Annotated in this window: 50 protein-coding genes (2 of these 50 cut by a window edge); 22 read left to right on the forward strand and 28 right to left on the reverse strand. The window is 45.9% G+C overall.

What is annotated here, in order from left to right; translation table 11 throughout:
* Positions 1-679 carry the 3' portion of a hypothetical protein gene (locus AZI85_RS14435; protein WP_063244735.1) on the forward strand. 380 nt of this gene lie to the left of the window's left edge, so 679 of the gene's 1,059 nt are visible here — the last part of the coding sequence; the start codon falls outside the window, past its left edge; the stop codon is at positions 677-679.
* 42 nt (positions 680-721) lie between these two features.
* On the opposite strand, the gene AZI85_RS14440 is transcribed toward AZI85_RS14435, so the two are convergent.
* Positions 722-1,399: a DedA family protein gene (locus AZI85_RS14440; protein ID WP_253721011.1), complete on the reverse strand. Its 678-nt coding sequence runs from the start codon at positions 1,397-1,399 to the stop codon at positions 722-724.
* A 97-nt stretch (positions 1,400-1,496) separates the two neighbouring features.
* Between AZI85_RS14440 and AZI85_RS14445 the strand changes: the two genes are divergently transcribed.
* Complete coding sequence (locus tag AZI85_RS14445) at positions 1,497-2,351, forward strand: RluA family pseudouridine synthase (protein ID WP_063244737.1); 855 nt, start codon at positions 1,497-1,499, stop codon at positions 2,349-2,351.
* Positions 2,352-2,550: 199 nt separating this feature from the next.
* Here AZI85_RS14445 and AZI85_RS14450 read toward each other — a convergent pair whose 3' ends face one another.
* Positions 2,551-3,480 (reverse strand): hypothetical protein, encoded by a 930-nt coding sequence (locus AZI85_RS14450; RefSeq protein ID WP_063208539.1) that lies wholly within the window; start codon positions 3,478-3,480, stop codon positions 2,551-2,553.
* A gap of 152 nt (positions 3,481-3,632) precedes the next feature.
* Here AZI85_RS14450 and AZI85_RS14455 point away from each other — a divergent pair, with 152 nt between their 5' ends.
* Positions 3,633-4,817 (forward strand): endonuclease/exonuclease/phosphatase family protein, encoded by a 1,185-nt coding sequence (locus AZI85_RS14455; RefSeq protein WP_063244738.1) that lies wholly within the window; start codon positions 3,633-3,635, stop codon positions 4,815-4,817.
* A gap of 102 nt (positions 4,818-4,919) precedes the next feature.
* On the opposite strand, the gene AZI85_RS14460 is transcribed toward AZI85_RS14455, so the two are convergent.
* The 5 genes from AZI85_RS14460 to AZI85_RS14480 all read right to left on the reverse strand — a co-directional run bounded on the left by AZI85_RS14460 (position 4,920) and on the right by AZI85_RS14480 (position 11,866).
* Positions 4,920-5,870 (reverse strand): hypothetical protein, encoded by a 951-nt coding sequence (locus AZI85_RS14460; RefSeq protein ID WP_063244739.1) that lies wholly within the window; start codon positions 5,868-5,870, stop codon positions 4,920-4,922.
* Between the two features lie 83 nt (positions 5,871-5,953).
* Positions 5,954-7,138 carry a THUMP domain-containing class I SAM-dependent RNA methyltransferase gene (locus AZI85_RS14465; RefSeq protein ID WP_063244740.1) on the reverse strand — a complete coding sequence of 395 codons (1,185 nt, stop codon included), beginning with the start codon at positions 7,136-7,138 and terminating at the stop codon, positions 5,954-5,956.
* Between the two features lie 3 nt (positions 7,139-7,141).
* Positions 7,142-8,203 (reverse strand): hypothetical protein, encoded by a 1,062-nt coding sequence (locus AZI85_RS14470; RefSeq protein ID WP_253721012.1) that lies wholly within the window; start codon positions 8,201-8,203, stop codon positions 7,142-7,144.
* A 14-nt stretch (positions 8,204-8,217) separates the two neighbouring features.
* The gene (locus AZI85_RS14475; RefSeq protein ID WP_063244741.1) at positions 8,218-10,518 is read right to left on the reverse strand and encodes a hypothetical protein; all 2,301 of its coding nucleotides are present in this window, start codon (positions 10,516-10,518) and stop codon (positions 8,218-8,220) included.
* Positions 10,508-11,866, reverse strand: a complete 1,359-nt coding sequence (locus AZI85_RS14480; RefSeq protein WP_063244742.1) for a hypothetical protein — start codon at positions 11,864-11,866, stop codon at positions 10,508-10,510. The genes AZI85_RS14475 and AZI85_RS14480 overlap by 11 nt, the downstream gene beginning before the upstream one ends.
* Before the next feature lie 121 nt (positions 11,867-11,987).
* Here AZI85_RS14480 and AZI85_RS14485 point away from each other — a divergent pair, with 121 nt between their 5' ends.
* Together AZI85_RS14485 and AZI85_RS14490 are read left to right on the forward strand one after the other, a co-directional pair.
* Positions 11,988-13,031 carry a glycosyltransferase family 9 protein gene (locus tag AZI85_RS14485; RefSeq protein WP_063244743.1) on the forward strand — a complete coding sequence of 348 codons (1,044 nt, stop codon included), beginning with the start codon at positions 11,988-11,990 and terminating at the stop codon, positions 13,029-13,031.
* The gene (locus AZI85_RS14490; RefSeq protein ID WP_063244744.1) at positions 13,028-14,317 is read left to right on the forward strand and encodes a 3-deoxy-D-manno-octulosonic acid transferase; all 1,290 of its coding nucleotides are present in this window, start codon (positions 13,028-13,030) and stop codon (positions 14,315-14,317) included. Before AZI85_RS14485 ends, AZI85_RS14490 begins: the two co-directional genes overlap by 4 nt.
* Before the next feature lie 23 nt (positions 14,318-14,340).
* On the opposite strand, the gene AZI85_RS14495 is transcribed toward AZI85_RS14490, so the two are convergent.
* The gene (locus tag AZI85_RS14495; protein ID WP_063244745.1) at positions 14,341-15,030 is read right to left on the reverse strand and encodes a substrate-binding periplasmic protein; all 690 of its coding nucleotides are present in this window, start codon (positions 15,028-15,030) and stop codon (positions 14,341-14,343) included.
* Positions 15,031-15,280: 250 nt separating this feature from the next.
* On the opposite strand from AZI85_RS14495, the gene AZI85_RS14500 reads away from it, so the two are divergent.
* Together AZI85_RS14500 and AZI85_RS17900 are read left to right on the forward strand one after the other, a co-directional pair.
* A complete protein-coding gene (locus AZI85_RS14500; protein ID WP_063244746.1) occupies positions 15,281-16,414 on the forward strand; it encodes a hypothetical protein in 1,134 nt (377 codons plus the stop codon).
* Complete coding sequence (locus AZI85_RS17900) at positions 16,401-19,799, forward strand: hypothetical protein (RefSeq protein WP_063244747.1); 3,399 nt, start codon at positions 16,401-16,403, stop codon at positions 19,797-19,799. The genes AZI85_RS14500 and AZI85_RS17900 overlap by 14 nt, the downstream gene beginning before the upstream one ends.
* Here AZI85_RS17900 and AZI85_RS14510 read toward each other — a convergent pair.
* Positions 19,796-20,536 carry a helical backbone metal receptor gene (locus AZI85_RS14510; RefSeq protein ID WP_253721013.1) on the reverse strand — a complete coding sequence of 247 codons (741 nt, stop codon included), beginning with the start codon at positions 20,534-20,536 and terminating at the stop codon, positions 19,796-19,798. The two genes, AZI85_RS17900 and AZI85_RS14510, sit on opposite strands and share 4 nt — an antisense overlap.
* A gap of 105 nt (positions 20,537-20,641) precedes the next feature.
* On the opposite strand from AZI85_RS14510, the gene AZI85_RS14515 reads away from it, so the two are divergent.
* Both AZI85_RS14515 and AZI85_RS14520 read left to right on the forward strand, forming a co-directional pair.
* A complete protein-coding gene (locus tag AZI85_RS14515) occupies positions 20,642-21,934 on the forward strand; it encodes an enoyl ACP reductase FabMG family protein (protein ID WP_063244748.1) in 1,293 nt (430 codons plus the stop codon).
* Position 21,935: 1 nt separating this feature from the next.
* Positions 21,936-22,778: an MBL fold metallo-hydrolase gene (locus AZI85_RS14520; protein ID WP_063244749.1), complete on the forward strand. Its 843-nt coding sequence runs from the start codon at positions 21,936-21,938 to the stop codon at positions 22,776-22,778.
* 76 nt (positions 22,779-22,854) lie between these two features.
* Here the strand turns inward: AZI85_RS14520 and AZI85_RS17965 are convergent, their stop codons facing one another.
* Complete coding sequence (locus AZI85_RS17965; RefSeq protein ID WP_301335692.1) at positions 22,855-22,989, reverse strand: hypothetical protein; 135 nt, start codon at positions 22,987-22,989, stop codon at positions 22,855-22,857.
* Between the two features lie 37 nt (positions 22,990-23,026).
* Complete coding sequence (locus AZI85_RS14525; protein WP_063244750.1) at positions 23,027-23,740, reverse strand: hypothetical protein; 714 nt, start codon at positions 23,738-23,740, stop codon at positions 23,027-23,029.
* Between the two features lie 67 nt (positions 23,741-23,807).
* On the opposite strand from AZI85_RS14525, the gene AZI85_RS14530 reads away from it, so the two are divergent.
* The 3 genes from AZI85_RS14530 to AZI85_RS14540 are packed head-to-tail and all read left to right on the forward strand — an operon-like array spanning position 23,808 to position 27,374.
* Positions 23,808-24,950 carry a phospholipase D-like domain-containing protein gene (locus tag AZI85_RS14530; protein WP_081111030.1) on the forward strand — a complete coding sequence of 381 codons (1,143 nt, stop codon included), beginning with the start codon at positions 23,808-23,810 and terminating at the stop codon, positions 24,948-24,950.
* Between the two features lie 43 nt (positions 24,951-24,993).
* Complete coding sequence (locus AZI85_RS14535) at positions 24,994-25,596, forward strand: ATP/GTP-binding protein (protein WP_063244751.1); 603 nt, start codon at positions 24,994-24,996, stop codon at positions 25,594-25,596.
* Complete coding sequence (locus tag AZI85_RS14540; RefSeq protein WP_063244752.1) at positions 25,596-27,374, forward strand: hypothetical protein; 1,779 nt, start codon at positions 25,596-25,598, stop codon at positions 27,372-27,374. Before AZI85_RS14535 ends, AZI85_RS14540 begins: the two co-directional genes overlap by 1 nt.
* Here the strand turns inward: AZI85_RS14540 and AZI85_RS14545 are convergent.
* From AZI85_RS14545 to AZI85_RS14555, 3 genes are all read right to left on the reverse strand, one after another.
* Positions 27,371-29,305: a response regulator gene (locus tag AZI85_RS14545; protein WP_063244753.1), complete on the reverse strand. Its 1,935-nt coding sequence runs from the start codon at positions 29,303-29,305 to the stop codon at positions 27,371-27,373. The genes AZI85_RS14540 and AZI85_RS14545 overlap by 4 nt on opposite strands.
* Positions 29,306-29,409: 104 nt before the next feature.
* Positions 29,410-29,880, reverse strand: a complete 471-nt coding sequence (locus tag AZI85_RS14550; RefSeq protein ID WP_063244754.1) for a hypothetical protein — start codon at positions 29,878-29,880, stop codon at positions 29,410-29,412.
* 42 nt (positions 29,881-29,922) lie between these two features.
* Positions 29,923-31,716 carry a SpoIIE family protein phosphatase gene (locus tag AZI85_RS14555; protein WP_253721014.1) on the reverse strand — a complete coding sequence of 598 codons (1,794 nt, stop codon included), beginning with the start codon at positions 31,714-31,716 and terminating at the stop codon, positions 29,923-29,925.
* Between the two features lie 152 nt (positions 31,717-31,868).
* Here AZI85_RS14555 and AZI85_RS14560 point away from each other — a divergent pair, with 152 nt between their 5' ends.
* Both AZI85_RS14560 and AZI85_RS14565 read left to right on the forward strand, forming a co-directional pair.
* Positions 31,869-34,037 carry a FecR domain-containing protein gene (locus tag AZI85_RS14560; protein WP_063244755.1) on the forward strand — a complete coding sequence of 723 codons (2,169 nt, stop codon included), beginning with the start codon at positions 31,869-31,871 and terminating at the stop codon, positions 34,035-34,037.
* Positions 34,034-35,986 carry an ATP-binding protein gene (locus AZI85_RS14565; protein ID WP_063244756.1) on the forward strand — a complete coding sequence of 651 codons (1,953 nt, stop codon included), beginning with the start codon at positions 34,034-34,036 and terminating at the stop codon, positions 35,984-35,986. The genes AZI85_RS14560 and AZI85_RS14565 overlap by 4 nt, the downstream gene beginning before the upstream one ends.
* A gap of 21 nt (positions 35,987-36,007) precedes the next feature.
* On the opposite strand, the gene AZI85_RS14570 is transcribed toward AZI85_RS14565, so the two are convergent.
* The 5 genes from AZI85_RS14570 to AZI85_RS14590 form a co-directional block, all read right to left on the reverse strand.
* Entirely contained in the window at positions 36,008-36,460 is a 453-nt protein-coding gene (locus tag AZI85_RS14570; RefSeq protein ID WP_063244757.1) for a hypothetical protein, read from the reverse strand.
* A 91-nt stretch (positions 36,461-36,551) separates the two neighbouring features.
* Positions 36,552-36,965: a hypothetical protein gene (locus tag AZI85_RS14575; protein WP_063244758.1), complete on the reverse strand. Its 414-nt coding sequence runs from the start codon at positions 36,963-36,965 to the stop codon at positions 36,552-36,554.
* 153 nt (positions 36,966-37,118) lie between these two features.
* The gene (locus AZI85_RS14580) at positions 37,119-37,841 is read right to left on the reverse strand and encodes a DUF3750 domain-containing protein (RefSeq protein WP_063244784.1); all 723 of its coding nucleotides are present in this window, start codon (positions 37,839-37,841) and stop codon (positions 37,119-37,121) included.
* Positions 37,842-37,947: 106 nt separating this feature from the next.
* Positions 37,948-38,355 carry a response regulator gene (locus AZI85_RS14585; protein ID WP_063244759.1) on the reverse strand — a complete coding sequence of 136 codons (408 nt, stop codon included), beginning with the start codon at positions 38,353-38,355 and terminating at the stop codon, positions 37,948-37,950.
* Between the two features lie 62 nt (positions 38,356-38,417).
* Positions 38,418-39,296, reverse strand: a complete 879-nt coding sequence (locus AZI85_RS14590) for a ChaN family lipoprotein (protein WP_253721015.1) — start codon at positions 39,294-39,296, stop codon at positions 38,418-38,420.
* A gap of 157 nt (positions 39,297-39,453) precedes the next feature.
* Here AZI85_RS14590 and rpmG point away from each other — a divergent pair, with 157 nt between their 5' ends.
* The 3 genes from rpmG to AZI85_RS14605 are packed head-to-tail and all read left to right on the forward strand — an operon-like array spanning position 39,454 to position 40,789.
* Positions 39,454-39,633 (forward strand): 50S ribosomal protein L33, encoded by a 180-nt coding sequence (gene rpmG, locus AZI85_RS14595; RefSeq protein WP_061836191.1) that lies wholly within the window; start codon positions 39,454-39,456, stop codon positions 39,631-39,633.
* Positions 39,633-40,169 carry a dCTP deaminase gene (dcd, locus tag AZI85_RS14600; protein ID WP_063244760.1) on the forward strand — a complete coding sequence of 179 codons (537 nt, stop codon included), beginning with the start codon at positions 39,633-39,635 and terminating at the stop codon, positions 40,167-40,169. The genes rpmG and dcd overlap by 1 nt, the downstream gene beginning before the upstream one ends.
* Positions 40,151-40,789 carry a hypothetical protein gene (locus AZI85_RS14605; RefSeq protein WP_063244761.1) on the forward strand — a complete coding sequence of 213 codons (639 nt, stop codon included), beginning with the start codon at positions 40,151-40,153 and terminating at the stop codon, positions 40,787-40,789. The genes dcd and AZI85_RS14605 overlap by 19 nt, the downstream gene beginning before the upstream one ends.
* Here the strand turns inward: AZI85_RS14605 and AZI85_RS14610 are convergent.
* The 4 genes from AZI85_RS14610 to AZI85_RS14625 all read right to left on the reverse strand — a co-directional run bounded on the left by AZI85_RS14610 (position 40,743) and on the right by AZI85_RS14625 (position 47,153).
* Positions 40,743-43,814: a hypothetical protein gene (locus tag AZI85_RS14610; RefSeq protein ID WP_063244762.1), complete on the reverse strand. Its 3,072-nt coding sequence runs from the start codon at positions 43,812-43,814 to the stop codon at positions 40,743-40,745. The two genes, AZI85_RS14605 and AZI85_RS14610, sit on opposite strands and share 47 nt — an antisense overlap.
* Positions 43,804-45,237 (reverse strand): transposase, encoded by a 1,434-nt coding sequence (locus AZI85_RS14615; protein WP_155724054.1) that lies wholly within the window; start codon positions 45,235-45,237, stop codon positions 43,804-43,806. Before AZI85_RS14615 ends, AZI85_RS14610 begins: the two co-directional genes overlap by 11 nt.
* A 169-nt stretch (positions 45,238-45,406) precedes the next feature.
* Entirely contained in the window at positions 45,407-46,147 is a 741-nt protein-coding gene (locus AZI85_RS14620; protein WP_063244764.1) for an alpha/beta fold hydrolase, read from the reverse strand.
* Complete coding sequence (locus AZI85_RS14625) at positions 46,134-47,153, reverse strand: M14 family zinc carboxypeptidase (protein ID WP_063244765.1); 1,020 nt, start codon at positions 47,151-47,153, stop codon at positions 46,134-46,136. Before AZI85_RS14625 ends, AZI85_RS14620 begins: the two co-directional genes overlap by 14 nt.
* Positions 47,154-47,243: 90 nt before the next feature.
* Here AZI85_RS14625 and AZI85_RS14630 point away from each other — a divergent pair, with 90 nt between their 5' ends.
* Complete coding sequence (locus tag AZI85_RS14630) at positions 47,244-48,047, forward strand: DUF1338 domain-containing protein (protein WP_063244766.1); 804 nt, start codon at positions 47,244-47,246, stop codon at positions 48,045-48,047.
* Here the strand turns inward: AZI85_RS14630 and AZI85_RS14635 are convergent.
* Complete coding sequence (locus tag AZI85_RS14635) at positions 48,044-48,691, reverse strand: HD-GYP domain-containing protein (protein WP_063244767.1); 648 nt, start codon at positions 48,689-48,691, stop codon at positions 48,044-48,046. The genes AZI85_RS14630 and AZI85_RS14635 overlap by 4 nt on opposite strands.
* A 179-nt stretch (positions 48,692-48,870) precedes the next feature.
* On the opposite strand from AZI85_RS14635, the gene AZI85_RS14640 reads away from it, so the two are divergent.
* Both AZI85_RS14640 and AZI85_RS14645 read left to right on the forward strand, forming a co-directional pair.
* Complete coding sequence (locus AZI85_RS14640; RefSeq protein WP_063244786.1) at positions 48,871-49,533, forward strand: hypothetical protein; 663 nt, start codon at positions 48,871-48,873, stop codon at positions 49,531-49,533.
* A gap of 81 nt (positions 49,534-49,614) precedes the next feature.
* Positions 49,615-50,442 carry a hypothetical protein gene (locus AZI85_RS14645; RefSeq protein ID WP_063244768.1) on the forward strand — a complete coding sequence of 276 codons (828 nt, stop codon included), beginning with the start codon at positions 49,615-49,617 and terminating at the stop codon, positions 50,440-50,442.
* Between the two features lie 96 nt (positions 50,443-50,538).
* On the opposite strand, the gene AZI85_RS14650 is transcribed toward AZI85_RS14645, so the two are convergent.
* From AZI85_RS14650 to AZI85_RS14660, 3 genes are all read right to left on the reverse strand, one after another.
* Positions 50,539-53,658, reverse strand: coding sequence for an efflux RND transporter permease subunit (locus AZI85_RS14650; RefSeq protein ID WP_063244769.1), 3,120 nt, complete (start codon positions 53,656-53,658; stop codon positions 50,539-50,541).
* Positions 53,659-53,735: 77 nt separating this feature from the next.
* Positions 53,736-54,722 (reverse strand): ABC transporter substrate-binding protein, encoded by a 987-nt coding sequence (locus tag AZI85_RS14655; protein ID WP_216635870.1) that lies wholly within the window; start codon positions 54,720-54,722, stop codon positions 53,736-53,738.
* 1 nt (position 54,723) lies between these two features.
* Entirely contained in the window at positions 54,724-54,957 is a 234-nt protein-coding gene (locus AZI85_RS14660; protein ID WP_063244770.1) for a hypothetical protein, read from the reverse strand.
* A 167-nt stretch (positions 54,958-55,124) separates the two neighbouring features.
* Between AZI85_RS14660 and AZI85_RS14665 the strand changes: the two genes are divergently transcribed.
* Together AZI85_RS14665 and AZI85_RS14670 are read left to right on the forward strand one after the other, a co-directional pair.
* Positions 55,125-56,165, forward strand: coding sequence for a sensor histidine kinase (locus AZI85_RS14665; RefSeq protein WP_063244771.1), 1,041 nt, complete (start codon positions 55,125-55,127; stop codon positions 56,163-56,165).
* On the forward strand, positions 56,162-57,511 hold the full coding sequence (locus AZI85_RS14670; RefSeq protein WP_063244772.1) for an HD domain-containing phosphohydrolase: 1,350 nt from the start codon (positions 56,162-56,164) through the stop codon (positions 57,509-57,511). The genes AZI85_RS14665 and AZI85_RS14670 overlap by 4 nt, the downstream gene beginning before the upstream one ends.
* A 61-nt stretch (positions 57,512-57,572) precedes the next feature.
* Here AZI85_RS14670 and AZI85_RS17750 read toward each other — a convergent pair.
* Positions 57,573-57,671, reverse strand: part of the annotated coding region (locus AZI85_RS17750) for a hypothetical protein (RefSeq protein ID WP_063244773.1) (this coding region is incomplete at its 5' end). 729 nt of the annotated region lie beyond the right edge of the window; 99 of its 828 annotated nt are in view.

Here is a 57,671-nt window from a genome sequence, read left to right on the forward strand (position 1 = left end):
CAAACCTTGGGGTGTAGACCTGACGGCTTTGTGGCCGCTTCTAGATACTTTTGCTTCATTTGAAAATAAAATCGGCGCGCCATTGCTTTATAACTTCGGCTTGAATTTCTCAAAACCCTTCACAGAGAAATTGCATGCTTTGTACTCTTTCCTTTATCACCTAAGAAGTCTTGTTGCGATCGATCACAATGCTCACGTTGAAGATCCTTCGCATGAGGCTGTGAAAGTCGATGCGATCACGGACTACTTGCCGCGCGCAGAGTATGTCGTCAACGACGCTCTTCTATATTGGAATTTCAAAAAGTTTTCTCAACCATTCTCGGGCCCAAAGACTCCCGATACTCGTGTAGATAAGCTTTTCGTCAATCCGATGGAAAAAGCTTTCCACAAATATTCACACAACGCGTGTCACTTGGTGGACAATCTTCCGAAAACTTTCGTTTCTTCATTAAACCCCGTTGAACTTGAAGAAGCTTTTTACTTGGTACAAATGGATTGGCTGTTGGGTTCTCCAGCAGGACTTCTCTTCAAAATCCGTGAAGAAATTTACGGTTTGCAAAGCGGTTATGAGAAGATCTTCTGGAAAGATGTGGAGCCTGTATTCCACTCAAAACCAGTGGCTCTGCACTTATGCTGCGAGCTCAGTCCTGAAACCGTTTATGGAAAAAAAGCAGGTTAAACTGCAAAAGAAAAAGGGCCTTCAAAGGCCCTTTTTTTATTTCTAACTGTTGTTCGCTGCAGCTCTTTGAAGCCACTTGTCTCTGAGCTTTTTTACTAAGAAGTACACGATCAAAAGACCGATCAAAGCAAATACAACGAGTTTGAACTGACGAAGGTATTTCAGGATCGGCTCGCCGTAGTGAGCCAGAAGATAGATTTGCGTCGGAACACTGATCAAAGCGGCAACCCCATCAATGACTAAAAACTTCCACGCGGGATAGCGCAACATCCCGCAAGCCAAGTGCCCCGGAAAACGAAGGCCTGGAGTAAAACGGAAGATACCGCACGCATAAGCGCCGTACTTGTGAGTCCACTCTTCCACTCGTTTCATCATGTGCTCAGGGAAGAACTTACGAACTCGTGGATGATAGAGCAATTTCCGACCGAAGACCCGCCCTATCAGATATATAATGAAATCGGCACCGACGACGGCGGTAAAGGCAATAATAGAAGCTGTGTGAACGCTGACGACCGGTGCGCCTTCGTAGGGCGGCGGGAAGTGTTGTGGATGCGCCCCCATAAAGGCCAAAATACCCACGCTGATCAAAGTCACTTCTTCCGGCAAAGGAAAACCAACTGCCGAAAGCATCATCATACCAATTAAAGCCGCATAGACCGTACCGGGTTGGTAGGCAAATTGCGACATCCATTGAAATATGGGCTCGTTAGCAAATTCCAATTACAGTTCTCCTAAGGCAACCACTATGCGGGAAAGCGTCGCACTTGAACACACTTACCACACCGTGCTATGTGTAGTTTCTTTGTTAAGGAATAGTATGCAGAGTGCCAGAGGTTTTGAATATGGAGTAAGACACATAATAAGTCCTCAGTCTGGAAGACTTATTGATGTTTTATTGAGCACTTTGTCCCTCGACCGGACCGAGATCGAATTTTTGTTGGGTCTTGGCTCCATTTATTTGAACCACAAAAGAGTTAAAGAAGATTTCTCGGTTTCCACAGGCGACTATCTTCGCGTGCACACCAAACCCCGCCGCTTCCCCCTTTTCAATATCAATTGGAATAATCGCGTGATTTTTAACGACGAAAATTTCATCGTCGCCAACAAAGTTTCCGGCATCCCCGTTCACGCCAGCGTCGACAACGATCAAGAACATCTGCAATTCTATCTAAGCAAAACTTTGGGCTGCGATCTTTTTGTCACTCACCGCTTAGACGTTCCCACCAGAGGCCTGATCGTCTTTGCGAAAAACCTAAAATTTCAAAGTGAGTTCAACAAACTTCTCTTACAAAGAGAGATGACAAAAATCTATAAAGCCACGGTAGAAGGACAAGGATTAGCAAAGGGATTACTAACTCACTATATGGAGCCTTCCCCTCGAGCCCCAAAAACAGTGTCACGCGAACCCCAAGAAGGCTGGCAAGACTGCGTGCTTGAAATACTAGATATCAAATTACTCGCAGAAAACCGCAGCGAATTAAAAATTCATCTACTCACAGGAAGAACCCACCAAATCCGCGCACAACTAGGCTACGAAAAACACCCGATAATTGGAGATCACGCCTACGGCGCTAAGAAAATCGACGACATCGAAAAAATCGAACTCGAAGCCAACGAGCTTTCGTTCGTAGATCCAATCACAAATCAAAAACATTCTTTTAATTTAAACTAAGATTGAAGAACGACGGCTTTTAGCAATGATTTGGAAGTGGCGTAGCCCTTCTGCAAATCCGTCCGAAGGCTCGGCCTTCAGCGGGCCTGGATGGCCGAACCGGCGAAGCCGGCGCTGATGAGCCAGGATGGCGTGCCGACCGTAGCGACGGGTTTGCAGAAGGGCTACGCCACTTCCAAATCCGTCGCTGAAAGGAAAGCTAGAATACCCAAGCGTTGGTCATTAAAGAATACTGCGTATTTTGCGGTTGGACGAAAGCGATGTCCTGACCACGATAGCTGTTTAGCATGGTGTCGTTGCTAACACCCAATGTGAACGAAAGACCGCGCATTGGGCGGATCCACAAGCTCGCACCCAAACGAAGAGCCGTTGTGTGATTGCCTTCTAGATCTTCCACGTTCGAAGTGTGGTACCAGCTTTCGTTGAAGCCTGATTTCGTCGTGATACTAAACATCGAGTTGATGTCCCATTGGAATTGAAGATAGTGCTCAAGACCAAATTGCTTCGTTGTTTGACGAGGGTCAAACACGTAACCACCATCATCGAATTGAGGTACGTCTTGATTGAAAGACGCTGTTTGGCTTTGTAAGTAAATGTCCGGCTTCGCTACGTAAGCCACAAGAATCGAACGAGACAACGCCAAATCGGCATAACCTTCAAGACGGATTTTGCTGATTGTTTTTTGGTTCTGAGAAATACGGCTTGTTGGTAAGTACCATTTTACTTTACCAGAAAGATCCACGTCACCGATGTAACCCAAGTCGTAGTTTGAATACACGAAGTGAATGTCGTTCAAAGAAAAATCAGAAGTGACTTCGTCGCCGTATTCGTTTTGACCTTGAGTTGTGAAGTTAAATGGAACACGCAAAGAAGCACGGCTGTTAGAATCCAATTTGTAGTTTAAAGAAAGATAGCTGTAGGTGTCCATGGAGCGCGTGTCTGTTGCCGTTTTACCTGGCTTCATGTTTTGCACAGAAGCGATAGAAAAGAACGACATGTTCCAGTCGTTGAAGCGACCCGCGTCTGTAGAAATCTGCGCACCGAAGTCTTCTCCGTCTAAAACCGCCGCGAAAGAGGGGGATGCCACGAAAAGGCAGGAAAGGGCTAAAGCGAGCGATTTTCTCAACATACGTACTCCTAGTATTCCAGTCTGGATCGGGGGTGTTTATGCCATAGCGCTGCGCATTGCGCAATATCCAAAGTTTAGACATAGTATGTCTCAACCTAATCCTAAAACTCTTTCGACTTGAGATGAGTCCACAAACCCCTTAGTGTGACGTCATGAAAAATTTACGACTCATTCAAAAACTCATCCTTTGCATCGCCCTTCTAGCTCTGGCTGGATGTGCCGTTTCCTTCAAAAAAGAAAAGTGGGATCTACCACCAAAAGCGGCTGACGAAATCAGCGTCATGTCCTTCAACGTAGAGAACCTTTTCGACACCGTAAAAACGCCCGGTCACAACGATGAAACCTATATGCCTTTGTCGGCGAAAAATGCCGATCCTAAGCTGCGCGAAGCTTGTGTCAAAAATAATGACAGTAGCTACCGCCGTGGCGAGTGCCTAAGCACCGATTGGAGCGAAGAGGCTTTAAATAAGAAACTTGCTAACGTTGCTAAAGTTATTTTAGGCGTCGATGGCAAAGGACCCGACGCTTTGATGATCATGGAGATCGAAAGCGACGTTGTTCTTCATAAATTGAATACAGAATATCTTAAAGAAGCAGGCTACATCACAGAAGTCATTATTGATGGCCCCGATAAACGCGGTATCAACTTGGCGTTTTTGTCTCGCTTCCCTGTAGTTGGTAAGCCGATCTTGCACCCTATCCCTTGGAAGCCTAAAGAAGAAAAAGACCGCGAGTGGATGGAACGCTCTCGTCGTATCCTTGAAGTAACCGTAAAGGCACCTAATGGCGATCCTATTACGTTTATGGCGGCGCACTTCCCTTCTCAAGCAAACCCGACTTACTGGCGCCAACAAATTGCGACTTTCGCGACGGATCTGATCAAATCTAAAGGCCCTGATGCGATGGTGATCTTCGGCGGGGACTTAAATATCACGCACGAGGAAGAGAATAGTTATCACATCTTCCGTGATATCTTCCAACAAGGTGGAGCGGTTTCTCACTTTGTAGGTTGCAAAGAATGTCCAGGAACGCACAACTATCGCAAGTCTTGGTCTTTCCTTGATGCTCACGTTTACAGCAAAGCTTTGCTAGCTGACGGCAAAGGCAGCTATCAAATGCTTCCAAATACAATCGACGTGATTCGCTATGACGATGTTCACTTGTCTAAAGGAAAATATCCAAAGCGTTGGGATTACGACAAAATGGAAGGTGTGGCCGACCACTTCCCGCTTTATGTTCGCTTGAAACAAAGAAGCGAAGCAAAGAACCCTGTAAAAGAAGAAGCTCCGACGAAACCTGCGGCGAAAGAGACTAAGAAAACCAAAGGTAAGAAGTAGTTTTCTTTTAAAGATACGGAAGAGATCGAAAGATCTTTCTTCACGAATAAAAAAAGCCGCGAACTTCGCGGCTTTTTTTATTTCAGCATTTGAGATTTTCAACTACCAGATGAAAAGACGGCTGAAATCTACTGTGGGGCTTTCACCACAAGTCGCCGTTGCTGCTTTAAACTTTGTACCTTCAACAACGATTTCTGTTTTTGTCAGAATCATGTTTTTAGGTTTCGAGCCACCCAAAACCAATTTTCCTTCCGCTGTAGAGCAGAAAGGATCCAAAGTGATATTCAACTCACCTTTGGCAGTGCTCGTGTTAGCTCTTTCTTCATCTTTTTTCGTAAATACGAACTTACCGTCAAACTTCGTAATAGAAGCTTTTCCGCTTTCAAGACCCGCAGCATCCACTTCAAAACTCAGGACAGTTTCCATACTCCCCGTGTTGGCTGCTTTATTCAAACGGCCATTTACAGTCCCTTTAGAAACCAAAGAGGCTTGATAAGAGTCAGAACCTTCAATGGCAGTTAAAGTCAGCTTCATGTCGTTTTCAAAAACATTCAAAAACGTCACGCCTTTTTCTTTATCGATAACAGTTTTTGAATTAGCCACTGTCGCCGTCAAAGACTGAATTTTATTTTCAGCCGTTTTAACCGTCACATTCCATTTTTTATTCAGTGTAGATTTATACTCTACACCGGCAACGTCATAAGAGATCAGGTCATTAGCGGCATTCAAAGTCACTGTGTAACCCTCGCCGTCTTTCAGAGCGACTCTTTCAGAAACTTTGTACTGAGACTTGATTGTTTTATCTTCCGAAGTTGCCAAACGAACAACATCCAAAACTTCGATGGCCTTATCTGCAAGTACGGCCACGCCAGAATATCCGCCGATTCTAAATTCGCCGCCACTTGCTCCGGGCTTCCCGGATTTACGAGCATTTTGCGCTTGAATCTTCGCACGTGTGTTCTTGTCAGTGACAGAGACATCACGAGGCGTACAAGCCGTGGTTAATAGAGCAGAAGAAACGAATAAAGCAGATAAAATGACGGATGTTTTCATGGCTCGGGAATTTATCCTGAAACAGGGGAAGATTCTAGTGGAACCTCTGCCGCCCTCCGCAAATCTAACCAATTCCTAAAAATTTACAGACGTGTCAAAAGAGTAAACAGGCAGCGAAGTCCGCCATTATTGATTTTAAGCTCTTTAAGGACTTTATAACCCGCAGGCGGGTTCTGAACACGCTCTTTATCAGGGTAAAGAATACCCAGGCGCTCGGGCTTATACTGACCACAAAGGACGTCGACCAGCCCTTTAAGACCACCTTTAATAGCTGTGGGCAAACGCTCTCCATAAGGAGGATTTAAAATCAGCCACAGGGGGCCCTCAGAGGGATACGTTCCTTCCAGGGCATCTTGGACTTTGAATTCACGCGGAGCCGACGCAAACGAGGACTTCTGCACTTCTTGAAGCTGACGCTCGACTTCAGCGAAATTCTTTTCTGCCGCTGGAATCATGTCCTCGCTGATATCAAAGCCGACAAATTTCTTAAAGCCATGAGCGGCTGGCATCTCGTAGTTAAAAGCAAAGCTAGGTGAAAGAAAAAGCTTCGGGACTTTCTTCCACTTTTGAAAAGCAAAAGGTCGTGCGAACTGCCCACTCCATAATGCGCGGGCCTCACTGAGAAGAGTCCCTGAACCCATCATGGGATCTAACAGGGTCACTTGGGAAAGCTCGGCTGGCGTCAAATCATTTGTCATCTCTTTTAAAAGATACGCCGCGATGGTTTCGCGCAACGGGGCTTCCCCTTTTAGGACAGACCATCCACGCTTGTGCAGATGTTCGCCTGTACTATCTAAACTGATCGTGCAAAGGTCATCATCCATGCGGATGTAGATCGATCCGCAGAGATCTGTTGCCGCGACGCCTTTGAATATTTCACTCAAAGCGGATTCCGCACTGTCTTGCAGACGCTTTTCATTATTCAAGCGGCTTTTTTGCGCCGCCACTTCCCATTCAACATTCGCCGACGCCAAGTACTCTTTCCAAGGCAGCGATTTCATCTTTTGATAGAACTTGGGCAGGTCTCGCGCTTTGAAAGAGGCCATTCTTAAAAGAACACGATTGGCGGTCTTTAAAAAGAAATTCAACTGGAGAGCGGCAAATAACTCGGTTTCGAACTCAAGCCCGCCTTGCATCACTTCAACTTCAGGAAAGGGCAAGGTATGAGTTTTTGCATCTTTACCCAAAAGATAAGGCCAGACCTCTTTCATTTCTGCAAGTGTGCGCTCTTCATAATCTAGTGGAGTCGAAACGAAAAAACGATTCATGAACTAAAATCTCCAATAGGCATCAAAGAGCGCGTAGTAACCGTCGGTTGGTGAAAGCTTGAACGAAGTGATATCCGTCGAGTTGATCGAAAAGCTTAAATGAAACTTATCCCAGATCTTAAGATAAGTCAGGTAACCCCCGACGGCCTTCTTTTCGAAGTTGTACGAAGGTCCCAAAAGAACGCGGTCCCAGTTGCCTAAGATAAATTCATATCCTGATTGCAAAGAGCTTGTTCCCAAGGATTTGATGGCCGTGGCGTCAGCGGCATCTTCAAAACTAAAAAGAGCCAGCGTTAGCAATGTGTGCGACACGACCGATTCAGAAGAAATAGAATCCCAATAAATATTCAAATTCAGAGTGCTGCGGCTTTCGCTAGGAATCTTTGCAAAGCTCAAACCGGTAGAGACCACATTCGAGTACGACTCATAGACATTGGCTTTTGCCGCCGCATTGTAGGCACCAATAAAGTTTGCCGGTACGATCGTATTCACCGTCAACCATTCCGTCGCCCCGTAACTGAGCTGACCGAACCAAGTGACCATGTATTCCCCTTCCCACAGAGTTTCTGCCGTTTCACCGACCGCAAGCCCTTGCGTGAAAAGAGGTTTGTATTTAGAGGAAATATTTTTATCAGACTCTTTGACGATAAGATCTGTTGAGCCTTTGTACTTTTCGTTTTCCGTGCTGAGATCCAAGTGCATCAATTGGTCGCCCACTTGCACAAAGTTAAGGCGTGATTGGCGCAAAAGTTCACAAGTCAAAGTGTAAGTGCCGTCTTGATTGTTTTCAATCCCCGAGACTTCAACAAAGCCGATGATTCCGATCGAAGGCGTATGGGATTCTAAGGCCAGAACTTCCCCGATATGCCAGTCATTAAAAGTAGATTCGGCCTTCAAGGTTTTGTGATCGATGATATTTTCAATGCGTGCGCGAGCTTCGGGACGATAATCACGCGAGCCTTCCGCCGCGGGCCCACGCAAAATAATAGGAACTTCATCTTCCATGGATGAATGTGCCTGCGCTGTCGTCACAAGAAGTAGACAAAGAAGAACCCTTAAGATCATGAATTGACCTTAACTTAGTTTTTGGGCTTGTTCAATTGATCCTTCAATGTTCCAAAGATACGCACGATTTCCATGCGGCGAGCGTCGTCAATGCCCCACATTTTATCCCATTGGAAGCGCGCAAGGCCTCCAGCTCCGGGTATAGAGCCTCTAAAGACGAGATAAGCAAAGCCCTCTTCCAAAAGAGTCTCGGATTTCGTATCGGTGACCGTTTTAAAGAAGGACATAAAACGCGGCGTGGCTGCGTAAATTTCATCCAAAGACAGCGTGCTACTGCCATCGGCATCGTACATCACCATCAAGCCTTCGATGTAGTGAAGAATCGTGACCATCGTACGAATATTCGCTGTTTCGACATAGCCGCGCTTCTGCGCTGGAGCTTCAGACGCCACAGCAAGGTGGCGATAGAACTGCTCCCAGTCCGCCGTGCTTAAACTGCGCACATATTGAACCATTCCTGGAAGATTATTAAAGTAAAGATCAAAGTGCTTTCTAATCTGCGACTTAAAACACTCTTCTTTGATAAAGGCATTTCCGAAAACATCTTTTTCTTCAATCAAACAACCCGCAAGACCCATATGATCTTGAACGGCTTGGGATGATGAAAGACCCGCAGCGACCAGCGTACTTACGAATTCATAAGTTTCGCTTTGGTCCATCACTTGGTCGCCATTCCCGCTAAAAGTGAAAAAGTTCGCTTCAAGAAAGCTGCGACCGCCTGAATTTGCAGAGCGAGGATCGAAAGCTTTTAAATCGCGCCCGATTTCTTGAAAATCATCGTACCAAGAAATCAAACCTGGTTGGGAAATGGACGCTGAAGTCATGCGACCTTGAGTGTTGTCACCCCAACCCAAAGTTAAAAGGCGAGCCAGGGCTCTGACGAAGTTTGCTTTCGTCAAAGACTTCCAGCTTTGTTTCATGTTTTTTGAGTTGCGAGCAATAATCAAACGCCCCTGCTCGTTAAAGCTTACAGGTGTTTCTTTCTTCAAGATTTCGCCATAGTCTTGCCAAGCAAGTTCCAGTGCTTTTTGCTCAAACGCATCATCGACCAAGCCCTTTTCAATCACGAAAGTGCGATTGAATTTTGTGTAAGCCTGATAAAGTTCTGCCTGCGTATATCCACCACCCATTTCGTCGTACTGAAGGCTGTCGACGAAACTTTGATGCAAGCGCCAGATATTGAACTCGCGAGCGATGGTTGCCAGATGTTTGCGTTCCAAACCTTGTAAGTCGCGTGTGTCGGCTTTTCTTTCAGGATCTAGGACTTTGATGAGCACCGCTCGATAAGTCTTTTTCAGAGCCTTGCCACTGATAGAACTTGGGAACTTCGCCGTCAGCTGTTCGATCAAATTGTCAATATCCTTGATCGCGATACGTCCCGTCGTTTTTAAGCCGTGCGAGTTTTGAATCAGCTGCAAAGACTGACCTAAGAACTGACTGACTTGACGCAATTTACTGCGGTCTTCGAATTTTAAATCGCTCAATGAATAGTGATATTTTAGCGCAAGTTCGTAAAGATTGATCAGCGTATCTAAACTCTCGCTCCACTGCAGTTTGCTCGTGAATTGCGCCCGCTCACCCATCAAGATGTTTTTTACGGACTCAACAACCGGGATCCACTCACTGTATTGGTCATAAGGGGCAAATGGAGTTTCACCGCGAATGAACTCGGAAAATCCGGCTAAAGCTTTTTTAGCGTCTTCAAAACTGTATTCTGATTTTGCGATTTGAGTCTTATCCAATAAGCGCTGTAAAGCCAGACGCAATTGATCGGTGGCCTGAGTGATTTGTTCCCACTCCGCGGTTTTTTGGGTCTTTTGATTTAATAAGATTTTTACGTGAGGAGCCAACTGTACGGCCTCTTCACGCACCACCTTCAGAATTTCAACCAGACGTACGATTTCTTCTTTAGTGATGTATGTTGTCGCGCCACCTAAAAGAGCTTGTTTGATTTTCATGAGCTCTGCTGCGAACTGAGGCGTCACGTTGTTTTCTTTTAAGAAATACTTTCCGAAGAACTTACGCATTTCTTCAACGGTATAGGCATTGGGCAAGGATCCGAACGTACGCTTATTGAAATACAAAAGGGCTTCGATCATGCAATCAGAGCCATCACGAATGTCTTTTTCTTGAGCGTCACCCACCGAAAACTTTTGCAGCTGATTAGGCAGACTTTGCAAACACTTAAATCTGGCGTCTGAAAGCTCCATCACCTGCGGTTCGGCTTTTTTACCGTTTAAGAATTCGCTGCAACCTACGGATGTGAATGCAAGGGCTGCGGCCATCGCGATGTTGATTTTGCTCTTAGAAAACATAAGCGGCTCCCAACATCAGACGGTCATTATTCACGAATTGAGCAATTTCATTTTGATTAGAAGCTGTCAGCTCCCCGGCTTTCACCATTTGCATTTCGCCCACCAAAGACCAAATGCCTGACAAACGAAAGCGGGCACTCAAGCGCACCAGATCAAATTGATTTTTATCAGAATGAGTGAAGCTGAGTTTTCCGATCAAGCGACGATTTTTACGGAAAGCATAGTTTGTCATTAAGGAAATCTGTTGCGCTTGCTTGTAAGGATAGCGAGTCATTAAAGCCGCGCGATCCGGGTTTGCCAATTCCCCTTCTTCACGCACATCGCCACCGATGATATCCAAATGCTGAAGGTTGACTCCCCAACGACCATTCGTCCATTCGATAAAAGGACTGAGCAGAACGGCATCTTCAAATACCGGATGAGTCCACTGCTCTTCGAAAATATCATCTTTATTCGGACGATCATAAAGACCACTGAAACCCATGCGAACCTGGTTCACTTTGTAGCTCACATCCATTCCCGCGAGCGAATGATAAAACACTTGGGGCTGAAGTTCGACGGCTCCTTTTAACTGAGCCATATCTAAATTTCCGTCATAGCCGATCGCCAACTGATTGGCGGGCTTATAAATATAACTTAATTGCGCCCGGAAACTTTGCGGATCCCCGAAAGAGATCTTGGCTCCAAATGAGTTTTGCAAAACGACTTGAGTTTCATTCGGGCGATCAAAATTATAATCAATAGCTGTCGCTTCACTGAAGATTTTAATGCTTTCAGGAGGACGACGGAACCACGGATTTCCCTTCACGAAACTTCCATTTTCAATTTCAAAGCTAGGGCCTTGATCGGGCAAGAAAAGGGGTGAAGCAAAAAGAACCAGCGTGTAGTACGGCTTGTCGACTTGATAGAAAAGTCCCACTAAACCTTGGCGTTCCGGCTGCAATGGATTCCATTTGAACAGAGGCTCCCACACGCCCAAATCCCAGCGCGCATCGAGTTCATTCCACAGCATGCGTTTGCGACCGATATAATAGGTTTCGTTTTCGTTTTGACGACTTTGAACGTAGAACTCAGAGATATTCAGATAGTTTAAAAGAGGGGCCCCCATCGCCACGCCACCGGCCACGTCCATCTTAAGAACATCGTCAGTGAAAGGGTCTGTTTTCAACTGAGCACCGACAAACTGATAATTCGTTTTTTGCGTAGCTTCAAAGGTCGGGCTGATGAAGGAATCCGAAAATAATCTCATCTCGGTTTGGACCTGGGCATGAGCCGGCGCTAGGTTCGCAATGAACCCCAACAAAGATGCTAAAATGGCCCCTAAAATGGGTCGGACTCTGAAAGCCATGGGCCTCCTTCTAAGAAATATAGATCAAAGCCTGTGCCCGGCGAGGCCCACTTTATGAACTCGCCTTTTATAAACTTTTAAACAAGTGACCTTTTTCGGCGGCTTTGCTAGGATTTGTGGGATGTTAATACGGGATCCTAAAAGTGCTAAATTTTTAATCATTCGCTTTTCAAGCTTTGGCGACGTCGTCCAAACTTTGAGCGTTCCCGCGGCCATTAAAAAGACCTATCCCGAAGCACAGGTTCACTGGGTCACTCGCAAGGACATGGCTTCTTTGCTACTCAACCACCCTGCGATCGACCGTATTTGGGAGTTTGACCGTAAAGCGGGCTTTAAAGGACTGCTTCGTCTTTGCCTGCAAATGCGCCAAGAAGGTTTCACGCATATTTATGATGCCCACAATAACACGCGTTCGCGCGTGATTAGTTTTCTGCTGCGCCCGTTAGGATTTATGGGATTGGGACCGGCTTTTATTCGTCGTTCGATTCGTCGCTGGAAGCGTTTCTTATTATTCCGTCTTCGTATCAATACATTTGAAATGCCTTTTTCGGGTCAAAGAGATTTATTAGAACCTCTTTTGCCTTGGGGCGTTTCCAAATATGCTCCCCCTGCTCCGCAGATTTTCCCAAGTGAGGAAAGTCATCGCAAGGCTCATGAAGTGTTGGGTGATTACGCTGGCTCTGTGGCGTTGGCACCTTCGTCCGCGCACTTTTTAAAGCGTTGGCCTAAGGAATACTGGAAAGAACTGATTCTGCTTTGTCCGGGACAGAAATTTGTTTTGCTGGGCGGTCCAGAAGATTCTTTTATTGAAGATATTCACGATGTCGCTCCTGATAGAACTTTGAATCTGGCCGGAAAATGTTCTTTGCAAGTGAGTTCAGCTGTTGTGGCTCAGTCATCTGCTTTGGTGAGCGCCGACACGGGTTTACTGCACGTCGCTGAACAGCTAGGAAAGAAAGCCATTGCCATGATGGGGCCTGCGCCCTTTGGCTTTCCGTCTCGTCCTTCAACGCGTATTATGGAAATCGAACTTCCCTGCCGTCCTTGTAGCAAACATGGTCAAGGTCCGTGCGTGAATAAAGAAAAATTCCATCAGTGTATGGTCGATATCACTCCTCAGCAAATTGCTGCTGAACTCAAAATTCTATTGGGTCGTTCTGTATGAGTTCTTTGATATTTTATTTTTATAAGTTTGTTCTGGTTCCTTTGGCTTACTTGCTTTTGCAGCTTTTCCGTCCTTTCTTACAAGGCAAGTTGCGTGAAATGATTGAGGATAAAAATCACGGCTTTTATAAAATTAAAAAACCAGGTGCGGAACAAGAAATCGCCGAAGCTCGCCCATTTTGGATTCACGCCGCAAGCGGAGAGATTGAATACGCTCGCCCTGTGATTCGCGAGCTGAAAAAACAACATCCCAATACTCCGATTCTTGTCACCTACTCGTCCCCGTCCGCAAAAAAAATTCTTGAGAGTCTTCATGACGTCGATGTCTGGGCGGCATTGCCTTGGGATTTAGACTTTGTTCTGACCGATTTCGTTGAAAAATGGAATCCGCGTGTCTTGCTCTTTTCCCGCACGGATGTGTGGCCGGTTTTAGTTTCCGTGGCGAAAAAGAAAAACATCCCGGCGGCGCTTTTTTCAGCGACCTTTGCCGACAATTCTTCCCGCCTTAAAGGTGTGACTCGTTATCTGACTCGCTATTCTTTAAATCACCTTGCGGAGATTCACTGTGTCTCTGCTGAAGATATTCAGAACCTCGATGATCTAGGAATTGATGTGCCCGTGGTGGCCAGTGGCGACACTCGTTTTGATCAAGTCTTTCACCGTTTAGAAAATCCCAAAGTTCTGAAAAGTGAACTGATCCCCAGCCCTGAGGATTTTATTTTTATCGCCGGTTCCACATGGCCTGAAGATGAAGCCATTCTGCTTCCGGCTTTAGAGAAGCTTAAAAATGTGCACATCCGCGTGATCATTGCGCCTCATGAAACAACCTCGGCTCATTTGGAAGCTTTAGAAAAACAAATGAACGAACTAGGACTTCGCTCAGTTCGTTATTCACAAGCCGATGTGTGGCCCGCAGGTTCGATTTTGATTATCGATCAAGTGGGAATTCTGGCAGAGCTTTACACTTGGGGTGATATCGCCTTCATCGGCGGTTCTTTTAAAAAACAAGTCCACAGCGTGATGGAAGCCTTGGCCGCCGGTCTGCCGGTGATGGTCGGCCCTCACCACCGCAACAATCGCGAAGCTCTTTTTTATCAAAAGAAGAATTATTCATCAGGAATGATCGTGCAAGTGGTTCACTCTGCCGAAGACGTTGTCGTTCTTCTTCAACGCATGAAGAAACAGCAATCGCAGATCCCCCACATCAAAGAAGAAATTCGCAACGAGATCGGCAAAAACCGCAATTCCACTCTGCGAGTCCTTTCCGCCATCGAAAAATTCGAATAGTGCCTATTGATGCACTGTAGACCCTAAAAAGAAGCAGGAACCTTGAGGGTGATTCCGTCGAGCTTTTGTTTTTTGGCTTTGTGATATTGGTTGAAGGCCATGTGCAAGCTTTTGTTTTCGACGACCTTTGGATTGATGGCGATTTTGTCGGCGTATTTGGCGAAATCGTTTTTTAGATAATATTCCGCCACTCTGAGATCCATAAGAACTCCGTCCACGCTGCCTTGAACCAGTCTTCTTAAGGTAGAGTCTTCACTGAGCACGGTGATGGTTTTAAGATCGCCATTTTTTATGAGAGCATTGAACTCGGCTGTGTTTCCATAGCCCCTTGTGACCGCGAAAGTTTTCCCTTTTAAGTCTTTAAGATCTTTCCACACTAGAGGCTTGTCTTTTCGCTCCACAAAAATCACGGGTGAAGAGAATAAACTTTTTGAAGCTGTAAATCCCGGTAGTACTTCGTCTTCCCATGAAGGGAAATAACCAACGAAGTTCTTTTTGCCGCCGTTTTTTTGAGCCTGCACCCAAGGGTAGAAGACAAATTCGATGATGATCCCCTGGGCCGCCAATGCCTTTCTTAAAGCATCCGCCGCTGTGCCATTGCGATGACACTTTGAACACGTATAAGGGGGCCAATCTAGGGTCGCCACGAGCCAGGTTTCTTGCGCCCACGCGGACGTACAGACAAGCAGAGAAAAGAGGAACATTTTCAACATAGAAACAACATACCCGCGAGGGCTCCTTAGAACAACAAAGCTCTCTATCTCAGGACGAGAAATCACTGACACCTTAGTCACCGACGATGACCGCATAGAAAGGCTAGACCTTCTCATATGGCAAAAAGGGGCCCTGACAATTCACGGCAGCTGTACAAGCCTTGTCTGCCAAGTCTTGTAATTTTGAAATAAAAGGGCCAACCCCGAGCACGGAACTTGAAATACATCCTTGCAGTTACTAGGGGTTGGCATGAATAAGTTTGTAACTTCAACAGTTTGTCTCATTTTGATACTGAGCTCACAGGTGTTTGCTCAGGGTCAAAACGTTTTGACTTTACCAGAGGCAAAACAAGATAAGAAGTTTTCAGCGGACTGGCGCATTCGCCTTTCCGGCTCTGACGTGCGCGACGACCAAAGCCAATCCAAAGTCGTTGATATCCGCACGGAAATCAAAGCGAAATACAACCTAAGCTCATCCCTTCTTTTAGATGTTCAACCTGTCTTGCGCTTGCAGTCAGGTCAAACACAAAGCGTGAATGGCGCTGATCAACCAGAGAACAGAATCACATTAAAACAAGCAGCAGCTCAGTACACGCCGTTTTCATTCTTCCGCCTGACAGCTGGGGCTTTAGATCAAGACTATATGCACACCGCGATTCTTTTAGATTCTATTGCCTTCCCCGCGGCGCGTGCCGAAGGTGTTCTTAAAACTGGAAACTTCAAAACATTGTTGGCCGTAGAAACAGCTATTCCTACGTCCACTTCATTCAGCACAAATACGAAAGAATTAGAGCCGACACCGTCCTTAAATACAGCGGCTTTGCAGCTGAACTGGCAAGCGGCTAGAAACCTTTACTGGAAAAACTCGGTAGGTTATTTCATCTATAACAACCTTCCTTCCGCTGTGGCGGAAAAGTCCCGTCTGCTTGGAAACGAAGTCAATAAGATCTCGGACGCTCAATACGCATTCATGCACAAATATGAAGGCATCGAGGCTTCTACAGCCATTGAGTTTCCCGTATTCAGTCTTTTGGATCTTTCTTTGGGTGGCCAATATGTCTTGAATCAAAAAGCACCTTCGGATCAAAACATGGGTTACCGTTATTACGTAGGTTCTGAATTCCACTTTTCTAAAGGTTTGGATCTTGTTGTTGAGGGAAGCTACTTCTCTATCGCACCAGAGGCCGCAGTTTCTTACTTCAACGCTTCCGGTTTTGAAACAAACCGCATCGGTTACGCTGCGGAGACTTACTTATCATTTAAAAAAGAAGGCTTTAACTTAGGCATTAAATATATAGATGCCGAAGTGATGTTTTCAAATGCCATCCAATCTCGCGAAAAGACCTTGTTGATTAAGCTGGAGACTTTCTATGCAAACATCTAAGATGACACTTGTAAAAGCCCTTTTAGGACTTTCGCTATCAACAGTCTTAGCTGCGTGTAACCTACCAGCGCCTAAAGACAAAGAGACAGACAACGCGACGGCGGCGACGTTCACGGCGCAGGCTATGGCGGATAAATCCAAAGCGTTGGAAGTGCGTGTTTCTGGCGACTTCGCTTTACCTTCCTCAAAAGTATTCAATCTTCAAGCTTGTGTGAAAGATGTTGCTTACGACAAAGCGATTGCAGGTCATGATTTTATTATTGAAGAAAACAACACCAAAGTAACTTCTGATAAAGCGGGTTGCTTGACGTGGGCTGAAAAAATCAACTTCAACTTCTTAGGCGAGTCTCAATACATTCGCATTGAAAGAAGAATTAAAGGTTTGGGTCTTCACAAAGGTGTGCAGAAGGTCGCTTTCGCTATCAATCCTTGGTCTCATGGAGAAAATTTAGCTCCAGTTCTGAACCCTGACGATGGCGCGAACATCCCCGCTCTGGTTAATGGCGCGGAAGAATCTAAACAAGCTTTGAAAGGCTTTTCTGCTGACAATAAAATGACGTCACGCCCATTGTGGGTGGAAGACGGTCGTTTGTTTGTAACTGAACAAAAGTTAACAACGGCGGGTGTAGAGCTTTTAGTAGAAATGCGTCCGACGCCTTCCCTTCAATTGACAAAAATGAATGGCGAGATGGTTCTTTACCCATTGAAGGCCGGTTCATTTAAAGCTCGTCTTAAAATCATCCACATCTATCAACAAGGTGGAAAAGAAGTTCGCCGCCTTTTGAGCGAATCACCGATGATGGATGTGAAGATGGAAAACGCAAGCTTGGGTGTTAAGTCTGTTATGTCTTTGCCAGCGATTCCTACGCGTGGACAATTGATGTTGGGTCTTGAACTTGAGCCGGTGCAAGCTCCACAAGGTTTAACTAGCTTTGATGGCATCTATCTTTTGGGTGAATATGATCAGATTAAAGGAGCCTCGTTCCTTCGTTTAAATACCGTGGTTGCTCAGACTAAAGATTTCAAAATTGCGAACTACATCAATGCAACGATTGCTGAAGTGGCAAGAAAGTCACCAGGGACTTCTTCAACTGCGGGTGATTCTAAAGCTTCTGATTCTCAAGGTACGACAACGCCTTCTTCTTCTGATGAAGACGGCGCTTCGTCTTCTGAGATCGTCTTTGATTCTGATGCTTACCAAAAACCAAAAATCGAAGTGTCTCAACTTGAGTTCCGCTTCGTTCGCGTAGGTCAGGAAAAAACTTCGACTCGCGAAGTGTTCTATACAGTGAAAGCTTGTGTGCGCAATGGTTTGGATCAAAAGAATGCCCGCGCTCACTCTTTCAAAGTGACGAAGTATCGCCAATCTGAGTCTGAACCTGCAACGACCGTGACTGTGAAAACAGACAACAACTCGTGCATCAACTGGGATGAAAGCATCACATTTAAATATTTCGACTGCCAACGTTACCTTAAAGGTTTCGTGCAAATCGAAAATGCCGACCTGGGAATGAAAGAAAAACTTGAAATCATCGTGAACCCTTGGGAATCGATGGGAGTTTTAGCTCGCGATATGCGCTACGTAGATCGCAGTGAAAAACTGGTTCTAAGCTGTACTCAAGAAAGCCGTCCGCGCACGCAAGTATTGGTGGAAGGTTTTAGCTACAACACTCTTTCCTATAACTACGGCATTGATTCTTTGTTGAACTTAACTGTGACCAAGAAAATCCAAGTTAAGATGGAACCACGTCTTTTGGTTTACTCAAGCCTTGCCAATGGCCGTGGTGAATCCGAGCGTCTTCGTGACGGTATCTATCTTTTAAAGATGGCTGTTGTTCAAAACCGCGATTACGACTCTAACAACACTTATGTTACAGCTACTCAAAAGTTAGTGACAGCAATGAGTGGTCAAATCAACACGGAGATGACTTTCCAAACTCAAGACTTAAAAGCTCTTGGAAACCGCAACAATATGCTAGTGGAAATTTATCCCGTCGATGAACAAAAAGTAGTTCTTGAAGGCAGCACATTGCGCTTGAAAGACGATAAAGCGACTTTGGATTCAGCGATCGATACAACAACAGGTCTTGAGACACCGACTTTTATTGGTCCGGTGACTTTGAATATCGATGAAGCGTCTCGTCCCTTGCGCGTGATGGAGCCTTCTTCGGTCAATGCCTTTCTTCTTGCGGGTCAAGGTGACAACGCCGGCAATGGGAAATTCATCATCAATAAAATCGTAGCTGAAGGGCAAAAGGTTGCCGCTGAAAAGCGCCAAAGAATTCAGGCGCGCGCTGACAAAACTCAGTTCGCTAAAGAAAACAATCTTGAAATCATCAATGTGAAAACGGCAGATGAAAAAGCTCCGCTGGTGAAAGCTCTTGTGGGCTCAACAAAACTCGTAGAGAGATTGATTGTTACGAAAGCCGATTTAAAAGAGATTATTGAAAAAGGCGAGATCTCTCCAGCGACGGCGCAAAAACTTTGTGCCTTCTGGTCAAGCGACTATTTCAGAACTATGCAAGCTGATAAAGGCGGCGTGATCTATGAAAACTCACGCATGGCTTTCGGTATGGATTGTTACAATGCGGTTCGCAAAGATCCAAAACGCTTCTTCCAGACTGAAAAACACATCTTGGTGAAAGAAGTGGGTGGCTCGCAATTTCAAAAAGGGTTCAATCAAGGTTTGACGGTAGGTACGAGCTTTGCGCTTTCAACTTCTCACCAAACTTCGAAAAGCCGTTCGACAAGCATTTCAACAAAACTAGGACTTTCTAAAAAGTTCTTGGATCTTCTGTCTGTCGGCGTGGATTTAAGCTACACACTTTCTTGGAGTGTGTCGGATTCGAATAACACGAACAACTCCATCAGCGTGAACACATCGACTTCGATGACGGTTCAACACAATGTTTTCAAGGTTCGCGTAAATAAACATGAACAGTGCGCGATTGTACGCCTGAACCCGACGCTATTTATGAAAGACCCGAATGCGGGTTGGTTCACAGGTCGTCGCGACTATCTTTCATTCTTAAACGCGCGTATGTCTGAAGAGGATATGGCGACTGCCGCGACTCGTGGTTTGATGATTTGTGACGGTGAAATTCGCCAGAATGCGATCGATATTACCGAGAACTACTACTTGATTGCGCAAGAGTCGAACAGCTCACAGATGCAAGACAATGGTGATGCTCGTAACAGAAACTTCTTCATCGCTTTACGCTCGAAGAACGATTACAACCGCTTCGTTCTGGCGATGAAAGGTGAAGCTAAAATGCCAACAACTGCGACAAAAGAAGAAGATCCTGCAGTGCAAGCGGCGCGCAGCATGGAGCAATTGTTCCAAATGTCGGGCCCTGCTTACCCAGGAACTTTCTTGGCAAACTAAAGTGTTGTGAAGTGCTTTTCTAAAAACTCAAGGCTGCGGATGCCAAACCAAGAGTAGGACTCTCCGTTCACCACAGCCCCTTCGATGCCGAGCTCTTTGAGTTCGGCTATTTTTTTGTGAAACGGAAAAGGCTCTGACGAAAACAAGAAGAACGCGTCTTTCATTTCTTCTTCGTCGATGACAGGGTACTTCTCCCCTTCCGGAAACTCCACGAGTGTGGCCCCTAGTTTTTCTAAGACCGAGCCGATGTAAGTTTCGCGCGTGACACCCATCCAGGGTTTTTTCCAGATCATGTACATGACCCTGTCATAAGAGCGCGACGGCGGTTTCACCCACTCCATAAAATCAGGAATCTTTTGAAAATCCCACTGACGTGCTGGAGCTTCGACAATGTCCAAACACTTTACCGACCACTCCATCAGGGAGGCATTTTCAAAATGCTCCCCAAGCCGCGAAAGCTCGCTTTGCAAATTGGAGAGAGAAGAGACATGGGTCGCTAGATAAGGCACCGGGCATTCTTCCGCCATTTCTAACGGATTTTCTTCCTGGTCTAAAAGAACGAGATCGGGTTTTAAATCCATCACCAAATCCCAAGAGACTTCTTTGGTGCCACCGACAATGGGAATATTTGTGATCATCTTAGGAGGATGAATACAAAAACGTGTGCGTCCAACGACGTTGACACCTGCTCTTAATAAAGTTTCCGTCCAGGACGGAACCATACTCACCACTCGCATTAAAACCTCTCTAGATAGATTACCCGCCGAGCCAAATTGAAGTCAAACTTGACCGTCCCATCGGCTCAGCAGACTATAGGCCCTTAACTTTGTGAGGTGTATTTTATGACGCAACTTTTCCCTCTTCGTGAAAAACCAGCTTTGAGTGCTTACAAAAAAGGCGATGTTCTTGTGCTTTTTGGCGAGCTCTTTTCTCGCGGTTATGCCAATGGTTTGGTCGAAGAAGCAGAACGTCGTGGAATGACTATCGTCCGTGCCACTGTAGGACGTCGTGAAAAAGATGGTTCTTTGCGCGCTTTGACGGCAGAAGAAACTGCCAATATTCCTCAACCTTTCATCAATGTTCCTTTGGAAGCAGGCTTCGATATGGATGCGGCTTCCAATGGCGTGACTCCTTGTGATCAATTGAAAGACATCAAATTGAGTGATTGGGATAAAGCCGAGTTGGATTGGAAAGCCATCGACGAATCGCAAACTAACGGTGTTGCTCGTTTTAAGAAAAACACTGAGCTTTTCATGAAAGAGTTAGAAAAGCACGTCCCCGCAGGTGCGAACGTCTTGTTTGCTCACTTGATGGCCGGCGGTGTTCCCCGTACGAAAATCATCATGCCACTTTTAAACCGTGCGTTTAAAGGAACAGGCGACCGTCACATCCCAACTCAAGCGCTTTTGGATTCTCAAATCGGTCAATTCTGCCTAAGAAATTTTAACGAAGTGACGGCCGAAACTTTCCGTCACCTGATTGAGATTTCAGCACCTCTTCGCAAAAAGTGGGAGTCTCAAGGGTCTCACGTTTCTTACACTGCTTACGGTTACCATGGCACCGAAGTTATGATCGGCAGCCAGTATCAGTGGCAGACTTACACTTGCTACTTCCAAGGCTGGGCAAAAATGGCTTTGGAAAAACATGCTGAAAACTTCTTCAAGCAAGGCGTTCACTGCTGCGTTTACAACTGCCCAGAGATTCTAACGAACTCAAGCTCGGTGTTCCAAGGGGTTGAAGTATCACTTTACCCTTTACTTGCAGCTATCCAAAAAGACGCTGGAGATAAAAAACACGCCGAACAAGTTTTGAGCGATTGTAAAAAACTTTTGAAAGACGATGTGACGTTTGAGCAAATCAAATCGTTCACTGATGACTACCTCAAAAACCCACTGACTTTAGAGTTCACGAACTACGAAAAATGGCCTCAACATTCCCGTCAGGATCAAATGGAGTACATGCTAAAGAGCTCGGATCATCTTTTCTCACTGCATAAAGATGAGAAAAATTTAATCACGGCAGTTTTGAGCGAAGTCGTGTTTAAATCCTGCGGCTACGTGATGCTTCATGATTCATGGCAACCGAAAGCTCCTGTGGCTTGGATTGGCCACGATCTTGTAGCACGCTGTATGTAATATGTCGGTACAAGCTGGAGAAAGCTGGAGCTATTCCAAATTCAAATTTCACGGACTATCGCTGTCGGGCATCCGCACAGCGATAGCTATGCCCGAGCTTTCGTTAAGCTTTGATGTGGCCCAAGGCTACCCTTACCTTTTAAACCTAAAGCAATACTTCATCACTCACGGTCACTTGGATCACGCCGCCGGTGTTCCCTACATCATCTCCCAAAAAGCCATGAACTCCCAAGAACCCGGCAAGTTCTATATGCCGCCCTCTTTGGTAGAACCCCTAGATAAAATCATGAAGCTGTGGGAACAAATCGAAGGCCACGAGTATCGCTACGAATTCATCCCCGTAAAACCCGACGACGAATTTCAAATCAACGGCAACACCTACGTGAAAGTCTTCCCAACCACTCACCGTATCGAATCCTACGGCTACACCGTTTTTGAAACCGTCAAAAAACTAAAAAAAGAATACGTGGGCTTAAGCCAAGACGAAATCATCGAGTTGCGCCGAAAACACATCAACGTCAACGAAGTCCACGAAATCCCGATGGTGAGCTTCACCGGCGACACCCAAATAGAATTCCTAGATTCCAGAGACTGGGTCAAAAAATCCAAAATCCTCTTCCTAGAAGCCACCTATTTGGATGAAAGAAAAACCATCGACCAAGCCCGCCAATGGGGCCACACCCACATCGACGAAATCATCCCCCGCCTCGACGAAATCGAAAGCGAACAAATCGTCTTCATCCACGCCTCCAGCCGCTACAGCGACAAAGAAGCCCTACGCCTCATTCGAGAAAAAGTCCCCCAACGCCTCCACAACAGAGTCGTCCTCTACCCCGGCCGCTAAAAAAAAACAAACGCGCCCAATACAGCGTAATAAAAAACACGTAAACATTTTTGATTGGAATTAAAGACACCAGTTTTTACCGATTGCCTGAGGGAGCGGATTCGGGAATGAGTCCGAAGTGAAGGGCCTTAGCCGGCGCCACGATGGCGCGAACCGCACGAAGTGCGGCGGCGATTGAGCCACGACGGCGTGCCCGAACGAAGCGACTCATTCCCGAATCCGCTCCCTCAGGCAACCGCGTTCAAAAACTAGAACATGTCGTTGAGCCCCATCCAAATCTTACGACTCTTAGACTTTTTATTACGCAAATAATCCACCCATTCTTGAGGAGATCTTTTTTGCCAATTCTCAGCCAAATTAGCCGCAAAAATCAAAGGACTGTAGCCTTGACCGATGTGATCTTTCGGAGGACGAAGAGCCGTCAACATCTCAGGACCATAAAAACCCGTTGGCACTAAACGATCACGTTCGCCCAACTCACCAATGATCAAAGCGCCAGGAACTTGTCCCAACACTGTACGACTCAGAGGCCCTGAAGATTCTGTCGCTGGAGGAACTCCCGCAGAGCCCACGATCACTAATCCTGCTTCTGATTTTTTACTTAGAAGTTGAACAAGATCCTTCGTTGAATCATTCACTTTCAAATTGAAATCAAAGAACACGAAACTTGTGCCTTCTGGCAAAGAAGTGATGCGTTCTTTCAACGCCTCCATGTCCACTTCGCCCGTCGCATCGTAAGGAGTGTAATTCACCAAATCACAGCTTTTGCAGGGACGAGATTGCTCCGCAAAGAAAGGCTTAATCTTACTATCAAACTCGGTCGCTTTTTGCTGACCGAAGTAGATCACCGTGGTTTTTCCATTAGGAAGTGCCGCTTGCGCCCATGTCGCTCCGCAAGACGCTAAGATCAAAAAACTTCCCGCCAAAATTTTTTTAAAATTCCATAGATTGCACGTAGTCATAAAGTCAGTTTGCCCCCACCCCTGCTTTGCTGTCGACTTTTTTAATAATATATTGAACAATCGACATATGGAGTCATGGAGTCAGGTTCGCATATTTCATTCGGGCGATGAGTATTATCAAAGCCTTCTCGAGGATATTCGTAAAGCCCAACGAAGTATCACGATCGAATCTTACATCTTTGCTCTCGACAAACTGACGATGCCTATAATTGAAGAGCTTGGAAAAGCGCGAGCTCGCGGCTGCAGCGTGAAAATCGTGGTCGATGGTTTTGGCTCCTATTACTACATTCCACAACTAGATCGCTTGTGCTCTCAGCATGGCATTGAGTTTCGCGCCTTTCATCCGTTTCCCTATCCTCTTTTGTGGGCCCGAAGTCTTTTTGCGAAGTACTCCTTAAACGGAAGTTTTTTGATGAAGCATATGAATCGCCGCAATCATCGAAAAATTTCGATCATTGATGAAAAGCGCGCTTACTTGGGAAGTTTTAACTTCGTTCAAGACCACTGCGCTAGCATCGTAGGCTCGCGCGCCTGGCGGGACACGGGCGCCTGGGTTGAGGGTGATGCGATTAAATATTTAGTTCTCGCTTTTCAAATCAGCTATCTGCGCACTTATATCAAAGGCCTTATCAATTGGGTGGGACGCTGGAGAGTTCGCGTAGAGCCTCACGAAAAAATCTTACGCTTGAATACAACTCAACGTACACGCCGTCGCCTGTACCGCGATCTTTTGCATCGAATCGCTTCGGCCAATAAGCGCCTTTACATTACAACGGCCTACTTTTTACCCAAAAGATCTTTGCTACGAGCCCTTCTGAAAGCCGCTCGTCGTGGCGTGGACGTTAAAATTCTTATTCCCGGAAAATCCGATGTGCCCGTGGTAAAGTGGGCGGCCTTTTACATCGTCAAATTCTTGTTACAAAAGCGCATTCCCATTTATGAATACCAAAAAACCATCTTGCACGCGAAAACGATGATTTTGGATGACGAGGCGTTTATCGGTTCTTTCAACCTGAATCATCGCAGTTTATTGCATGATCTTGAGGTGGAAGTGGTGTTAAACGATGCCGAAAGCTTGCATAACATGACCCAACAGTGGACGACCGATTTAGCCAACGCAAAGCTGGTCTCTGAAAAAGATTTAGCCGCGCGCTCTTGGTTTGCTCGCATGATTTACAATATCGCCTTCCGCCTGCGTTATTTGCTGTAGTTTTTATTTTGACCCTGCCCTGTGAATTGGCGATCCTTAAGACATGAATTCATACGTCAAAATTGCGATTACCGGTGGGCCTTCGGGCGGCAAAACTACATTGATTGAAGCTTTGAAAAAAGAACTGGGACAAAAATGCGCCGTGGTTCCTGAAGCGGCCAGTATTTTGTATCGTGGAGGATTTCCTCGCTTTAAAGAAGCTCAAGGCATCGTGCATGCGCAAAAAGCGATTTACTACACACAAAAAGAATTGGAAGAGATGATCTCCACTTTAAGCCAAAAATCCCTGATCGTTTGCGACCGCGGATCTTTGGATGCGATTGCTTATTGGCCGGGACAAGCCGATGAATTCTTCCAGCTTGTGCAAAGCTCAAAGGAACAAGAGATCGCCCGCTATGACTGGGTGATTCACTTGGATACGGCGTCTTCTGATTTTTATGACACGACAAACACCATTCGCACCGAGACTTTTCCAGAAGCTTGGGACTTGAACTCAAAAATCAAACACGCGTGGGAGGGTCATCCTCGTCGCGTCGTGATCACGCATAACGAAGACTTTCTTTCTAAAATGACAACATCATTGTCCGTCATCAAAGCCATCATGGCTCATAAGAGCGCAGATGAGATCAAAAAGGAGCTTTTGTAATGACAAAATGCCTGCTTGCTTTGCTTTGTCTACTGACTGCATTTTCATCTTTGGCGCAAACTCGCACAAGCAAACTGAAGCCCTTGTACTTCCAGGCGGATAAAAACAATCTGCAAGTTCTTCCGCAAAGATTCGAATACACGTTGATCGACGAAGACCGTTTAAAAATCGGTGATATCTTAATCGATACAACTCAAATCACTTTCCAAATCGAACCTTCCACTCAAAAGGGTCTTTATCGCATTCGCTTCACGTGGCCTGCAGGTTTAGTTAACGAAGGCGAACTCTCGGTAAAAAATAATTCCGGCAAAGCGATTTTCACAACGGTTCTTACAAAAGAAAATGTCACGATCACTGACGGCGCTCCGGCGACTGGTGAAGATGAGCATCTGCGCTCGCAAGTGGCAACTTTTTCTGCCGACGAGGTCGAAGCATCTTTGGTCGATGATATGAAGTACTTCCCCTTCATGAGTTTCTGTATTTACCGTGAAAGCGAAGAAACCCGTATTTACATGTGTTCTAAGGAGCTTTACTTAAGCTCTCAACAAGGGCAAATGGTGGTAAAAACCCGCTCGAGCACGAAGAAAGCGGCGCAGGTTGAAATCAACGGCAAGATCGTCGGAAATCAAGGGATCATCTATCTGAACGACCGCAGTGAAAACGTGGCTTTCAAAGCCCAAACTCAAACGGGGGCTTTTTTCGAGATTGAAACTCGTAAGAAGGACGTTGATTTCAAAGATGCGGTCGTTTCTGATGATGGAAGTCGTATTATTCTGACCGCCTCTGGTGCCGAACCCGTGGATGAAAAGAAAGTCAAAAAGCTTTCTGAAACCGATTGGCAAATATCTCTTTCTAAAAACCGTCCAGTCCTTTACCTCAAAGGTGATGGCGATATTCCGATGCGCCAAGAATTTTACGTGCGCGGTGAGTTACCTAAAGCAAAAAGCCGTCCGTATCTTTCGCAAAAATCAGTGTCTCGCACTTATGCTTCGAAACTTTCTTTCACCGGCATCAGCCCTGAAGGTGTGCAAGTTCGTGCGCCTGAAAACGATGGGACCTCTCAACTGGAGCCTCTAAAGAAAAACCAATTTCAATGGACGGTCAGTGGCATTCCTGCGGGCGTTGAAACTCGTCGTTATCTGAATGTCCAAGCTGATGGTCAAAACTTCGTGGCGGGTTACGATGTGTTTCGTGGTCAGCCCTTTGGTTTGGGCGTGGGTGCCTCTTATCAAACACCCTCGGGCATTGCTTTTGGAGCTTTAGAGTTTCAGTGGTGGTTTGAAAACTTCTTAATGATCAACGCTGATTGGTCCCGCTTTAAGTGGGGGCTTTCGGTTGAAAGGCTGCAGCACTTCACAGAAAAAGACGAGGTTGCAAAAGTCGATTTCACGACTCTGGAACTAAAATGGCGAGCGCACGAAGGCTTTAACTTGATCGACGCCACTTGGGGATTAACGTTGCCATTGCAGATGGTTCAAGGTGAAAACGCCAGCGCCACAGCTTACGGTCTTGGTGCTTTCTGGCTTAAAAAACCGGGTCGTTGGATGAAGCCTTTCATGCATTGGACTGAGTATAAACTGCAATACTTCGCGGGTTCTTCCGGAAGTGACTTCAAAGTGTCTTCGGCTTACAACCTTAAAGCCTTGGCTTATTGGCAGTTCAGCTCGGACTGGTATTTGCGCTATGGCTTAGGCCTGAGCGACTACAAATATGATCCGGCTGCAGCAAAAGAAGAAATGCAGATTGATGTGGATGCGGGACTTTTCTGGAAATTCTAGCGCTTTTTAAAGAAGCCTGAAACAACCTGTTTCAGGTCCATATTGAAGACGTCTTGTTTTTTGTTGGCCGCTGTTAAAAGCGAGATCTCGCGACGAGCTGGGATGAATGAAGGATCCAAAGCCACGCTCTTTTCAAACGACTTTCTTGCGGCCACGACATCCCCTTTGATCTTATTGAAAAGACCAATCACGAATGGGAATAAAGTGTCATAGCGCTCATCCGGCGGAACCTGAACTAGTTCTAACTCTACTTCTTTAAGTACAAATTGTTTCTTCGCGGGATCTACAGAACCCAGTTTTGCCCAAGAGCTGTACAAGTGCAGCTGTTGAGTTTGTGGATTCAGTTTTGTGATTTCTGCCAACGTCTCTAAAGCTTTCGCATATTGATTGTATTGAAGCTGCTTTTTCACTTCTTCCATCAAAGTCGTTGCGCGAAGTTTGGCTTCGGCTTCCGATTTTTGCGTCGCTTGACGGTACTGATCAATCTTACTGGAGTCTTGAGACGCGGTGACGGCATCTTCAGCGGTTCTTTTGATTTTACTCCACACAGCGAAAGCTTCTGACGTGGCATCCTGAGGTTGCTCGCCCAACATCGTCAAGAACTCCTCTAACGCCGCTTCCATAGAAGCACCACCTGCGGCTGTTTCCATGTAAGAAGTGATTTCATAACCATTCTTGCCATCAAGCTCGGCCCAGATTTTTTTCAAAACTTTCAACTGTTCTTGCGGATTTGCAAAAGCCGCGCGCTGAGCAAAGACCACCAAACCTTTAGTTAAAAGGAAGTGGATGGCTTTATACACCGCAATTTCACTATAGCCTTTGACATCCAAAAGCTGCGAAAGCGTCATTTGATTATTGAGCTTTAAAGGCAAACCCTCTAAGGATTTGATCAAAGACATTGTCAAAGCTGGATGGTCTTCACGGAATGTCGGACTTTTCACGATCACATTCCCCGACCACATCACATACAAAGACTTCAACCAGTTCAAAGAAATCTTGGAAGCGATCCAGTCATGAAGATAGTAAGACAAGGTGTCAGCATCAATACTTGGATTGCTCATCTCAACTTCCGCCGAAGCAAAGTTCACGCGGATTTTCTGATCAACAATCGTACGCACCAAGCGGATGTTCATTTGCTCCATCAGAATCAAATCAAATGCATGCGGGCTGAGCTGATTGTTTTGAATCAGATAATTCCCGATACGGCGATTGTTTTTATCGCGCAAAGCATTTTGCACGTCTTTGGGAGTCGCATACCCACTTTGAATAAGCATTTCCCCTAAGAACGTCGTCTTATCATCCACGTCGACACCGACGATATTCCCATTACAGAATGAAATACCAGAGACAGATCCGTCAGCGTTATAGATGTTCAGATAACCACTGCTCTTAGTTTCTACCAGAAGCGAATACAAGAAGGGCAAGTCAAAACCGCTGACTTCCTCAATGGACTCAATCACTTTTCTTTTTTGACGACTGGTCACTGTCGGATTAGCAAACATTTGGTAAAGAAGCTTACGGGCGCTCGAGGACTCTTCCCGCTTTGGTGCTTCTTCTTTTTTCACCAACTTTAACACCTGTTCCATTTCAAACGGCTTTTTCAAAAATGCAATTGCTTGCGTGCTTTGGGTCGCCTCTTGAATGAATTGTTTGTCGGTGTAGATACCGCTCATCAAAACAACTTTGAAACGAGCGTTAGGATAATTGTTACGAGCCTGCTTGATAAAATCCAAGCCGGTCATTTGTGGAAGAAGACAGTCACAGAAAAGGAAATCTAAATTATTTTGCGTGGATAGAATCGTATTGGCTTCATCTGGACGAGCCGCCAAATAGACTTGATGACCGGCGCGACTTAAAATTTCTTTTAAGGCGTTTCCGATGGCCTCGTCGTCTTCGAGAATTAAAATACGGTTTTTACTGCTTGAATCCACGTTTTTCTTGTCGGTGTTTTAAAGGAAAGCATTGAGCGTAAAATAGGAAAAGCGGGACTGAAGATCAGTGCCCGCTTCCTTTTCTAGACCTAAGACTTGCTGGATTACTTCTTAAGGAACTTGAAATATTTGGACTCAATAACGTCCATCTCCATTTCATTGCCTTCTTCGTCTTTAACCGAAGCCGGTGGCGTCACACTGCCTTCGCTGAACTCTGTCCCATAACGAAACAGGACGTTCTTTTCAGAGCCCGAGTCATCGTTGTAGTAAGGCACAAAGAAAGAGTTCACCTTCCCCGTTGCTGGCAAGAAACCATCGACCATGTTGATTTGATCTACGATCACTTTAGGGCAGTTGCTGAAAGCGATTTGCGCTCCCGAAGCCGTCCCCATCCATTTGATCCACTCACGGATACCGCAAGAGTTGATGCTCTTAAGACCACCCAATTCAACTTCAATGCTTGGATTGCCCGCGATATTGAATTGAGAAAAGTCGACATCTTCGTCAATAGTCCCCGCCATTTGCACAACAAGTTTGTCGGCGGCTTTATTCATTTTTACATCGAGTTTACCCATTTCTCTTCTCCTCGTCGTTCACGTTCAAATCGTTTTATAAATTTAGTTAAGACCTTCATTTTTTACCACAAAAAAGGTCACATCATCGACCAAGGGCGCCCCTTGACGGTGCTCTTGGAAGCTGACAGCAAAGCGATCTACAGAATCGCCCACTCCCGGGAAATCTTTGTTTGCGGCAATGAGTGCTTTGATAAATTCTCGTTCGCCCCAGGCTTCTTTTCCCGGATTCTGAATGTCAGGGATACCGTCTGTGTAAAAGAAAACGGCATCACCTTGTTCTACTTGAATACTGGTCTGCTGGTAAACAGAATCTCGCGCTTGTCCCAATCTGGGATTGTTCACTTCATTTAAAGGGATTAAATCCTTTTTCTTTAAAGCGCCGTCGGTTTTTTTGATCAAGAACGGTGCTTCGTGAGAGGCATTGCAATACACGAGCTCCCCTGTCTCTAGATCAAAGGATGCCAAAAAGAAGGTCATCATGATACGGCCTTTTGAAACGTCATAGATGGAACGATTCAAAAGCTCTAAAGCTTTGTTCGGAGAGATATTTAATCTTTCAATGATTGTCGATGCACTTTTCGCGGCACTGGTAATGAGAGCCGCAGGAGCTCCGTGTCCTGTTGCATCCCCGATCCACAAGAAGATTTTATTTCCGATTTGACAGTAGTGCCACCAGTCGCCACCGCACTCACTGGCAGGCTCGTAGTAGCCGGCAATCGCCAAGGGGCCGATCTTCGCTCGAGTTTCTGGGAACAGAGTTTCTTGCACCGTCTTTGCGGTTTGTAGTTCCGATTCCATACGCGCTTTTTCAGCGGTTTGTTCTAACAGACGCGATACTTCCGCCGCCATGATATTGAAGTTTTCCGCCAAGCTTCCCACTTCATCATTGGACTTCACATCAACACGAATATTGAAATCCCCTTCAGCAACTTTACCTGTCGCAGTGAAAAGCTGAGTCAAAGCTTGCGTGATACCACTAGAAGCAAAAAGACTTAAAATCACCGTCAAAGAAATCAAGATACCAAAGAAGATTAATGATTTACGGATAAGAATTTGCACCGCACCCAAGGCTTTTTCTTTTTCAACCGTTGTCACAACAATCAGATCCCCAAAGCCCGCGCGAGAATAAGAAACTAAAAGTTCTGTCCCGTCGACAGCTTTATCCGTCTCAGCCCCTTGAGCGATCGGAGATTTTCCTTTCAGGAAAGACGGCGTCACAACGGATTGCAAGCGCTTCCCCGGCATACCATCGGGACCAAAAAGAACAAGTCCATCTTGGGAAATCAAATACATCTTCTGCGATGTTGCCGCACGGAACATCTCGGAAGCCTCGCTCATACGGACAATCACCATGAAAACGGTGTTGCGCGTTTTGGTCTCGTCGCTGACTTTTTCGAAAATAAAAACGCGATCATCGACGTAAGGCACTTTCACGACGCGGCGATTGGCATCCGCTTCCGCGAAGTATTGCGGAAGATACTGCTGAAGAGACGCAAGAATTCCATCGGTCTGTCCGGGCACCTTTTCCAAAAGAGCTTTCTTTTCGTAAGAGCCCGTCGCCCCTGCTCCGAAAACCACAATGGATTCCAGAGTGAATTCGTTGGCGAAAATAGAATCAGAAATAGAAGTGAATTTTTGCTGAGTCAGATAATCTTGAAAGATCGGCTTCGTCGTCCCTAAGACGCCATTGAGCTGTGTCTTAATTTGAGCCGCCATGGTTCCGGACATACTGCTTGAAGAATCAAAGACATAGGCGATCTTATCGTCTTCAAAAATTTGTAAAGCCAGCACCAGATACACCGATAATGTAATCAAAGGCAGCGAAGTTAGAAGCAATAGAATCTTATATCTTATTGATATGCCACGTTTTTTCACGAGTTCAGTATGCCTGTTAACAGGAAACCCGAAAAGAAATTCTGATTTAACTTAGCCTAAGGTCCGTAAATGATAAGCCATTTCCCGCCGATAAGCCCTCAAGCAGGAGTGTTATGTCACGTTTTGGACAAACAGAAAAAATCATCTTTGTTGGAGCCCTCATATTGTTGGTGGCCTTCTCGTATTTTCTGTACGACGACTCTCTTCTATTCCCAAAAGCTAACAACGGAAAATTAGAACTTATTGGTGACGTGGCGATCTCTCAAAACGACGTGCGCCGTAAAAACTTAGATACCTTCAGCTGGCTTCCCGCTTCTCGCAAAGACTCTGTCTATCAAAACGACTCGATCTTTACTGGCGATCGTTCCGAAGCCACCATTCGCTTGCAAGACGGAACTCAAATTCGCATCGAACCGAACTCTTTGATCACACTCAATCTTAAAAATGGACAGATGAATTTGGATTTGCGCTACGGAAACCTCGTTGGTGAGCTGGCGCAAGGTTCTTCTTTGACGGTGAAATCCGGCACGGAAGAATTCAAACTTGAATCGACTCCGGGTACAGCAGAAAAACCAAAAATTCAGTTCAACAAAGCTCATAGCGGCACCGTCGATCTAAAACTGATTTCTGGGGACGTGAAGTACGTCGATAAGAAAAAGAAAGCTGTTAAAGCTTTACCTAAAAACACGGTCGTAGCTGTTAATAAAAAAGGCGAAGTGAAACAGGTTGAAAAACCTCAGTTAAGTTTGACGACCGCAAATAACGTCAATTACCTGCGCATGAATCCGGACGATCCACTTCCTTTTGAGTGGCAATCAAAAGGACCTGTGTCTCGCTATGAATTAGAAATTTCTCCGTCGCAGGATTTTAACACGGTGGCGGTCTCTAAAATCACGTCAGAAACAAAAACGGTCGTCACGGAGCCTTTAGAGCCGGGCGCCTACTATTGGAGATTGAAAGCCTTCGATCACAACGGTCAAGTCAGTGCGGTTTCCCCTGTTCAGAACGTGCACGTCACGCATCTGGTCGGTCCCCAGATCGTAACACCGACTCAAGCGGCGCAAATCAATTTGGAACTGAAAGTAAAACCTAAGGAAGAACTTGCGACAACAACAGAGGTTCAATGGCGCGCGCAACCCGTGCTTAAAAACTTCACTTGGCAAGTTTCCCAAGATCCCGAGTTCCAAACTATTCTTAAAGAAGAACAAACTGCGAATCTAGCTGCGGTCACTCCAAAGCTTCCTTCAGGAACTTATTGGGTGCGCGTGCAAGGACAAACAGAAAGCCAAAAGCTTTCGCCTTGGTCCGAGCCTGTATCATTCACACTGAACTTACTAGCTCACAAAGAAGAGCGTCCTGACCGCCCTATTCTGGTGGCGAAGAAAATTGAATTTAAAGCACCGACAGGAAAAGACCGCAATCCGGCTTCACCTGAAGCGCCGAAACTGGCGTGGAAACCCGTTTTGCAAACGAAAAACTATCATTTGCAAATCGCCAAAGATGCCAGCTTTAAAGACGCTGAAAAATACGACGTCACGCAAACTCAAGCGGCTTGGTCACAATATCGCCCCGGCAAATACTTCTATCGCGTTTATGCCCGTGGCTTAAATGGTTTGATCAGCGAACCTAGTGAAACCGGAACTTTGGAAATCTCCGTAGGCGGTTTGACGCTGGACCCTTTGAAAACCATCAATGCCGTTGGCCAAGCACCGGGTCCTAAAGAAACGCCGGTCAGCTGGAGCGAAGTTCCTTTCGCCAAGTCTTACTTGGTTCAAGTGGATAAGAACAAAGACTTCTCTGCTCCACAGCTTTTGGAATATTCGTCCAATGCGGGTGTTTTGACATTGAATGATCCAGGCCGCTACAACGTGCGTGTGCAAGCGATGGATGAAACCAACCAGCCGCTGACTGAATTCTCGAATATTGAAGAAGTGCTCTATACATTCCGTGCTCCCTTGGTGGCTCCGACATTGATGGAACCTTTCAATGCCGCTTCCATCTTCTTACAAACAGAGATGGAACCTTTCATCTGGCTTGAATGGAAAAAAGTGGAAGGGGCTTCCTCTTATCGCATCGAAATTTCTGATAAGGCTGATTTCTCTCGCACGTTGATTGCGAAATCCATCGAAGGAAATCGTTACCTTATCAAAGACCGCGTGCCGCTGGGTAAAATCTATTGGCGCGTGCGTGCAGAGTCCAAGTCTGACTCTGAGGCTTCCGAGTGGACAACGAAACGTGAATTCACCCTTTACCATCAGAAGAATGAGACTTTTGTAAAATGAAGATTCAGTACTCTCTCTTCGATACTTTGTTAGAGCCCGTGTTTGTTCTGAACGCAGAACAAAAGGTCGTTTATTGCAACGAAACTGCTGCTATCGTGGCGGGACTTTCTATTCGTAAGATCACACGTGGAATGAAGTTTGGTGAACTTTTCGTATTCAGCGAGCCGATTGATGGCCTAGACAAACTGATTGAAATCTGTGATGCCACCCCCTACAAAGAAGTGAATTTCAAAAGCTCTCAAGGGGGCGAAGGTAAAATCCAAATCACCCTTCAACCCATCTTTGATTCCATGGGTGATAAAAACTGGATTGTCTTTGTGCGTGACGTGACTTTGGAAGAACGTCTGCAGAAAAAATACCGTGCCGAACTTGAACAAAAAGAAGATGTCATCAAAGCCCTTGAAGACGCTAAGTTGCAATTAGAAAACTACAGTAAAAACTTGGAACAAATGGTGGCGGATCGCACGCGTGAACTCTCGCGCCTGAATCAGACCATGTCTGCTTTGTTAGATAGCCTGGGCCAAGGTTTCTTTATCTTTAATACCGATGGAAAAATCCTGGATGTCTCTTCCAAAGCCTGCGAAAGCACGGTGGAGTGCAAACCTGACGGCCGACTTATTTGGGATGTTTTAAAACTTCCGGAAAACAAAGTCGAAGGCTTCAAAAAATGGATGCAAACTCTTTTTATGGAGATGCTGCCTTTTGAGGATCTTTCTCCGTTAGGGCCCACGACCTATCCGCATTCAGCCAATCGCAATATCGCCTTGGAATACCACCCGCTTCGTTCTAGCGAAGGTGCGATGGAAGGCGTTGTGGTTGTGGCTTCCGATATCACTTCACTGATCGAAGCGCAAAAACAAGCAGAGACAGAAAAAGAACACGCTAAACTGATCATCAATATGATCAAGTCCAAACGCGAAATTCACCGCTTCATCCAAGAGGCTCAAGGTCTATTGATCTCTGTGCGAGAGGAAGTCTCTAAGGATCAAGCTCCTTATGACACAGAAACTCTTTTCCGCAATCTGCACACTCTCAAAGGCGGTGCGGCCCTGTTTTCAATCAAAGAGGTGGCCGAAGCCTGTCATCAAGGGGAAACCTTGCTGGCAGAGCTTAAGGACAATTGGACACATCCCGCCTTTATTTCTTTGCGCGCTAAATGTTTTGAAATCGAAGAGCATTTCTTTAAATTCTTAGATGAAACGAAAGAAATTTTAGGATCTTCCGCTTTGCCTGAGGAACGTCAAATTGAAATCGCCATCAGTAAACTGAATGACATCGCTCGCAAGGTCGGCTCGTTGCCTGGGGGCGGGCACGTTGCGCAAGAACTTCTTTTGGAACTTGCGATGGAGCCCGTGTCTCGGTTCGTCGAGCCCTACAACGATGTGATGCTACGTTTGGCAGAAAAAATTGATAAGATGATGGCGCCATTAAAAATCAACAATGGCAATGTCATGGTTATCCCCGAAATTTACAATTCGCTTTTTGCAACATTGGTTCATGCCTTCCGAAATGCCGTGGATCATGGAATCGAAGTTCCAGACACGCGTATGGACGCCGGAAAACCCGCCGAGGGCCATGTTGAAGTGAGTTTTGAAATTCAACAACACCCTGTTCAACCGAAGTTCTTAATCAAAATTCAAGATGATGGTGCAGGCATTGATCCGCAGAAGATTCGCGAAAAATTAGCGAAGCGCCTGATTGATACGAAGAACAAAACCGATGAACAGGTTATTCAGCACATCTTTGACAGTCAGTTTTCCACTCGCGAACAAGTCACGGATATTTCAGGCCGTGGCGTTGGAATGGATGCCATCAAAGTCGCTGCGGAAGATTTGCAAGGCCGCGTTTGGGTTGAATCCAAAGTGGGTGTGGGCTCAACACTTTTTGTGGAAGTCCCCTACATCACGGAATTCAAAAAAGACAGCCGCAAAACTCCGGCAGCAGCTTAATAATAACTTGATCTCGCCGTTTTACTCTGTGGTTCCTTCTGAACCCATGTTGCCCGTATTTCCTTTTTCTCGTCCCATTCCAGTACCGGTTTCGGCAGGTGTTTTATTTTTTTCATCGAAACTTTCCGCACGTGAAGTGGTGGGACCAGGAACTTTCTTTTTCTTCTTTGCCGTTTTGGATTTTGCATCTGGTGTTGTTGGATCTTGATAGCCTCCGCCGGCGGTGCCAGTCCCTGTTTGGCGGCTTTCGCCAACAGAATCTCTTTCATGTCCTGAAGAACTTGGACTGTTGGGATCCGTTTCTGCTTGGGTCTTCGTCGTACGAGCGTCATAGCCTTTTTTAGGTTTATTTTTCGCCTCTGACGAACGAGTTGCTTCCGTCTGTGTCGTTGATGAAGAAGATGCGCCTTCATCGATGGCCCATCCCGATGAACATAACAACGCCGTCACCGCGGCCGTGATTGCTGTCTTCATACAAACTCCTTTAAGAGTGACAGAGAACTTGCTTTGAGCCCGGCCCAAAGCAAGTTCGTCCTATTGCTAAGTATCGTATGTGAGTGAGAGGCTACTCAGTTGTGCCTTCTGTGCCCATAGTTCCAGAGCCACTAGAATCCGTTCTTGTACCAGAACCGGTTGCAGATCCTGTTGAATCTGAAGTGCCTCTGTTCATGCTGCCTGTGGATTCACTTTCGTAACCACTTGCATCCGCTCTGTTAGAGCTTTTCTTGGTTTTCTTTTTATCTCGCTCTTGGCGTTCAATTTCCGACGCCACTGAGCCAGATGGTGATGAACTTGACGACATATCAGCGGAATCAGAAGTTCCTGTTCTAGAACCTGATGTTGCCGTGTCTGTATGAGCGCCTGAACCTGTGCCCGTCGACGAACCGGTGCTTGAGCTTGAGCCCGAACCGGAGCCGGCTGCAAAGGCAGAGCCCGAAACCATCATGGCCGTAGCCACTAAGACTGTTAGTAACTTCATATCATCCTCCTTTGCGAGAGATGGTTGAGCCCATCCTGCACCACCCCTGGGAGGCATTCAAATTTTTCAAAATTTTCTGAGTGAAAACATAGAATTTTTCTGAAGAAAGACGAGTCGGGCCCGCTGTAAGGAGGGCCCGAAAATTACGGAATATTAAAAGGCCTTGTCCTTCATCCCCACTCTTCCCACCATAGGAAGTTTTAAAGCCGGACGAAGAAAATCAATCCCGAAGTTCAATCCCAAAAGATTCAACTCCACACCTTCATTCAAACCCACCGTGAAACCAAACAAACCTAACAAAGAAAACTGCACACCTGTTTTAGACTCACTCCAGCCGACAACATCACCTTGATTGATCCAGTCTTTACCAATTGCCGTCGGTGGCAATTCCATTTTCAGTTCTGGCACGTTACGAATAATGTGCGAAATAAATGTATTACTGTTCGGGCCCGGATAAGCCCGATAAGTATTTTTATAGGCGTAGTTCGCCGCTAAGCTGGCAATTTGAGGAATCGCTTTTTCGGCTTCTTCGCCGCGCAAATCTTCCAGCAGCTCGGGTCGCGCACCAAACCAATGACGGTCTGGAATGTCTTTTTGAACAACCACAGACTCTTGCCCGCGGCGCACGCGCCATCCAATCACATGATACGTCGTATATTCGTTGGCATCTTTTTCTTTTGTCGCAATCCAAGAGTGCACGGCGAAGTAACCGCGCCAATCCACCGTACGAGCGGCATACACCTGCACCACCGCACGTTTTTCACTGTGGGGATCAGGGGCAATCCCCGCGCTATCACGAGTCGCCGTTCGCCAATCTTGTGCAAAGGAATTTGAAAATGCAAAAAAGCCCACGAAAAAGGGAAACAGTTTTTTCATGACGTTATTATGGGACATTTCCCAGAGAATGGGGAAAAAATGTTGGGAGTTTTCCTCTAAAAGAAAAACAAAAGACCCCAAGATTCACTTGAGGTCTTAGCAGCGCTTAAGCTTTGTTGTGCTTAGCATAGGCCGCTTTCAGCTTATCTTCAAAGATCTTCGCTGAAAATGGTTTCACGATATACTGAGAAACGCCCGCCAATACGGCTTCCGTCACCTGATCGCGCTCGGATTCAGATGTTAAAAGAACAAACGGAAGATTTGCCCATTCTGTTGTCGCACGTACTTGCTTCAACAGATCAAGGCCTTTCATCTTCGGCATATTCCAGTCTGAAATAACCAGTTGAAATTGAGTTCCTGGAGAGTTGTGCTGCAGAAGAAGTTTTAAACCTTCTTCACCGTCTCCAGCTTCTTGGATATTTTTGTAGCCCATCGCCTTTAGTGTATTCTTCACAAGGTCACGAATGGACGGCATGTCGTCGATAACTAAAATGCGGGTTTCAAGAGGAAACATAGTTGGGACTCCTATAAAGCTTTTCTCATTTTAGAAAAGCTCACAGGAATCTCAAAGAATCTTTACAACCCTAGACTTTGTGCTGGCGCCAGCCACAGATAATCAGCGCGAGCCCCGTCTTGAATTGAAGGCTGGATTTCAACGGCAATCTCATCCTCTTCCATTCCCAAAGTGTTGATTTGAGAGAAGGTCACAATAGGTGTGTTCGGTAAGCGAACGCGCAGACGATCCGGAAGACCTCCGCCGTACTGAACGTGAAACTCCCCAACAACAATCACCAAGACTTGATCAGGATGACTTTTAATAAAGTCCGCAGCTCGCCATGCCATGGTATCGTCCCAAATAGACTGAGCGGCAAAATAGCGCTCGCCCGCTTCCGGTGTTGGCAAGTGAGGCATCATGCTTAAGAACCGACGTTTGTAACTATCGCGCCCCAAAGCAAAATTCGGAGGCAACAAAGACTTTTCATCCGCCGACAATCCTTCAAGACCTTTTTTCGCGGCGGCACTGGTCACACTGCGCGGAGCATTCAAAGCGAGCGTCAGCGCCCCTTCTGCTAAATTTGGAAACAAAGCTTGAGCGCGATAATAATCATAAGAGGGACTGCCCCACTGAATGGCTTTTAGAAACTCGGGCTCGCTCAGTGTTCCTGCGCGATAGGAGTCGACGAAGTTCTGCTGCGTGTATGTAAAAAATTCCAGTCCTACAGAGACCTTCAAACCTTGAGCGCGAAGAGCCTGCATGACCTGCACTTGTTGGTCGCGATGTTGGACAAATCCGTGGTTTTCTCCGATAACAACAATGCTTCCGGGCGTGACCGAAGCCACACTTTCCTGCAAAGTCACTGGAACATGGTCGCTTCCCCGCAAAATGCCTTCAGATTGGGCATGGGCGCAGGCCGACATCAGGATGGAGATCAGAAAAAGGCTCCAAGTCTTCATAAATACTCCTCGAAGATCGTCAATAGACGTGAATTTGCCTGTTGAAGTTTCCTTTTTCTTTTGATACCTTGAGCCCCTTTGAAAAGGTATTGTCATTTTTTCCATATTACGCATGGCAGTACAAATGATTTAAAAGGTTCTATTAAGGGGCATTGCAATGGCAAAAAAGTCAGGAAGAATCATCATCACTCTTGAGTGCACTGAAGCTCGCGCTGAAGGCAAACCTGTTTCTCGTTACACTACGACTAAGAACAAAACAAAAACTCCAGGTCGTCTTGAGAAGAAGAAATACAATCCAAACTTGAAACGTCACACAGTTCACAGAGAAACTAAGTAATGATTCTTACGGATCAGCAGATTCTCGAATGTATGGAACAAGGGTCTATTAAAGTAGAACCCTTCCGCAGAGAGTGCCTAGGAACGAACTCTTATGACGTTCACTTGGGTAAAACACTCGCTGTCTATGAAGAGAAGACGCTGGACGCAAGAAAGCATAACAAGATTCGCACCTTTGAAATTCCTGAAGAGGGTTTTGTCCTTATGCCTGACACCCTCTATCTTGGCGTGACTTTGGAGTATACTGAGACTCTAAAGCATGTCCCATTTTTAGAAGGTAAATCGAGTGTCGGTCGCCTAGGTATTGATATCCACGCTACAGCGGGTAAGGGCGACGTTGGTTTCTGCAATTATTGGACTCTGGAAATTTCGGTAAAACAGCCGGTTCGTGTTTATACTGGCATGCCGATTGGGCAGTTGATATACTTTGAGGTGAAGGGCGATATTTTAACGTCTTACAACGTTAAACCTTCAGCGAAGTATAATGACAAAAAACCCATTCCAGTAGAGTCAATGATGTGGAAAAACTCATTCTAAAATCGTTTCTAGCTTTAAGTTTTCTAACAATCGCTGCTTGTTCGCCTGCTGAAGTCACAGATGTGTCCGGTATTGATTCCAATACGGCTATCAGTGGTTCTTTTCAGGAATACGATGCCAATAAAATTCAAGGCATCGGCACGATTCGTTTTACGACAGTTCTTCCCGTCTCTTCTAGCCGCTCTCTGGCTTTAAAAACATCCTTAGACAACGTCTCAAGCAGCTGGGTGTCGACAGTTTTCTATTCTTCTAATGCTGCGATTCCTAGCACGAATGGCGTGGCGGTGACTTTCACTCGCTCTGGTGCCAGCGTCACGGCGCAGATTTCCATTAATGGAAATTCGTCGATGGTCTCTGCTTCCAAACTGACTTTTTTGGTCCCAACGGCTTTGGATTTAATTGTCGAAGTTCACAATGTGAACTCAAAAGCGCGCGTTTTGATCTGGCGCAGAGATCAAATCACTTATTCACCTGCCGTGGCCGATGTTGATACCGAGCGCTCTGGCGATCTGGTATCTTCTCTGCCAACGCAAACAGGTGGCGGCGGTTTCGTGGGGTTAATTATTCAAAACTCTACTGTGACTGCTGCGCGGGTTGATTTACAGAAAGTATTGGATTAACCAAAGCCCCTTCCGTAGTTTTACCGGCCTTCGCGGATTTTGTAACCTGATCCGCGATATAACCTAAGATTTCTGACAGCTGAACACGATCCGCCCAAACATCCCATTTTTCACGTTTGCCCTTCCAGCTTAAGACGAAGCGAAGTTTTTCTTTGATCGTCTCTGGCGGTTTTCCGTAACGAAGGATGTAAGTGAAGAGATCCAAAAGATCTGCTTCTTTGATCGTTCCACTTTCAATCTGCTCTTTAGCTAGCTCTAACAGGATACCTTTAAATGCCGGGAAGGCATTTAAAGACTCTGGTGTATTGATCACGCCGTCTTTGTTCTTATCAAAACGAGCATAAATCATTTCAATATACTGAATCACGTGAGGAGCCAGCGAAATATCCTCAAGCAAAGCCATGTTCTTATCATTCGGAACATAGCCCGCGGCTTTAAAGATATTGTTCATGTAAATAGCCCACTCGTCTTTGCCTGCGGCTTTTTGGAATTTCACATATTCCGGCATGGATACCGCTGCGGATGGCAACGAGTCTTTATAGGAAGCACGAGCACAGCTTAAACTGACAAGCGCATCGTTTTTTACATCCGTATTGCCGTTAAAGCATTTTTTAATAAGCTCATCACGCAACATTGAATTGATGTTTAAGCCGGACCAAATCATGCCGATCAGATCGGTTAATTCCGCGTAAGAAGCCAAAGTACTTCCATCGGAATGAGGAACGAAGATATTAGCTTCACGGAAACGCGATGAAGCAAACGTCATATTCTTTGAATCTAGAATTCCCGCTTCTACTAATACCGGACGCAAAGCCATAAACGCGCCTTGCACCTCTTCCAGGTTCACACCTTTATAAGTGTTCACGCGGTCCGCTGTGCCCGCAAACGAACGAACGGCCAAGCGACTGACAGCACGATAAAGATTCAACTGACGAAGTGTTTTTGCCGTGTACTTCTGCTGAAGTTTATTAGAGATCAGCACGCGCGCTTCACTGTCGACAGTCAATGGCACCGGACTTTGCACCGTCAACAGAAGCTCATAAAGACCTGAAGCCAAAGGTTGACGAGACAGTGTCGAGACCGACGCCTTCTTTAAAATCTCTTGAAGCTCTTTTGCAGAATAACCTTCTTCTTCGCGCCAGTGCTCGGTCGTCTGCGCGACGAAAAGTTCCGTATCCAACCACACTTGAAGTTCGTTACGCAAAACTTCCAATGAAGATAAATTCAAGGCATCGGGAACATAGCCTTCCAAGCGGCGCTCAGGATTATTCAGGATGTTGTTCAAAACAATACCAACTACTTGATCAATAGACTTCGGTTTTAAACCTTCCGGCAAAATTCCTAAATTCGAAAGATGCTGGATAAGTTTATTGATCTCCGCGCGTGAAAACTGCGTTTCTTTTTTCGCAGCCAAAAGATCTCGCGCGATATTGATGCTTTGATTTGCAAAAATCGAAAGATAGCTGACCGTCAATGGCTTCTCAAAAGGCTGTTCCTTCAAGAAGTAATCGTAATAAAGGAAATCAGAATAAAAACGAGCCGCAAAACCAAGAAGAACACTCCAGTTGGCTTTTCTTAAAGAAGAATCATTGCCCCCAAGAATCATGTTTTTGACGTCGATGATCATCGGCATGTAGTCCTTGATCAAATCCGCATAACTTTCGCCTTTGGGTGGATACAAGGTTTCAATTTCGCGGATCAAAGGCACAAGATCTTGAAGATCATAAGCCCCTTCGAATAAAACACCGGCTTCACGCACTGTGGATTCTAGAACGAACTGAGACTCCATGAAGAGTTTCTGAGCTTCTTCATTTTCATAAAGTTCAGGTTCCCACTCGCGGCCGTAAATTGAGTAGTAAGGAAGAAAACGCTCAATCAAAATCTTAATACGGCTGACTTTCAGACGAGCGGTTTCAAAATCCGTGGTCGTGAAAGAATCGACACTCCCCCCGAAGAAGAGCTGCTTCACCTTCATCGCTTCAAAAACCAGGCTGTTAGAGACTTTGAAATCCGGCCACACCACTTGAAGGGTTTTTAACAGATCATTGACTTCATCACGGGAAACTACGCCTTCGGGCTTTTCAGCCACCAGGTCCTGGAACACAGACAAAACGTCTTCGACAGTTCTAGAAAGATATGAAAGACGGTATCCCGTTCCTGTTTCAGGCACAGACTTGATGAAATAGTAATAGCGAAGATACTGGATATAACCGCGCGCGCCTAACAAGGCGAAACGACGCCACTCGCTGGGAGCTACGTAGTTTTCATCTCCACCTGCCAGTGCTTTTTTCACTTTCAAAACCACCGGCATGTACTTCGCGATAGTTTTTGGGAAGTCCCACTTTTCATTAAAGAAGACACCCATTTGCTCCATCAAAACGACGAAATCAGCTAACTTATAACTGCGCCCATTGGACTCAATCAAGGAAGCCAAAGTTCTAGCGGCATTTTGAATCTCTTTATTCGCGTCTTCGAAATAGCGGACATCTGTTTGAATGCTGTTCGCTTCGGAAACGGTCCAGTTCAAAGACAGCACACGCATGTACGGAGTCAAATTCACCGTCATTTCGCGGAAGCTTCCGAAAAGTGTGATGATCTTATCGATCTCGCCTTTCGAAATATATTCGGCACTACCGCCGACGAAGATCTGTTTTAGCTTCATCACTTCGACTTGCAAGCCAACGGGAATGGTTTCATTTTTAGAAGCATCTAAGAAGTTTTTTTCTAGGAATGTTGCCAACTCTTGTGAAGTGTAACGATCTGAAGAGTTGCCGCGCACGTATCTTTTGAAAGTTTGAATCGCAGTTTCAGCACAGTCCCAGCCTGACGCTACTTCCGCTTTGGTCGCGGTTCCATCGATGAAGTTTTTTACGACGGGTTTTACTTCCGTCAAACACTTCGTACCACCCAATTCGTGACTTTCTGGTGGAGGTGGTGCCTCGCCGACTTTTGAGTCACAGCCCACAAAGGTGCCTGTTGCCATCAAGGCCACAGCGAAAAGTTGCACACATTTTTTAGAAAACATAAGTCATGCCCCCGTAGACACGGTCATTGGCGCGGTACTGGTTCAGGAAGCTTGAAGGATTGTGATTTTCATCCTGCACTCCCAGTACGTCTCCCCCAAGGACAACGGCCCACTTTTGATTGGGATAATAAAGGAACTCTGTGTTTAACAAAGAGCCTCGTTGGTCATAGTCATAGAGATATTTAAAACGAGTCACAAACGGACGACGGAAGATCGAAGCTAATTGACCTTCCACACGGAAAGAAAGGGCGTTCGTGAATTTCAAACGCGCATCGAACAAGGTAAAGTCATCGGGCTTACCATCACTGCGGATATCGACGATTCCCCCGCCTTCCACTTTCAGATATTCAAGCTGGAACGCCAAGGTGCGAGTTAAAATATTATTCAAAGAAAAATCAATCGCCGCAGAATAGGCTTTTAGAGGCATGAGTTTTTGAATCGCCCAGTCTGAGTCCGGACGTTTTTCTGTCGGTTCATCTTGAAGGTAAGAAACCGAGGTTTTCACATTCTCAAAGGCATAACCCATGTCGACAGAGTAAAGATCATGGTAAGTCAAATCTGGAGACACCGTCACGTCGACGCCGCCTTCAGAAGCATCCATTTGAATTTTACGTTTTAAGATCAATTCATTGACTGGCAAGTGACCGGCACTGGCGACAACCCACGGTCCGCGCTCTTTGCTACCCAGGCGTCCCATCATCGCGACGGCGCCGTTGCCAACTAGTTTGGCCGTTTCAGGAATGTCCAACTCGTACACGATTTTGTTCACGCGGTTATTAAGGGCGAAATCTCTTGAAGGAGCTCGGTACCAGCGGCTGTCGGCCACCAAGCCCCCACCCTCCTCACGGATGTCAGGTCCCATGCTCGGAATAAAAACAGGAGTTGCGAACGCAACGACTTCCCAGCCACGCATATTGTAATCAGCAAAAAGACCCGTTAGGCCCTGCTCGTCGGGGCGAAGAGTGTCGATGGCAAACTTAGGCTGCCACAATCCCATTTGCCAACGGCGGTCCATTTCACTCCAACCGTTTTTCTTACGGCCAGCATAGACCTTCAAAGGCGTGTTGCCATGATTGGCGATATAAGCCTCGTGCACGACGAAATGAGATTGTCCGCGGCTAAAGAAGGTCCCCCCGGAAATATCACCGACCATGTCGATCCAGGATGTTTCTTTTAAGGCTGACAGACGTGCGGAAAGAAGCTGACTGTAGGTGAGGTTCGGAGTTTCAGGAATGGGCGTAAGATACTGCATCCCTTCCATACGGATTTGACCATAGACTTGCGCTGGCGTGGAACGCTTGGGCTCTTCAATAGAGCTGACGCCCTCAGCTTGAAGATTCTTCAAGTTCAGGGTCTGAGTTTTCGCATGTGTGTTTACCGCAACGCTCGTCAGCACCGCAGCAAGGTAGCTTCTTACCCTCACGTCCGCCTCTGGCTTTTAGTCCAGTCGATAGAGAATAAGAAAAGGGCTCAAGAGTCAACGGAGCCCGGTGTCGAGGGGGTTCTTCTCGAATATAGAGGATCTCAGGGTAAAAAAACGTCGCCGTGATTGAAAATCTTACCCCTAAAAAAATACCAGGAACGGCCTTGATTTAGAGTAAGTGTTCTAGAATCCAATGCGGGTCGTCAATTGGAATATCGTGCCCCGCCCAGGGATGCATTGTGGGTTTTAGACCCCACTTTTCTCCGATTCGCAAAGTGCATTGTGGGGATACCAGCCGGTCGCCATGACTTCCGAAAAGATGAATCTCACCAGGAGCCTCTTTCGGGAACTTATATTTTGAAGCGGCTAGCAACTGACGAAAGACGTTTTCCATGTTCATGGGATTGTTTTTTGTAAACGCCATCAGTGATAACATCTCGGCCTCGCGACGTTCGTGACTGTTCGTCACCATCTCAAGAATGGTTTTTTCCCACAAAGCCTCATTGTTCGAAGCCGCCAAAAGTTTTGAAGCGCGGAAGAAGTTCATCGGATAAAAACGATGATAAAAAGGCGAATGCGCTGAAGAGCTTGTGCAAAACAAGTAAGATTTTTTCACCTCGTGGGGAAATTCGCGCATCCACTCTACGGTCACCATCGCGCCCAACGAGACTGAGAGTATATTAAAAGCTTCTCCATTTTTAACAAACTCAGAACGTCCGCGTAAATCCTTCACGTACTCCGAAATTTTTAAAGGACTTTTTTCGTTATAGCGCGTTCCATTTCCCGGAAGATCAATCAACTCGATTTTGTCGTTCGGGAATTTCGTTTTCATTTTGTCGACGAAAGATCCCCAGTGCCCTATCCCGCGAGCCAAGCCACGCAATAAAATCCAATTTCTATTTTGTGCCATACCAAAGCTCCTGAGCTTTCAATGCCCATTCTTTTTCTTGTTCGCCATTCATATTAGCCCACGCTTGCGGAGAAGCCACGGCGCGGATTAAAAACTCCATCAAGGTATTGTGTCGACGAAGGGTGCGGCGATGACGATGTCCCTTCAAAGGATTAAACGGCCCATCGGAACGAAAGATCTGCCATGGGTTCTTTTTCACCCACATCCAAGAACCCATCTCTAGACATAGCGGCAGGTATTTCTGCTGACGGTCTGCAGTTTTTAAATGCTCGTCATAAATATAATCCCACAAGTCCCCGTGAGTCGTGTAGCTCTGCGCTTGAGGCTCGACACGATAGAAATGATGAGGATACGTGCGATCCAACAAATTTTTAAGCGAATAGGTCATGGGTAAATCTGGAAAAGGCTTCACCGTTTTTGCATACGGAAACCAAAGACGGTCTTGAAAGCCAAATCCCGAATGTAAATCCAGTGTCAGAGCCAACGGACTGTGTCTGATTTCATCTTGCACGGCTTTGACCATGGCTTGTGCTTCGACTTCCATCGGTGCACCCTCGACACCGCGATACCAAGGCAGTCGAGAGCTGACACGATGACCGCCCACCCAACGAGCGGGTTGATCGCCGTCGACGGGGGCGTTTCTCATCAAGTCCACCCCCCGCGGGTTGGATCTTGTTTTGCGATAAATCCCGATGGGATTCACCGTCGGAATAAAAAACACACGAATATTTTTTAAGGTACTTTGCAGCGTCTGATCCCACACCGTCAGTTCCGCCAAAGAGTTCATCAAGGCGACACAGACCTGTGCGCCAATGCGTTCTAAACCATGCACGCCACCGACGAATCCCAGCACCGGGGCTTGAGGATCTTCACTGCCAAAAGTGATTTTATAAATGGGAAAACGCAAGGCCTTGTCTTCGCTGTACGCCAGAACTTCGGATTTGACGGTTGTCCCCAAATCCCGGATTCGTTTTTCAATTTGCTGGATTTCAGGAAGTGTAGTCATAAGCCTCCATGATTAACGCTCGAAGCCATTGAACGAGCGTTGCACCTCGATTCTAAGAAGAGTAACCTTCGTTTATCAGGAGAACAAGTTATGATGAGTCTAGAAACTCTGCTTCAAAAAATGTGGGTCGACTATTGTGAACTCAACCCTGCTGCAAAACGCATTCACGACATTTTCACCAAAGAAGGCGAAAATGTAATCAATGACCACATTGCCCTTCGTACTTTTAACCATCCTCGTCTAGGAATTGAATCCCTGGCTCAACATTTCAAAAAATACGGCTATGTTGAAAAGGGCGAATACACTTTCGTTGAAAAGAAACTTTACGCGAAACACTACGAGCATCCCAATGAAGACATGCCTAAGATTTTCATTAGCGAACTGGAACTTGAAAAGGTTTCGCCGTTCATTCGCGAAACCGTCAATAAACTTGTAGAGCAATTGCCAGACTCTGTGATCCAAAGCGAGACCTTCCCTATGTGCGGACGCCCTTGGAAGACTTCTTTTGATTTGTATTCACAATTGGCGAAAGAAAGTGAATATGCTTCGTGGGTGGCGGCTTACGGTTTCCGTCCGAATCATTTCACAGTGAATATTAACAAGCTGAAAAAATTCGAAGACATCGTTCAATTGAATGATTTCATTAAAAAACAAGGTTACACGCTGAACAAAGCCGGTGGCGAAGTGAAAGGAACTCCTGCAGATTATCTTGAGCAAAGCTCGACGATGGCTTCAGAAATTCCGGTCAAGTTTGACGACGGTAGCACTCACAATATTCCTGGTTGCTATTATGAGTTCGCGAAGCGCTATCCGCTTGCGAACGGGAAATTATATCAAGGCTTTGTCGCGAAATCCGCTGACAAGATCTTTGAAAGTACTAACAAAGTTAACTAAGCCACGCGTTTGATAAGCTTATCAAACGTTTCTTTGTCCGTGTCTTGCTGGCCCCAATGCTTGTGGGCCTGCAAGAATGTCTGAACCAGCTGTGGATCAAACTGTGTCCCCGAACAGCGCTTCAGCTCTGCATACACGACCTCTAAGGGAAGCCCTTTACGATAAGCACGGGTTTCCGACATCGCGTCGTAGGTATCCACAACTAAAATAATACGCGCCAGCAACGGCACTTCGTCACCGCGTTTTTTATCCGGGTAACCAGTTCCATCCACACGTTCGTGGTGACCACGAATCGCCGGCAGAATTTCTGTAAAGAAGGGATGTTTTGCTAAAGGTTTGATGATCTCTTCACTCATCACCGGATGACTTTGCATGACCAAATGCTCTTGATCATCCAGCTTTCCTGGCTTAGCGATAATGCTTTGAGGAACACCGATTTTACCGATGTCATGAAAAAGGCCCGAAAACTCAGCCAGCTTTTGCTGATATTCGTTCAAGCCGGCGTCACGCGCTAATTTGCGCGACATCTCACCGACTCTGCAACAATGCGCATACGTCGCTGGGTCTACAGCTTTCAATGATTGCATCAAGGCCTGTGCAGCTTCATAAGCCCACGGCGGAATGTCACCCCAGGAAGACGACATATGGCTCCCTTCTCCCCTTACCTTTCATTTTTCGGAAATTAAGACGTAAAACTTAAATAAGAGAAATTTTATCGTCTTATCTTGAGTCAACTTCCGGTTGACAGTTTGTTGCGTGATTGAAAGACTTTTCAATGAAAGTGAATCACATTGAAACAGCTTTGTATCTGGGAAGGGTTTTTATGAAAAAGTGGCTTCTTGTTTTATCCATCCTGACTTTTTCGTCGGCCTCGTTTGCACAAAAAATTAAAGTTCGTAAAGTTAAAGGCAACCAGGCCGTGATCGAGTTTTCTGGAGGCTCTTTGCAACCTGGAAACGTTTATGAGCTGGCTCCCGATGAATTTGGTGAGTCTTCAGCCGTTTCGACTTCCCGTAGATACTTAGTAGGTTTGAGCTTTAATTTCGAGAATACTAAAGCAGACACTTCGGGAGCTGAAAACGAAACGGATATCAACTTGCTTGCGAAGTTCGGCTGGAACTATGGCACTTTTGAAGTTGGACCCATGGTCAGTTATTCCTCTACCGCTATCGGCAGTGTCACGACAACGACTTACAAATTTGGTGGCTTCGGAGACTACAACATGATCGCCAATACTCCTGGCGAGGCCTTCATCTATGGCTTGGGAGGTTACGCCTCCATGGGTCAACGTGATAGTGGCACCGGCAGCAAAATTGACGTTATGGATTTCTTTGTGGGTCCCTTTGCAAAGTGGTTCCCTACAGGTACAGGGGTGGGCTTCCGTCTTGATGGTGGCTATATCTATCAAAAAGTTTCTGGCGGCGTGGGCGGCGACGCGACGATCACGGGTCTAGCCTTCACTGCGGGCATTATTGCCTACTTCTAATAAAATCTTAACAAATCATGCGTTGAGGGCCCTTGTACGGCCCTCTTTTTTTTAGTATTTGATTCTTAAAAAGGAAACCGCATGAAGCCCTCGGGATTATTTTTCTTCTTGCTCCTGTTCTCGCCATTCGCATTTTCTCAACCACTGCCTTTGACGACACCTAATAAGTCCTGCGCGTGTTCCGCTGAGCTCGCGGATCCGTTGGAAGAGCCCCAAAGTTTTAACTATGGGAAGTTTCAAGGCCTGTGCATTGACTCTTGTCGTTTTCGTTCGGCACGGATTTTAGAAAACTCGTCACGCCTTACAGTCGGAAATATTTTGCATTTGGGAGGTTACTATAAGGCGAGCATCTCGTTGCAGGATCTGGCAAAGGTCGAAATGGGCTTTGAGGAGTTTTTGCCGGGAGTTTCGCACGTGGTTTTAAAGTTCACTTTGGATGAAAAAGCTCCCGACATTCTTTTGCTCAGCCAAGTGAGCAGTCAAAAAGCAAGCATTCCTGTCAGATCTTTGGTGCTATCCTCAGAAGGCGTTCCCCCGAAGGACTACCAATACACTTTGATGGAAGCTTACTTCGGAAATTTCTTGTTAGCGCATCGCTTGGTCACAGGTGACGAATTTTCTCGTTGGATCACCGAGTACACTCATCCTTTAAAAATGGTGGGACTGAAAGTTTCGCCGACAGTGGCGGGAAAGATTTTTTTGAAGGGCGTTCAAGAAAGCGACGCTCAACGTATGCAGACGGCGTATGCGCTGTTTTCAAATAACTGTTCGACCAGTGCGTTTTCATTCATTGATTCCCAATCTAAAATCACTCGCACGGGATGGCAGCGATTCTTGGATGCACTTCCAATCGCAGGCCCTTGGGGCACTTTGCAATCGTTGCATGAAAGACAGTTGGTAAATCAATAATCCAAAGGAAGCTCTGCTATTTTTAGTTGGAAACGTCGTGCAAGGACGTTGGTTCTTAAAAACAAAAAAGGAGCAGTTGCCTGCTCCTTTTTTATTTTAAACTACCGTCTCATCATGACCGAAGATCTTGCGATACTTACCCATGAACCAATCTTGGAAGCGGTCAATGTACAAATGCACCGCCGGGATCACGTAAAGAGTTAATAGCGTCGAGCTGATTGTACCGCCGATAACAACAATCCCCAGGGACGTACGAGATTTAGAGGCCTCATTCAGACCGATCGCCACCGGCACCATTCCGGCAATCAAAGCCAAGCTTGTCATGATGATAGGACGAAGGCGGGTTTCACCGGCTTTAATCAAAGCATCGTAACGAGATTGTCCTTCTTTCTGACGTTCCATCGTCGAGTCGATCAATAGAATAGAGTTCTTCGTCGCAAGACCCATCAACATCACGCAACCAATCATCGAGAACAAGTCAAAGCTAGAACGTGTGATGAATAAAGAGAAAAAGGCTCCACAAGCCGCCAACGGAATCACGGCCATGATTGTGAAAGGCGTGATAAATGATCCGTACAAGCTTGCTAGGACCAGATAGATAAACATCACACCCAATCCCATAGAGACCATGATATTTGTCATCAGCTCGGCAAAACGCTCGGCTTCCCCGACGAAACTGAAAGTCACACCTGCAGGAGCTTTCAACTCCCCTTGCCCCAGAGCATTTACTTCGGCCATGACTCCGCCAAGACCTTTTCCTCCTGGAGTTAGATCGGCAGAGATCTGGATGTAACGATTGCGGTTTTCACGCAAGATCACAGACGGACCTTGAGCTTCTTTTAAAGACGCCACGTTTTGCAACGGCACAAGGCGTCCACTTAAGTTCGGCACGCGCAAGTGAGCAAACTCCTCACGAAGGTCACGTTGATCCGGTTTCAAACGAACACGCACATCGTAGTTTACACCGTTTTCACGGTAGATCGCAGGAGTTAAACCTTCAATCAATGTACGAAGCTCCATACCGATACCCGTGACCGTCACCCCAGAAGCTTTGGCAACATCACCTTTGAGCTTCACTTGATATTCAGGTTTACCCGCACGGTAGCTGCTATCCACCTGTTGCAGACTTGGATTTTGTTTTAATTTTGCCAAAAGCTTTTCAGAATACTGAACCAGCTCATCCATGTTTTGACCAACAACGTTCAAGTTGAAGGCGCGGCTGCTTTGCTGGCCGGGATTGTCAGTCACAATGATATTGTATTTTTCTAACCCTGCGTAAGCTTTACGGAGTTCATCTTTCATCTGCGTAGTGTTTTTATTCCTTTGCTTCGAAGGAACAAGATGGACGTAGACGCTCCCCTTATGGGCTTCTCCATTGGCTGAACCAACAAAAACTAGCACATCTTCAATCTCTTTAAACTTGCGTGTACGAGTTTCAATTTCTTTGGCGACTTCATCTGTTCCATCCAAACTTGCCCCCGGCGGAAGTTCGAACATCACATAGAACTCTCCGTTATCCTGAGGCGGCAAGAATGTAAAAGGAACTTTTGTCGCGATAAACAAAGAGAAAAAGAAAATAAACACAGAGCCTAAGATCGTCTTGATCGGATGATCCAAAGCCCAGCGCAATGTCATAACATAGATTTTTTCCAACCAAGTTTGAAAACGATCAAAATCTTTCAGAAGTTTCTGATTCCAACGGCCAAAACGCGACGTCGGCGGTTTGTGGGAGTGTTCACCGGCGACGTAAGCAGAAAGAACCGGCGCAACAAACAAACCGTCGAACAAAGAAACAATCATCGCAAAACAGATTGTCAGACCGAATTGTTTAAAGAATTGACCCACGATACCTTGCAGGTTTCCGATGGGACCGAACACCGCAAGAATCGCCAACGTCGTCGCGATCACGGCCAAGGTCACTTCGTTCGTACCAACGATAGCCGCCTTTTTCGGAGAAAGTCCCGCCTCCAATTTTCGAAAGATATTTTCACGCACGACGATGGCATCATCGACAAGAAGACCGACAACCAAACTCATCGCCAATAAACTCATGATGTTGATGGAGAATCCAAACATACCCATCACGATACATGCCCCCAGAAGCGAGTTCGGAAGCGCAAAGCCCGTGATCAATGTGGATTTCATACTTCCTAAGAAGAAGTACACCACGAAGACCGTCAATAAGACCCCAAAGAAAATGGATTCATACACGTCAAATACGTTCGCTCGGATCTTACGGCTGGTATCCTGAACGATCTTCATTTCGGCATTCATGCCTTTGGCTTTGAAATCAGCGTTGATTTTCTTAACTTTCGCGGCGACGTCATCCGCCACCTTCACCGAGTTTGCACCCGATTGACGATAGATACTGAAATTGATGGCTTTCTTGCCATTCAAACGACTGCGCGTTTTTTCATCTTCAAGCGTGTCTTCAATCTTACCGACGGAAGAAATCGTGATCGGATGATAAACATCGGCTAAACGCAGAACGGAAGAACCGATTTCCTCAATAGATTGATATTGAGCCAAGGTTCTAAACGAATACTGTGTCGGGCCCACGTCGATTTTACCGGCAGGAACGTTACGTCCCCCACTGCGCAAAGCCTCGGCGACAGCGGTGGCTGAAATATCAGTGCCGTTCAGACGATCGCGGTCTAAGGAAACGTGAATTTCTCTTTTACGTCCCCCTAAGATGTCCACTTGGCCGACTTGATATACTTGCTCGAACTGCGGAGAGATCACCTCTTTTGCCAAGTCATAAAGTTTCGCATCATCCATATCCGCTTGTAGAGAAATATACATGATCGGCGCATCTGAAGGACTGATCTTACGAATCACGGGGGCATCAATATCATCTGGAAGTTCCCGCAATGCATTTGAAACTTTAGCGCGCACTTCCTGTTCAGCGAAGTTCAGATTCGTCTTCAAAGAAAACTCAATAGTCAAAATGCTCACGCTCTCCATATTCTGAGACGAGACCTTTTGAACCCCGGAAATCGTAGAAACTTCGTCCTCCAGAATCTTAGAAACTTCCGTTTCAATTTCCTGAGGACCGGCTCCGGCATAAGTCGTTTGCACAACGACCGTCGGCAAGCTCACATCTGGATAAAGATCGATCGGAAGACCTTTGAGCGAAATCATTCCCAGCGTCAGCATGAGAATAACGATAGACATAATAAAAACGGGATGACGGACGGATAATAAAGCTGGTGACATGGGTGCGCAAATTATCAGCTTCAAAAAAAAACAACAACTAAAGAGAAGTTCGAAGCCCGAAGGATTGGGACAGCCCGCTAACGGTCTTCGAACGTCACGTACACCATTGTTTGGTTTAAAAGCATATAGGCGATCTCACCAAAAGTCATTGGTCCCACGATATTCGCGGTTTTCTTTCCTTTTAAATTTGCATAAAGAAAATTCAAAATGCAATTGCAGGCAAAAGTCGGCCGCTTCAAACCCGAATCTCTGGTCACCTTTTCGAATTCCGCCTCGTAATTCTCTACAGGCGTAGCAAATTTATACTCCACATCCGAAAACACCGGGGCGTAAAGCTGCACAGATTTCGAGTTCTCATTCAACGCCATCACACTGACATTGATCATGGCGCCTGAATAGTTGGCGACCAAAGGCAACTGCGTATCGATCTTTTTCTCTTGAATGTACTCGCAGAAATTTCTTTCCTGACCGTTAACCGTGCACTCAGTGACCTCAAAAGCTGTCGACTTAAAGCGAATCACGTCGCCCTGTCCCTGCTTAAAAAGATTCAGAATATTTACTTTTCCATATTTGTCTTTACTAAGACCCGCGTGCAAAACCACGGCGCGATCCGTGTGGACCTCTCCTGAAACTCCATTATAGACTTTGGGTTTCTTGACCGAATCTTCTTCAAGATGAAAGCCGCTGACCCAGCCCAGTAACGGGCTGTCAAAGAGTCCGGGAAAACTCGCACATTCTTGGGCAAAGCGCTTATGAACGCCGGAAAACGCAGGAATGATAATGAAGGAAACGCCATTTTCATCATAGTCCTTAGGAAGTTTATAAAGCTCTTCCGAAGAATAACTTAAAGTCCTACAACTGATGACGAATTCTGGAAGCTGGACAACTTGAATGAACTCATTGGTGTCGATACCACCGGACTCTGACATGAAGTATGGAATGGTGCCGCCAATCCAAGAGCCTTGGGGAAGCCGATTGAGCAATGATTCATGGCCCGCAAGAAGCAGGTTCCGTCCCTCACGAATCATGTTAGCAACTTCTTCAACATTAAAAAGCGTTTTCAAGTTAACTTCCTCGTCCAAAGATACATTTGATGTCTTCAGAAACAGCGTGTTCGTTCTTTTTAAAAAACTCGTATGCAATTGTGACAGCCTCTCCCATTTTTTCGGATGATGGATTGCCTCCCACCAAGTGCCTGACACGGGTGATGATCATTTTGCTGGCCAGAGCCTGCAACGGCAGTTCATCCTGATTAACAACCAGACTCATCCAGCGGGGATCATCTTTAGGTGGAAGCATTTCGGTTCACTTTCAAAAGGTAAAAAATCCTACGCACTCTTTATCGGCTGACAAAGTACCAAGATATATAGAATAGACTCGCAACAAGATTACATCTTCACGGGGAACTTAGAACGAGTTTAGATCTTCGCGGAACTGCCGAAAAGCTGCGCAGAGGTGTTTAGCAGATGAAAGAATCCCTTTCAAATGTGAACCCAGTGAAATTGCTTGAGTCCCATCTTCGTCGTTTTCATCCCACCGCTTTTATCACTGTTGTCGCAGTTATTATTTCCCTTCTTCTGATTAGAAGTCTGTTCCAAAAAGAATCGGCGATCGATCACTATTTCGATGTCGCCTGCCTGCTAGTCAGCTTAAGTTCGTTCGTCGCGGTAGTACTCTGTTTTTTGTACTTAGAGGCGCAACGTCAGGCTAACGAAGCGATTGCCTTGTTGGAAGCCAAATCTTTGGAGGCGCAAGAACAAAAAAACATCGCCTTACAGTCCTCTAAGATGTCAGCTTTAGGTGAAATGGTGGCGGGAATGGCCCACGAAATCAACACTCCACTGGCCGCAATAAAAATGTTCTTATCTGAAGCGCTCTACGAAATTGAAAACAATAAAACCGGCGACACCACCGTCGTGGTTAATTTTCTTCATAAATCCGATGCCACGATTGACCGTGTTTCCAAAATTATAAAAGGACTCAGAACGTTTTCCCGATCTGGTGATGCTGATCCTTTTCAAAATTACTCGGTTCAGGAAGCTATTGAAGACGCGATGATTTTGTGTGGCGACCGTTTCAACTCAGAAGGCGTCGAGCTGCGATGGGAGATTCCCGCTGAAACCATTCCCATCGAGTGTCGCCCCGTCGAAATAACCCAAGTGCTTCTAAATCTGATGGGAAATGCATTAGATGCTGTCGGAAAATTAGAGGAAAAATGGATCGAACTGAATGTTTCGCAAACGCCTGACTTCGTACAAATGCGAGTGACTGATTCCGGTCCCGGCATTGATCCACTGATCTTAGAAAAAATATTTCAACCATTCTTCACGACAAAAGATGTCGGCAAAGGCACGGGGATAGGTTTGAGTGTTTCCATGGGAATCGCCAGAAGCCATAACGGCCGCCTGTTTATCGATCCGGGGCACGTGAATACTAGCTTTGTAATTGAAATTCCTAAACGACAAGGTCTTCAGATCGAGGATCTTTCTTTAGAAGGTATTATATGATGAAGAGAATCCTATTAGTAGAAGACGATGAATTCTTTCGCTCCGCCGTAAAAGACTTCCTGAGTAAAACCTATGAAGTGCATGAGGCTGAAAATGGTCTGCACGCTCAAAATCTTTTGAACGACAGTCTTGAACCGGATGCGATTCTTACAGATATAAAAATGCCGAAAATGACAGGTATTCAGCTCTTAGAGTGGGTTCGTGAACATAAGCCAAAAATCCCTGTGGTTTTGATGACGGGTTTTTCCGAGATTTTAGAGACTAAGCGGGCCCACGATCTGGGAGCGAAGGATTTTATCCCGAAACCTTTTAAATCGGCTGAGCTTTTGACGAAGATGAATAACATTCTTGCAGGCGTTTCACCATGGAAGATTGACGACGGCAAGGATGAAGATTTTTGCTCTCTTCCCGTTGAAGACTTTCTGACGGAAAGAAACACGCAGTTTGGCATCTTTGTGAGGGTGGCGGCAAACAAATACATTAAGATCGCCCACCACGGTGGAAAAATAGCCGAAGACAAGATGCGCGTCTTTAAAGAAAAAGGCGTTCATTTTCTTTATGTAAAACAAGCCGACTTTTCTAGCATCGTGGGTTTCACGGTGAATATCTCTAAAGTGGTAAACGCCAGTGAAAAAGTCGATGAATCCAAGAAGCTTCGATTCGTAAAATACACAGGCGGTCTGATCGTACAACAAGCCTTTGTTCAAGGGACAGACAAGGCCTTATTTAACAACGCCAAAGATTTCTTATCTTCGAGTGTTTCAGTTATTACCGAATCCGAAGACGCGATGACCATCCTGGATCAACTGAACGATCACAATGATTACCTCTATTCACATAGCTTAGGCGTGAGCATGTATTCGGTCATGATGGCTAAGAAAATGGGAATTAACTCTCCGCAAACTCTTTTCAAACTGGCGATGGCAGGATTATTTCATAACATCGGCTTTAAAGAACTCCCGCAGGACGTCCTGCAAAAAAGTCGTTTTAAGTTATCAAAAGAAGAGCGCATGCTGATTGAATCCCATCCTGCCCGAGGTAAGGAAATTTTAGAATCTATTAAGGGAATTCCCACCGATGTGATCCAGATGACATACGAACATCATGAAGACTTGATGGGTACGGGTTATCCTCGTCGTATCGACAAAAAGAAAATTCATCCGCTCACTCGAATCATCTCGGCAGCCGATGCCTTTTGCAGTCTGACCTTAAAGAATCCGGATAATGAAACTCCTTTGGATGGAGCTGCTGCGGTGGCGCGATTACGCGAAACCAAACAAAGTCTTTTGGATCAGGATTGCCTGAAAAGCCTGGCTTCGCTATTTTCCGCCAAACAAGTGGCTTAAATAAAAAAGCCCACGTCGTAAAACGTGGGCTTTTTGGAGAGCCGTCAAAATCAGTCTCAGATTACCAACCGAAAGAGTCTACGTCGTAGCCCCAGTTAGCAAGAGCTTTTTTGTACATGCCCTTCATGAACTTTTGAGCTTGGTGAGGTTTCAAACCAAG

The sequence above is a fragment of the Bdellovibrio bacteriovorus genome, from assembly GCF_001592755.1.
Lineage (GTDB): Bacteria > Bdellovibrionota > Bdellovibrionia > Bdellovibrionales > Bdellovibrionaceae > Bdellovibrio > Bdellovibrio bacteriovorus_E.

Bases quoted from the DNA above. Each gene is read 5' to 3' on its own strand.
- AZI85_RS14620 (WP_063244764.1), bottom strand. From the start codon at position 46,147: ATGGCACAAAATAGAAATTGGATTTTATTGCGTGGCTTGGCTCGCGGG.
- AZI85_RS14585 (WP_063244759.1), bottom strand. From the start codon at position 38,355: ATGTTTCCTCTTGAAACCCGCATTTTAGTTATCGACGACATGCCGTCC.
- AZI85_RS14645 (WP_063244768.1), top strand. From the start codon at position 49,615: ATGAAGCCCTCGGGATTATTTTTCTTCTTGCTCCTGTTCTCGCCATTC.
- AZI85_RS14630 (WP_063244766.1), top strand. From the start codon at position 47,244: ATGATGAGTCTAGAAACTCTGCTTCAAAAAATGTGGGTCGACTATTGT.
- AZI85_RS14515 (WP_063244748.1), top strand. From the start codon at position 20,642: ATGACGCAACTTTTCCCTCTTCGTGAAAAACCAGCTTTGAGTGCTTAC.
- AZI85_RS14510 (WP_253721013.1), bottom strand. From the start codon at position 20,536: ATGCGAGTGGTGAGTATGGTTCCGTCCTGGACGGAAACTTTATTAAGA.
- AZI85_RS14460 (WP_063244739.1), bottom strand. From the start codon at position 5,870: ATGAAAACATCCGTCATTTTATCTGCTTTATTCGTTTCTTCTGCTCTA.
- AZI85_RS14535 (WP_063244751.1), top strand. From the start codon at position 24,994: ATGAATTCATACGTCAAAATTGCGATTACCGGTGGGCCTTCGGGCGGC.
- AZI85_RS14670 (WP_063244772.1), top strand. From the start codon at position 56,162: ATGATGAAGAGAATCCTATTAGTAGAAGACGATGAATTCTTTCGCTCC.
- AZI85_RS14455 (WP_063244738.1), top strand. From the start codon at position 3,633: ATGAAAAATTTACGACTCATTCAAAAACTCATCCTTTGCATCGCCCTT.
- AZI85_RS14450 (WP_063208539.1), bottom strand. From the start codon at position 3,480: ATGTTGAGAAAATCGCTCGCTTTAGCCCTTTCCTGCCTTTTCGTGGCA.
- AZI85_RS14540 (WP_063244752.1), top strand. From the start codon at position 25,596: ATGACAAAATGCCTGCTTGCTTTGCTTTGTCTACTGACTGCATTTTCA.
- AZI85_RS14445 (WP_063244737.1), top strand. From the start codon at position 1,497: ATGCAGAGTGCCAGAGGTTTTGAATATGGAGTAAGACACATAATAAGT.
- AZI85_RS14485 (WP_063244743.1), top strand. From the start codon at position 11,988: ATGTTAATACGGGATCCTAAAAGTGCTAAATTTTTAATCATTCGCTTT.
- AZI85_RS14660 (WP_063244770.1), bottom strand. From the start codon at position 54,957: ATGCTTCCACCTAAAGATGATCCCCGCTGGATGAGTCTGGTTGTTAAT.
- AZI85_RS14650 (WP_063244769.1), bottom strand. From the start codon at position 53,658: ATGTCACCAGCTTTATTATCCGTCCGTCATCCCGTTTTTATTATGTCT.
- AZI85_RS14530 (WP_081111030.1), top strand. From the start codon at position 23,808: ATGGAGTCATGGAGTCAGGTTCGCATATTTCATTCGGGCGATGAGTAT.
- AZI85_RS14500 (WP_063244746.1), top strand. From the start codon at position 15,281: ATGAATAAGTTTGTAACTTCAACAGTTTGTCTCATTTTGATACTGAGC.
- AZI85_RS17965 (WP_301335692.1), bottom strand. From the start codon at position 22,989: ATGAGTCGCTTCGTTCGGGCACGCCGTCGTGGCTCAATCGCCGCCGCA.
- AZI85_RS14570 (WP_063244757.1), bottom strand. From the start codon at position 36,460: ATGAAGACAGCAATCACGGCCGCGGTGACGGCGTTGTTATGTTCATCG.
- AZI85_RS14470 (WP_253721012.1), bottom strand. From the start codon at position 8,203: ATGATCTTAAGGGTTCTTCTTTGTCTACTTCTTGTGACGACAGCGCAG.
- AZI85_RS14480 (WP_063244742.1), bottom strand. From the start codon at position 11,866: ATGGCTTTCAGAGTCCGACCCATTTTAGGGGCCATTTTAGCATCTTTG.
- AZI85_RS14475 (WP_063244741.1), bottom strand. From the start codon at position 10,518: ATGTTTTCTAAGAGCAAAATCAACATCGCGATGGCCGCAGCCCTTGCA.
- AZI85_RS14565 (WP_063244756.1), top strand. From the start codon at position 34,034: ATGAAGATTCAGTACTCTCTCTTCGATACTTTGTTAGAGCCCGTGTTT.
- rpmG (WP_061836191.1), top strand. From the start codon at position 39,454: ATGGCAAAAAAGTCAGGAAGAATCATCATCACTCTTGAGTGCACTGAA.
- AZI85_RS14490 (WP_063244744.1), top strand. From the start codon at position 13,028: ATGAGTTCTTTGATATTTTATTTTTATAAGTTTGTTCTGGTTCCTTTG.
- AZI85_RS14520 (WP_063244749.1), top strand. From the start codon at position 21,936: ATGTCGGTACAAGCTGGAGAAAGCTGGAGCTATTCCAAATTCAAATTT.
- AZI85_RS14635 (WP_063244767.1), bottom strand. From the start codon at position 48,691: ATGTCGTCTTCCTGGGGTGACATTCCGCCGTGGGCTTATGAAGCTGCA.
- AZI85_RS14550 (WP_063244754.1), bottom strand. From the start codon at position 29,880: ATGGGTAAACTCGATGTAAAAATGAATAAAGCCGCCGACAAACTTGTT.
- AZI85_RS14525 (WP_063244750.1), bottom strand. From the start codon at position 23,740: ATGACTACGTGCAATCTATGGAATTTTAAAAAAATTTTGGCGGGAAGT.
- AZI85_RS14590 (WP_253721015.1), bottom strand. From the start codon at position 39,296: ATGAAGACTTGGAGCCTTTTTCTGATCTCCATCCTGATGTCGGCCTGC.
- AZI85_RS17900 (WP_063244747.1), top strand. From the start codon at position 16,401: ATGCAAACATCTAAGATGACACTTGTAAAAGCCCTTTTAGGACTTTCG.
- AZI85_RS14495 (WP_063244745.1), bottom strand. From the start codon at position 15,030: ATGTTGAAAATGTTCCTCTTTTCTCTGCTTGTCTGTACGTCCGCGTGG.
- AZI85_RS14665 (WP_063244771.1), top strand. From the start codon at position 55,125: ATGAAAGAATCCCTTTCAAATGTGAACCCAGTGAAATTGCTTGAGTCC.
- AZI85_RS14560 (WP_063244755.1), top strand. From the start codon at position 31,869: ATGTCACGTTTTGGACAAACAGAAAAAATCATCTTTGTTGGAGCCCTC.
- AZI85_RS14575 (WP_063244758.1), bottom strand. From the start codon at position 36,965: ATGAAGTTACTAACAGTCTTAGTGGCTACGGCCATGATGGTTTCGGGC.
- AZI85_RS14625 (WP_063244765.1), bottom strand. From the start codon at position 47,153: ATGACTACACTTCCTGAAATCCAGCAAATTGAAAAACGAATCCGGGAT.
- AZI85_RS14465 (WP_063244740.1), bottom strand. From the start codon at position 7,138: ATGAATCGTTTTTTCGTTTCGACTCCACTAGATTATGAAGAGCGCACA.
- dcd (WP_063244760.1), top strand. From the start codon at position 39,633: ATGATTCTTACGGATCAGCAGATTCTCGAATGTATGGAACAAGGGTCT.
- AZI85_RS14580 (WP_063244784.1), bottom strand. From the start codon at position 37,841: ATGAAAAAACTGTTTCCCTTTTTCGTGGGCTTTTTTGCATTTTCAAAT.
- AZI85_RS14640 (WP_063244786.1), top strand. From the start codon at position 48,871: ATGAAAAAGTGGCTTCTTGTTTTATCCATCCTGACTTTTTCGTCGGCC.
- AZI85_RS14610 (WP_063244762.1), bottom strand. From the start codon at position 43,814: ATGTTTTCTAAAAAATGTGTGCAACTTTTCGCTGTGGCCTTGATGGCA.